A 57023-nucleotide genomic window follows, 5' to 3' on the forward strand; every position below is an offset into this window, starting at 1 on the left:
AATGCCATCAAACTATACAATGAAATAAGATTACATTTATCTTTAGACTATCAAACACCTAATGCGGTACACCAAAATGCAGCGTAAAAATCAAGTTTAACCTGTAGCCGTATTCCAGGACGAGACATATTACAGAAATTTTCAAAAACACGATAAAAATTTAAATGGCAGTATTAAACCAGTTTCAACAATACTCTCAAGGAGAAAATACAGTAACGAATAATGTTCTTTTAATGCTTTCAAATCTATATGAAATAAATCCAAAGTATTACGAAGAATATATAAGAGGATTAACCGAAGATTCAGATAATTACGAAGTTATTCCAACTTTCCTCCAACAATTTAATAATAGAGGTGATGGATTCATAGATGGACATATTCAAATAAAGGCTTCAAAAATAATTATTGAAACTAAACTTCACGGACTCGAATGGATTGATAAATTATTGAAATATTCCAAAAGCTTTGACCATAATGAATACAAACTATTATTCCATTTAAGTTCATCTAAATATCCACAAAGTGATATAGAAAAGATAAACACAAGATTAAAGAATGGCGGATTAAAAGGGAAAGTCAATTTTCACTCAATTACTTATCAGGACTTAGTTGATCAACTTAAAGAACTAGCAAAGAATTACACATACGAACAATATCTTCAAAGATTAAATGAACATTTTGAAGCTTATTGTTTAGGAATGGGATTAATGCCTAGAAGTAGTCACATACTACGTGCAATGGCTTGCGGTCAATCATTTGATCTTAACGTTAAACATAAATTCTATTTTGATCTGGCCTCAAGAGGCTATAGTGATTTTAATTATCTCGGAATCTACAAATGGAAATCAGTAAGGTATATTGGAAAAGTTGAAAATGTGATTGTTGCAAACTGGGATGAAACAGAAGGTTTAGAAGTTTTAGATAAGAAGTTTGATATAACTAAAGATCAGGAGAACAGGTTAATAGATGCTATTAAAGAATCAATAGAGAATGGCTGGGGAGTCGATAATGATCATAGGTTTTTCTTACTTAAAGATTTTGAAGAAACTGATTTTAATAAAACATCACCAGGCGGAATTTTTAGAGTAAGATTTTTTAATCTAGAGGATTATTTTGATGAAGTTCCCAAGAATATGAAAGAATTAGCATTGCAATTAAAAACAAAGTCTTGGGAGTAATACGCAGCACAACAACGCATAAATCAAAATAACCGGCAATCTTAGAAAGAAAATAATTAACCTGGTCAACAAACCAGTATTAAACCGGTTTGTTACCCTACTCCAGTGAATAAAAAAGCAATCCTGTATTGCCAGGTAAGAAATAAAGAATTTTAAATTAAAACAGAGAAATATGTTAGGACTACTTTTACTTTACTGGATAGGTAAATATTACTACCAACTGGCAGAAAAATACAACAGGAATCACTGGGGTTTTGCAATTCTAGGGATAATTACCTATTACTTTGGAGTTATGTTATTTGGTTTGATAATAGGGGTTATAGTAGAGATCATTGCGCCGGGATACATTGAAAATATGAATGATATCGCCTTAAATTTTATAATCATGCCATTCGGAATACTGAGCACCTACTCGCTCTATAAACTCATCGAAAACAGGTGGAAAGATAAGTATAGCTTCCAGCAGCCTGACAATAAGATCGAGATAGAATAAATAAAAGCTTTCCCGCACGGTAGCCGGCACCGTTAGTAAGAAAATAATTAACTTGACCAACAACCAATACTAACCTGCCTGCCGTCAACCTGGATTAGGAGAAGCCGTTGTGCTTAATACTTTGAAACGCTTGCAACAACCTAAATTAAATTGCGTCTTTAACTAAAATCTAAAAATGAGATACAAACAACTATTTTTAATTTTAATCCTTCTCTTTCCGTTTTCCAACAATTATTCTCAAAGGCGGCAATTTTCAAAGAAAGAAGTTTTAGAAGATCTGGACACTTTAAAAACCTTACTGGAAAAAAGTCATTATAACTTATACGCGTATACTTCTAAAGAGAAATTTGATCAAAATTTTGAGAAAGTTGCCAAATCACTTAAAGAAGATTCCATTTCTCTAAAAGAAGCTGTCGGGACATTTCAAAAGGTAATTTCCAAAGCAAACACCGGTCACGCTGAAATCGATTTTCCAGCGGCATCTTATATAGCTTTTGCTCAACAGGGCGGAAAAATATTTCCTTTAGAAATCGCATTAGAAGATAGTAAAGCTTATATAAGAAAAAACTACTCAAACAATCCTGAAATTAAATCAGGATCAGAAATCTTAGAAGTAAATGGGAAAAGAATTAAAGATATTCTCTCCCTGATCTATCCGCATATTTCAGCAGAAAGACCTTACTTAAAAAAAGCAAAAATTGAATTCTGGTCCTTTCCAAGGCTGTACTGGCAGATTTTTGGAGAAGAAGAGCAATTTTCAATTTCAGTAAAAGAAAATAATCAAATAAAAGAATATAATCTCCAATCAGTTTCAGCCCTCGAAGCTTATGAATATAAAAGAAAAGATATTTTAAGCTCTGATAGAAAATTTAAATTCTACGGTAATACTGCTTATTTAAATCCTGGAAATTTTAGTGGAGACGAAAATGATTACCAAAAATTTATTGATTCAGCTTTTTCAGCAATAAACAAAAAATCCCCAGCAAATTTAATAGTAGACTTAAGGAATAATGCTGGTGGAAATAACTCTTTCAGTGATTACCTCATATCTTATTTCGCCAATAAACCATTTCAATGGAATTCAAGATTCAGTTTAAAAACAAGTGAATTCCTAAAACGGAATACCCGGAAAAATAATGATACTACTAATGCATATTTTCAGGAAATCTTAAAACATCAAAATGGAGAAGTCTTTCCATATTATTTTGAAGAAATGCAACCTATGGAATCGCAAAAAAGATATAAAGGCAATGTATTTACATTGATTAACAGACAATCATATTCTCAAGCTGCAGTAGCTGCATCTTTAATTCAGGATTATCAATTTGCTACTTTGGTAGGAGAAGAAACCGGTGACTTTCCTACACTCTATGCTTCATTATTTATTGTTGAATTACCGCATACTGGAACTCCCGTTAAAATCCCTAAAGGTTATATTGTGAGGGTTAATAAAAGTGAAAAGCCTGAAGGAGTGGTTCCCGAAATTCAAATAAATGACCACTTATTAGATGACAGGGATGAAATTCTTGATAGCCTATTGAAGAAATTGGGAAATTAAAGTGCTAAGCACCACACCGCATAACTCAAATAGGCGGCACCGCTAGGAAGAAAAGAATTAACCTGACCAGGAAACCAATACCAACCTGCCTGCCGGCAGGCAGGGCCGACATCCCGATAGCTATCGGGACCATAAAACATTCTTTTGTAGCATTCCAGAATGAAAAACGGCTAAGTATTACTGTATTCTATAAACACTGGTTTCAATAATTCCAGGATGTTCATCCGGACGCAGCTTTAGCAATGTGCTTTTCTCCAGTGCTTTAAAATGGAATGGTGCAGCCGAGATATCCAGTCCGCTTTGTTTTTTTAACCTGGTTCCCTGTCCTGAAATAATATCCCTGTTAGGCACAAAATCCCCATCAGGGATATGCTCGGTTAGAATAAGATATTTAAAATCGCGCAGTTTTTCCAGGATGGATTGTACCTCAGCATTCGATAAATGCTGCAACACCTGTCTCAGGATGGCAATATCCCCGGCAGGAATCGGATCTACCGCAATATCCAGGCAATGAAATTCCAGGTTTTCATCGTGGAAATTTTCAGTGTTATAGGCGATAAGCGGCTCTACAATATCCATTCCTGTATATTTTCCGGAATATTTCACCAGTTCCTTGCCGACGTTAAAATCCCCGCAACCCAGGTCGCATATAGTAGGAGGACTTTTAAATGAATTTAAAAAGGAGGCCACCACCTCGATATACGGGTGTATAAGCTGTGGATGATGGGACCCGGCGCCAGAATAGAATTCAGCATCATCAGCGCCCCACAGGTTCATGCTGTAGACCTGTTCCATCGCGGCTTTTGTGGGCCAGGGCTTCTTTGATCTTTTAACCGGCTTCTCTTTTTCCTTCATCAATAATGCATTGCCGCCGAAAGTTACGAATATCCTTGGTTCCAGGAAACAAAGATAAAGCAGGTTTTTGCAGCAGGGACTCATGACTATTGGCGTTAGAAATAAAATAAGTATCTTTCCTGAAAAAGGTCTCAGGCCGAGGTATCTGTTGCGGCAGCTTGCGATAATCGAGACCTATGTACGCAGGCCTTGAAATACGAATGAAGAAGGACAATGATTAATTTAAAAAGTATAAAATGAGAAATTCAGTTTTAATCCTGTTTGTTTTAGCCCCGCTGTTTTTATTTGCCCAAAATTCTGACTATAAGGTTTCCTCCTATCTTACTGAGGGTACAAAGGCACCAAATACGCATTACATTGGCGAAGCCTGGTTAAACCCCATAATTCACGATGATGCCGAACTGGGTTATAATATTACAAAAGCGACTTTTAGAGCTAACTCAACCCTGGACTGGCATAAGCACAGTTCTGTTCAGGTATTAATAATCGTTGATGGTGAAGCCTATTACCAGGAGAGAGGAAAAGATCCTGTAGTTCTAAAAGAAGGTGACGTAATTAGATGTGAGAAAGATACCGAGCACTGGCATTCTTCCACAGAATATAAGGATGTTACCTATCTGGCTTTGTATGGCGGTGAACAGCCCACAGAATGGACAGAAGTGTTAACCCAGGAATATTATGATAAGGTAGCCGAAAAGTTAAAAAAATAACTGTTCATCAGGCAGCCTGAGTACAATAATACATACCTCAAACAGGCGGCAGCTTTAGAAAGAAAATAAGTATCCACGTCATAGTTAAGTATCGGCATCCACCTGTGCCTGAAATATTATATTAAATCTGATTTTAGGGTGTAATGACTTTTAAGTCAGATAGTTAAGTGTTTTTAAGTTAAAAATGCTTAACTTAAACATTCCTAAGTTTTCCGCAGAAATTCCCTGCAGCTGTCGGAATCTTTCCCCACACGTCCAGCTTTGTGATATGACAGCCCTTGGGGCTTTGTATTTAATGAATACTTCAGCTTAATATTATGGGGAAATGGACATTAATACTACCTTTTTTTCTTTTCAATATTTCGGTAATTCAAAGCCAGATCATTGATAAATATTCGATTTCCGGAAAAGGAACCATGGACATTTTTACTGATACCTATTTTTCTGATTCCTTTTTTGAAGGAATCGATCTAAATATCTTTTCCAGATCTTATGTATATACCATAGGGTACTACGATGGAGAAGAGTATTTTAATGATTTTCTTTTCCCTAATTTCCCAGAAGAAAAGTTTTATCAATTCAACTTATTATTTGGAAAATATATTGACTTGCAACAACAGACTTTTAGAATTCGATATCAGGCTGGAATAGGAAGGTTTTGGGGAACTTTAAGAACTGATGAGTTAGATCCGGAGTTTGGTGATTTTAATGTTAACAAATATCTATCAGAAGAATTTTCAACGATTGGTTTTCCAGTTAAAATAGGAGGAAGATATATTCCTTTTAACTTTCTAAGTATGGGCGTAGATATACAGGCTAATCTGAACTCTGAAAGAGTAATAATCAGACCAATGTTGTGTCTGGACATTGGAAAATTAAAGGATTGAAGAAAAGTACTAAGCACCACAACGCATAACCCAAACAGGTCCAGGCCCTGGAAAGAAAATAATTATCTTTATAAGGGACTAGGTCTAAGCTTCCAATTCAATAATTTTTTGAATGTCAAAAATATTAGAGCAATGAAATCATTAAAAAAATTTCGAACCCAATGGGTTATAACAACGTCCCTGGGATATCTGCTGGGATTTTTATCTTTTATCTTAATCAGTGCAGTCGCCTCATCGATTGCTCCTGAGGCGATGGCCGATATCAATCGTGCAGATATACCCCAACAACTTGACCCTGAAAATCTTCCTGACTGGCTTGATCGCTCCACATATGAGGCTTTGTATTGGCATAATCTCTGGAAACATCTTATAATGTATCCTGTTTTTGGGGCATTACTGGGAAGTTTGCAGTCTTTGGTACTGAAAAAATATATTCTGAAAGTATGGCCCTGGATTTTGGCTTCCACCTTCGGATTTTTGATAATTATATCTGGTGAGCTTATTCAAAGGCATCTTGTTATGGGTCCGCATGCGGGACCGGTTGAGCCAATCTTTATCGTTTTAGGTGGAGGTGGTTTTATGGGACTTTTTCAATGGTACTGGTTGAAAACACAAAATATTACGGCTACTAAATGGCTGATATTATGGATTTCCGGAATAATCCTGGGAATTATTGTGGCTATAGCTTTTCTCATGGGTCTAGGTGCGTTGATTGGTGATGCTATAGCATCTCTCGAAGAAAATGCGCCAAAAGTTGCTTTCGGTATCGAGCTCGGACTTTTTGGAGCAGTTACCGGTGCGGTAGCAGGATGGATTAGTGCAAAACCTCTATTTCAGAAATTGTATGAAAAAGAGAACAGGTAGTCTTATCTAATCATTCCTAATGGATCGCAACATGAAAAAACAGAATACAAATTGCAGGCAGCATTAAAACATAAATAAACTTATCAGTACACCAGGTCTTAAGCCAGGTTGCCAATAACTAGCCTAAGCGTATCTTTTTCTATGTAAAAATCTATAAAACAGATAGTTATTCGTGGTTTTGGGCTCTAATTGAACAGATTTTATTAAATTATAAGTTGAAATTTTGAAATATCTAATGGAATAATCATATCCCGGGGAAATGAATTTACTGAAAGCAATAGGAAAGCAGATGAAATACCCTAGAGGGCTTTTAGGAAAGCTTGTGTTGTTGGTGATGACCAGATCTACTATTAAGGCGGGACGCTGGACGGTGAATCTTTTGGATATACAACCGGACGATGATATCATTGAAATAGGCTTTGGGAACGGTGCTAACATTCAGCTACTTTCACAACAGGCACCCGGGGGCAGCGTTACGGGAATAGAGGTTTCAGACACGGCAATGGAAATGGCTTCCAGAAAAAACGCCAAAAACATTTCAGAAGGCAAGGTGAAACTACATAAGACTTCAGGTAATGCACTCCCATTTAAAGACGGCTCATTTGACAAGGCATGTACGGTAGCCACGGCATATGTATTTGAAGATCCTGGAGAAGTATTTAAAGAAATGCACCGTGTGCTCAAACCCGCAGGAAGTGCAGCGGTGACCTTTCCTTTCCGCGAAAATTTCATGAAGTTTAAACCGGTTGAGGCAGAAAGGTTTCACCTGCATAAGCTTGCAGATCTCGAAAAGGCATTTCGTGATGCGGGTTTTGTCAACTGCAGAACTGAAAACAATGATCGGGTAAAATTTGGCGCTCATTGTATGCTTGGAGAAAAACCTGCCAGCAACTAAAATGAGGGATCCTGGAAGACATCAACAATAAATCAGGTCTAAGTCAGGTAAGGGTCCCTACAGCTCTAACTTGCGATAAATGGGACCGTGGTGATTAAACTGAACAAAGTATTTAGCTAACATAAAACCACTAATCATGAAACGGATATTACCTCTTTTAGTAATTTTAATAGTTAATATTAATGCTTATTCCCAGAAAGATAGTCTGTCATCGAATAGCCATCCTGAGAGGAATAAAGAGATTGCCCGCAATTTTTATCAGGACCTTTGGTTTACAGATAATACCGATAACTATATCGATTATGTTGCTGAGGAATATGTTGTTCATGATATAGGGGACCGAAAGGCAGTTACGGAACCTGCCATTGAGCAGAAAATAATAGCTGACCGCTTCTGGGATAATGGAACCTGGGATTCTAAAATCAATTACCAGATAGCTGAAGGAGATCTTGTGGCTACCCGTTGGGAGGCAACCTATAAACCTTCAACCTTTGTGGGAAAGATAATGTTTGATGCGGGTACAATTCCTATAATCAATGTTTTTAGGTTTAATGATGAAGGTAAGATTGTAGAGATATGGAATCATAGGCACGATATTGACACACCACAAACTATGAAATTCACTATCAAGGGATTATTGATTGGCTTATTAATAGCTCTGATCCCTACTATTATAGCTTTTCGCTTAAAAAGAAAATTAAAAGCACTTCAGAAATGAACAACTAGTTCATGTCTGAATCTAAAATTTTAGGTAATCCATGAATGATTGCAGTAGGCCAAACAGCATAATGTTTTTTATTTTCAAAAATTTTAAAGTTAACATTCAGTCCTTCGTAATTTCGATCCCTTAGAATTTTGGACATGCGCCTATTTGATTCAATTGTGGATTCAGAATCTCCGGTTCCAACAGCCAGGATTACATTTAAATCCAGTGTATCATTGTTGCCGGCATAATTATCTTCATACTCAAAGGCAATACCATTATGAAACCATTCATAAGGGGAGGAAACCAGTAAGTAGTTATTGAATAAATCAGGCCTGTTAAACATTAGATATGTCCCGAAAATACCGCCGCCAGACCATCCCATATATGTCCGGTCATTATTCACCTGATAATTATCTTCGACATAGGGAATTAATTCTTTGTCAATAAATTTGAGAAAGGCATCTGCTCCACCCCATTCAATTTCTGCTGCCCACGCCGGCCATCCGCCGGGTACCTGAGGATCAGAAACCGTAGAAAAATCCCGGGAACGTATTTGCATAATTCTCCCAAAATTTTGATCTCCCGGATATCCAATTCCAACAATAATAGCTGGAGATGTTGTACCGTCGATTACATTTGCGCGGCTTATTTCAACTGCCGTCCCAAATCCAAATCTTGCATCGGTGATATAAACAACCGGGTACTCCCTGGTTTCATCGTATGATTCGGGTAGCGCAACAGATATTAAGAATGTATCCTTGACCTCTTCTGAGTATAATTCAGTATTAATGGTCCAGGGTATGGTCGCATTTTTCTGCGCAAAGGTATTTGATGTTAGAATTAATTGAAGAGCAAAGACAATTATAACTTTGTGTTTAAAACTAAGTCCATTTTTCATAATTAAGCTATTGGCCGGTTAGTGTATCCCTAAAAATAAAAAAAATGTGAAAGAACGCAGAACAATGTCGATCAGGGTGCAATATGTGGTATTTTAAATAACTGTAAGCCAGTTTTTTGAGTCTGGTGAACTAAAAGTATTAGGGGAAATTATCGTAACTTATAGAATGAAATATTCTATAAATACACTACTCTATTTAGGGACTATTTGTTGTTTTTTACTTTCTTCCTGTAAAGACAACAACACGAGTCCTGATTTATCATCCATAAATCTACAAAGAGGTGAGCTTAAGCTTTGCGGGAATGGTCAATTTGGAGAGGTCAATTTTTCTGAATTCTGTAGTTATGAAACAAGAGAAACCTTTAATCTTGCCATTTCTTTACTCCATTCCTTTGAATATTTAGAGGCAGAAAAAGCATTTGTGAAGCTTATAGATGAAGACCCGGAATGCGCAATGGCATATTGGGGGGTAGCCATGAGCATTTATCACGGATTATGGGCTCCTCCCGATCAATCTGTTTTAGAAAAAGGGGCAAAACTTATTGCAATTGCCGAAAAGCTTCCCAAATCCAAAAAATCGGAGCAATATATAGAAGCTATAGGTGCTTTCTATAAAAACTGGGAGACATTAGACCATCAGACCCGAAAAGAAAAGTATGCTCAAAAAATGTTGGAAATGTATCAGAAAAATAAAAATGATACAGAAGTCGCTGTTTTTTATGCTCTGGCTTTAAGAGCTTCCGCTTTACCTTCAGATAACTCTTTGTCAAAACAACGCGAAGCTGGAAAAATACTGGAAGAGTTGTTTAAGGAAGAACCCAACCATCCGGGAATTGCCCATTATATAATACATTCCTATGATTATCCAGAATTAGCACCACTGGGATTAAGCACAGCGAGGCGATATGCAGATATTGCTCCAAATTCAGCCCATGCGCAGCATATGCCGTCGCATATATTTACCCGTTTAGGCCTTTGGGATGAATCTATTAGTACAAATCTTAAATCAGTTGAATCTGCAATTTGTTATGCAGAAAGTATTGCTCCCGGTGCTCATTGGGATGAAGAAGTACACGCTATGGGATATTTAGTGTATGCGTATTTGCAGATAGGAAATAATAAACTTGCTTACCAGCAATATGACTATCTCAAAACTTTTAAAGAAGTATTCCCTGCAAACTTTAAAATTGCCTACACCGCCGCAGCTATTCCTTCGCGTTTGGCAGTTGAAAATAAAAATTGGGAAGAAGCGGCCAATCTTGAGTTACCACAAAAATTAGAGATCGAATGGGCAGATTTTCCGTGGCAATCGTCGCTATTACATTTTGCAAAGGCATTAGGGTATATTCACTTAGATAAATTAGATTTTGCTCAAAAAGAACTGGACATTTTGTATTCTTCCAAACAGAAACTGGAGAATATAAAAGATAGTTATAAAGCAAACCAGGTTGCTATTCAAATTAAAACCATTGAAGCCTGGATACAATTAAAAAAAGGTAATACTGACACCGCTTTATCACTAATGATTTCTGCGGCAGAAATGGAAAGTAAAACTTCCAAACATCCTGTGACACCAGGCGAGATATTACCTGCAGATGAACTTTTAGCTGATATGCTTCTCACCCTGAACCAACCAGAAAAGGCTTTAAAGATATATGAACTCAATTTGGAAAGACGTCCTAATAGGTTCAATGGACTTTATGGTGCGGCAACCGCTGCAAAGAAATCTGGTGATTTAGAAAAAGCCAGATTCTATTTTGAAAAATTAATTACCCAGACTGAAAAATATAATTCTGAAAGAGTTGAAATCAAAGAGGCAAAAGAATTTCTGGAGCATAATTTCGTATAAGATGAAAATCAGTAAAGCATATTTTTTCATTCTATTAATGATCATTTATTTTTCCCTGTCTTGTGATCAATCTTTAAACAAAGAACTTCCTGTTTATAATCCATCTGATTTTAATCCGGAACTGGTTGATATTAGTTTACAAAACAAAAAGGAGGACCATACAGTTTTGGATTTTGAATTGATAAATCAAAACGGAGAATTAATAACTCAAGATCATTATAAAGACAAAATTTATATAGTTGATTTCTTTTTTACAAGTTGTCCAAGTATTTGCCCAATAATGACTACTAACATGGCTAAACTTCAAAACAAATTTTACAATGAGAATGATGTCATGTTTTTATCAATATCGGTAACACCTAATATGGATAGCATCCCTGTATTAAAGAAATACGCGATCGAACAAGGTGTAATAGATTCAAAATGGAATATCACCACCGGAAACAAAAAACATATTTATGAACTGGCCAGGAAAAGTTATTTTGCCGCTGTAGATCAGGGAGATGGTGGGGTTCAGGATTTTATTCACACTCCATACTTTATACTGGTAGATAAGAAAAAACGAATACGTGGAGTTTATGATGGTACGAAAGATATAGAAGTAGAACGACTTGAAAGGGATATTAAAATTTTGACTAACTAATTTGAAGCTAGCGGGCACAACAATGGTTCTTCGCAAACAGGCGGCACCGTTAGAAAGAAAATAATTATCTTCACGCAACAAACCAGGTCTAAGCCAACATCCCCACAATAATGCTTTCTCGCAAACATTGAGGGGAATTAAAATGAAGACAAAAATCCAAATATTGATTATTTTTCTTCTGACTTCCTGTATGTCAACGGGAGAGAAAAACAGGGGTGCTTTAATATCACCTTCCAGTATAACTTTGAAAGAAGAACAAAGCAGCCTCATCAGGCCTTTATTCCACAAAGAAAATAATGATCTTAAGTTTTCTAAGTCAGTACTGAAAAAGGAACCTTCCAGCAATGAGTATTATGATCGTAAATCTAAAGTAGATTCCATCAACAATTTAATCGAGATTTCAATAGAAACTTCCAAATATGTTACGAAAACAAATATTGAACTCAGCGGTTCATTGATAGGATGGAATAATAAAATTCTAGTAGAAACCAGCAAAGATTTGGCCTTCATTGCCTGGATAAGTGAGCCATTTTCTAATTCCAATCCTGGACCAAATGAGATGAATCCAAATCATCGTTTTGAATTACATCTCAAGATCATTGACCTGCCAAAGGATGAAGTTGTATTCAATGACATGATCTATTCTACTGATTGTTGCATTGACCGACTTAGTATGAAGTACAACCATATCAATAATAGCATTCTGTTTGCATACAATGATTTCAGTAAGCCAGACAGTGAATATTTAATGTACGGATTCATTGAACTCGCAGATAATGTCCCAAAGAGGAAAGAGTTAAATCCAAAAGAAATTATACTCCAGGATAAATCAGAAAAAAGATGGCCCAAGTTTGTGAAGAATAACAATGATGTATTCCTATACCATACTTCGGGAGACAAGTGGAGTTTCTTTGAATATACGGGCATGCAACAAATTGGGATTTCAAGAATTGACAGGAATAATCATGTGACAGACTATAGGATTATAGCTGATTCATTGCCGATCAATGAAGAACTTTTACTAATAGATGACACCTTGTTCTACAGAGTGGAAAACACCAGGCGATATGATGAAATGCTTATAAAAAAAATAGCAACTAAAGACCTGGTACAATATTGATACCACCTCCAGCAATGTTTAACTTAAACAGTCATTACCCTTAGAATAAAAATGATGGAAATTAAACCACTTCAGGGAATAGGAATGATCAAATTTGGAATGACCGAAAAGGAACTCAAGGAGGTGCTGGGAGATCCTACCAACAGGAAGTCAACTTTATTTCCAGCTAACAATTCTGAAAGTATTGATCTGGAGTACGCGCATCTTGGACTGCAGTTTCATTTAACGACAGAGAACAACTTAAGGCTCGAATCTATAAGATTTAATAATCCGGACCACAGCTTATTTGGTGAGTATCCAATAGGACAGGAAGCTTCATTCCTGAACAAGGAGTGTATAAAACGAAATCTGCCAGACCTACAATTGGAATATGAGTATATTCAACCGGGGAAAGATGTCTATTATTCTGAAGAAAAGGGAGTTTTAATTTATAGTGAAGGAGGTGTAATTACATCCATAGTATTGTTTCCCCAGTACGACGCGAGTGGAGAAAACATTATCTGGCCGGGTTAAATTATTGGTTTTAGCAATGGATAACTCAAACAGCCGATGACCTTAAAAAGAAAATAATTAAATTCACAAACAAGTTGGGTCCAAGCAGGCATCCGGATAACTATTGATACCCTGGGATTAATATTCTAAATACGACTATTAAATCAAATAAATATTTACTTATGAAAAACGCTACTTTAGTATTTCTATCGCTATTTTTTATAATTGGCTGTTCTGAAAATAAAAAAGAACAAAAAAGTGAGACAGAAATAAAAAAAGAAGTTTTAGCTGCTTTTAATTCGATGTATGATACTTACGCTAAAGGAACTGATGAGTATTTCCAATATTATGAAGAGGATTTTATAAGAGTTGTTCCTTCAGGTAAAATTACCAGCGGAATTGAAAAGCCGAAGAAGGAATGGAATGAATATTTAAAAGGACATTCCTTATACATTGAAAGTTACAGTGAACCTGAATTGGTGATCAGTGAAGACCAGGTGATCACCATTGGAGATTTTGTAGAGTATTTTATAGATAAGGAAACGAATGACAGTACATACAACCGTGGAGTCTATATAGCTGCCTGGGAAGAGCAGGAGGACGGATCCTGGAAAATAAGTATGGATACCTGGCATGCCGGACTGGATCAGGAATGATTCCGGTAATATACGTGCCTGTACCAGGCCTTCTATAACCGTGACCGTTAGCAACAGGGATAAAACAGATAACTAAAAAAACCGAAATGGAAAATATTTCAGCAATAACGGCACTAATAGCTGTTTCAATTTTTTTAATAAGCTTTTTTATTTATTGGAGGATTATGCGGTATTATAGCAGGAAAGAATTGGGTGAAAAGATGTATAAACAATGGAATGCAAGACTCTATTTTTGGCAGGGCGCGGTATTCACCAGTACTGGAGTGACATTTCTAATAATATTTATTTTAAAATGGACCAATGTTCTGACTTTTTAGAAGTTAAAGACAACTAAAATTAATTGGATTCAATCAACCTTCGGAAGTGACTTCAGATATACCACGTCTGGATCATAACCTATGCAGGTTCCTGAAAGCTTTAATTTGTACTTAACCCTAAACCTTAGCCATAATTCTTAAAATGATAATTAGCTTCTTAATTTTAGCCGGAATAATTTTGACATTAATTCTTTACCTGTTCATTTCCAGAAATAGAAGTCTGAAAAAAATAAAAAATGAAACCGATGAAATTCTCTTAGCCCATAAGAATATTGGTTTTCCCGAAATTGAGAAGACCATCCAACTTAAAATAATGACCACTGGAGACCTCACTCCTATAGCAGAACTAATCCCTGCGTACAGAAATAGAGATGCTCCTTTAAAATTGCTAAAACATTATATAACTATTTCGAAAAAGGAACTTGCCGAACATTTAAAGGAATCGGGCTTTATTGAAAAACAAAAAATTGAGAACGCTCCGGGTGCTAAACATGACGGTATCTGGTTGCAGGGAAACAGGATCATAGAACAGGAAAAAGGATATGTACACCGAAGCTGGGACGTTAAAAATGAAGACCAGGCCGCAGAAATTTATTGCGATTTATTGTGGCAGAAAATAAAATCCAACTACTAAGACAACAAGGGACTAACAGATAGTCTCTGGCGAAAGATGAATGGAATCCAACAAGGTGTTATTAAACAGGTGAGACCGTTAGAAATAAAATAATTAACTTCGTCTGCAAACATGCCTTTAATCTGGTATTCTCTACAGTTGATGAGGTTATATTTAAAGAACAAGCTTATACCTGTACTGATCAAAAAGTTTAACTTTTTGATTTTGATGCTTTTACTTTGCGCCTGCCAGGAAAAGCCAGTCAATGATAAGGTCGGCTATCAACGGGTGCTGGATGCCGTCTTTTCAGAAACGGGAATCACTCCGCAACTGGAAAGAATGGTGGCTTACGAAATTATTGGAGATATGAATTTTAATAGAGCCGTTGAATTGAACAGGATCTTTATTAAGAAGGAAGAATATCTGGCTACAGGTAAACAATTTCAGCAAAAATAAACGGAGAAATAAATTAGAAATGAGAAAGATTTTTACAATTCTATTATTGGCGGTAGCCGCTCAGATAAATGCTCAGAGCTTTGAGGGAACCTTAACCTACACGGTGGATTTTGAACTTAGTGAAAAGATGCTTGATATGGGGCTCACCAGGGAAATGATGAAATCCCGAATGGAAGCTGAAGGCACCTGGGCAGATACTGTAAGCACCTCCTATAAGGACGGATTTTACAGGCAGCTTAATCTTTCTCCTGAAAGATCCTGGCTTGTTTACAGACCCGATGATAAAAAACTATACACTTTCCAGGAAAAGGAGGTTTCAGATATTTGTATAGTGACCGACACATCCATAGACCAGGAATACGAAATGACAGGAGAAATGCCAACTCTTACCTTACTGGATACTATAGTGGAGTATAAAGATTATACATTGGAAACAGTTAAAGTAGAATGGAAATCTGGCACCTATTATTACCTTTTTGACAAAGAACATTTTAAAGTTGATCCCGAAAATTTCAGGGGCCATATCTATGATGCCTTCTATGACTTTCTCAAAATTTCCGGATCTCTGCCGATTAGGATCGTAAAGGAAGCAGGCGGTATGATGAGTGTCAACATGGATCTGGTTGATGCCTCAGAAAGTGAGATAGATGAATCAATATTTGAAATTCCTGAACTTATAGAAGATGAAGAATTAAATTCCTTAAGTATGGGTACAGGAAAAATGATGAGAGTCAAATAACTGTTACTACTTAAATGGAAGAAATAAAAGCAGTATTAAGTTCTATCTCTTTCTGGTTCTATGAAAAGTACCGGCTAAGGAAATTCCAGGGGGTCTCCAGACCCGGGCATATTGAAGACAGCAAAAGAAATGAGGAGTTTTACCGGAAACTTGAAAAACATATGCTTCCGTTTCTGGAGAAAAGGAACTTTTCTAAACTCAAAAAGAGAATATTCATCTGTGAAAAACCCCGGTCGGTCTCTTATATCCATTTCGCCCTTAACAATCAACTGAATGGGTTAGTAGTGGACTATGGTGATATTTTCCTAGAAAATAAAACCAGGCAGGAGCTCTTAGATCGAATTAAATATGACTCCGGAAGCAAAAGATTAAAACCAGATTTCTGGAAATACGATTATAATTATCCGGTTAGAAAGACAAAAAGATTTGATGAAGCTCTTATAAAGGAAATTGAAGAGTTGATTAAAGAGAAGATCGAATGAAGATAAAAACACTTATTCTGATTTTAGGTCTGGCTGGGTTCGGATTTCTTAGTTTGGAGGGAAAAGATCCTGGACCTGGCGATGAGAAAAGCGAGGAAATCGTGAGGTCCGTTCAGGATACATTAACCTGGGTTCATTTAAAGGACAGTCTTAAGGTAAAGGGTACTGCTGTCATAGTTTTAAGGCCGGATAGCCTGAGATTTGATTATTACCTGAAATCTGGAGATGAATGGATCTATGAAGTAGATTCCGATTTCGGGTTTGGAATTACCAAAGCACTTGGTTCTTTTCAGTATCCCGGGATCTCTAAATTCTATACCGATAAAAGATTTATTGAACTGGAGGATTGTAAGGCCTGTCCCATGGCAATAGATCGGGATAGCATTGACTACGGCTTGATTCTCACCGCCCCGGAGAGGAATGTTCGAATAGATGAGAATATCTTCGGGATGGAATATTACCTGGAGATCTTCAATGAGTATTTCAGGAATTAGAGAGCCTGGCCTTTCCTGGACCTTTTAGGTAAAATAATTATCTTTATGGAAACCTGGATTTACCTAAGAGTTCAATTTCTGCACGCCCTTTGTGTTGCCTTTTAAAATCCGGATAAGAAGAAAATGAATGAGTTAAAAATCTTCTATAAAAATCTGAGTTTGGGATTATTTCTTTTAGTGGTAATTAGTTGCTCAGAAAAACATACTTCAGATCCAATAAAGACTTATCAATATTGGTCCAATTCAGATGCCCCAAAAGAAATCAAATTAATTAAAGGGGAATACTGGCAATCTTCCAATTGGACAAATGAATATATTATGAGTTTAAAACTAAAGCCGCCAGGAAAATGGTGGGATAGTTTTGTAGAACAAAATGATTTGGTCCCGTCAAAGAAAGAATGGACTAAGCCATCGGGCTTGGCAAAATGGTTTAAACCCTCTGAGAATTCCATTGAATTTAAAATTGAAGGAGAATTTGATCAAGACTCCAGATACTTTTGTGATTATAAAACCGGGATATGTTATATCTATGAGATTCAATTATAACCTTCAAAGATGCTTAATTTGAATAAAAAACACACAGCAGGAAATGACCGTGATGACGAATTCGCAGGAAGGATGAATTTTTTGACTAAATTCAGGAATAAATCTGTTCCGGAAGACATGGCCTAATCTGCTAACTTATGTTAAGTGAGACTAAGTAAAAATCATATTATTTTTCACTTTAATTAAACAGATGAAACCATTTGAATTGTTAAGTACTTCAAGGACCATCATTCGAAGATTTCAACCGGCGGACAGGGATAAGCTGGTTGAGTTGCTTTGCGATAGATCTGTAACCCGGTATATGGTTTTTCCGGAAGAAACTCTGACAGAAGATGGTGCTTCTGAGCTTCTTGAAACCACTATCAATTCCTACGAAACTGAAAAACCCTTATTAGCTTATGCGGTCGCGCAAAAGAAAGATGATGGTCTTATAGGGGTATCGGGTTACCATCCTCTGAGTAATAACGAAATTGAAGTTTTCTATGCCTTTCTGCCAGAGTATTGGGGAAAAGGTTTTGCAACTGAGATTTTAATAAGACTCACAAATTATGTATTTGAAAATGGAGATTATGCTGCGATTGTAGCTCCGATCACTAGAGCTAATAAAGCATCCATCAGGGTTGCAGAAAAAGCTGGTTTCACGAATCACGGTCTGCAGCAACATCCAGACTATGATGATTTAGTCTTTATGTTCAAAAAAGAGAAAACTACCTGATATACACTGCCAAAAGCCGACAGCCTTAGAGAGATTAAATTACTTCGCCATTAAACGGGCCTTTAGTGAGCCCCCTGATGTTGCCGAAAAGACTAAAAATTTGCATTCCCCTTATTATTTGTCAGGATTATTGGATCCGGTCAAAACTGTGATTATAGATATAAATTACTGCTACGAATTAAAATCACTAAATTGTAGTTGTTAATCATCTTGAATCATTATGAAAAAGCACAGGATATTTACAACTGCATTTTCAAGTGTTTACCCGCATTATATTACTAAAGCAGAGAAAAAAGGTAGGACAAAAGAAGAGGTTGATACCATTATTCGATGGCTTACAGGATATGACCAGGAATCATTGCAGGAACACCTCGATAAGAAAACAGACTTTGAAACTTTCTTCGAAGAGGCTCCACAAATTAATCCGAATGTCTCAAAGATTAAGGGTGTGATCTGCGGTTATCGCGTGGAAGAGATTGAAGACGAACTCATGCAGAAAATCCGGTACCTGGATAAGCTGATTGATGAATTGGCGAGGGGAAAGAAAATGGAGAAAATTTTAAGGGAATAAATCAGTAATGAAACCAGGGCAATCTTAAGTGCCATTAAAAAGTAGCCGGTAAGGCATAACTTAACCAGGGCGCATCATATCCCAATATTCAGAAAGCAAATAAAATTCTTATCCTTTCGATCATAGGATGAAATATTCCTTTGTTTTCAGTTTAACTGCTCAAAAGAACTGTCTGTCCTTACACACGGCCAATCTGCCTCTAAAGTAATTTCTCCGTTCATCCGTGGCCTACATTTATTTGGTTAAACCTTCCTTATTAGGATCAATTGTAAAATATTATGAAAACAAAATTTCACATTCTGTTAGCCCTGATTCTATTCAGCCTTTTATTCTCATGCTCTGAAGATGAAATACCGCCTGATGCAACAGACGAAGCTTCTTTGTCGGGGGATCTATCGCTCAAGAACTTTAACTATGGGATGATCAAATCTTATGACAGCGAAACCATTTTTAAATGGAATGAATTGCTGGGGTCTTTTATTGACGAGAAGTTACCCATCCCCCTGGAAGCTAAAATATATGCGATGTTCACCATAAGCATGCATGATGCCCTGAACAACGTAGTACCGGTGTATGAGACCTATGCATTAGGCAATAACGAGGTAGATGCGAGCGACATTTCAAAAAAGAACATTACACAAATCGCCGATGCTGCAGTTTCACAAGCGGCAAGGGATATGATGGCTGCTTTATCTCCGGCCAGCACGGTAGCCGCAGATGCTTTACTGAACGAAGTTCTTTCTTCGATCCAGGAAGTTGATCTCAAAGAGAAAGGTGTGGAGATCGGTAAACTGGCGGCGCAGGCCATGCTGCAAAAAAGACAGGGCGATTTCCCTTTTCTGTTTACTTCTTACACTGCGCCCAGTAGCGAGCCAGGTGTTTATCAGGCTAATTTCCCGCCTTATATGCTTCCTGGTCCTGTGTGGCCGGCGAATGCGGTATATGTACCTAATTTAGGTGATTTGACTCCCTTTGGAATTGAATCGAGTGATCAGTTTATGGGGGGAGCTCCTTATCCTGTTACTTCCCGGGAGTACGCCGATGATTATAACGAAATAAAGGCAGTAGGATGTGCCAACTGTACCGCGAGGACTCCTGAACAAACCGAAATAGGCGAGTTTTGGATAGAGAACATGGCAAGTTCTATAAACCGACTGGCCAGGACCTTAATTTTACAATATGACCTTGATGGATGGGAAGCAGCAAGACTGATCGCACTTCTGGAAATGGGTGTAATGGACTCTTTCATCGCTTCATTCAGGGAAAAGGCTGAATTCGTTTTCTGGGCGCCTATAACCGCTATAAGGGCAGGAGATACTGACGGGAATCCTGAAACCACAGGTGATGCCACCTGGAATTCGATGAAGCCTACTCCACCGGTGTTTGAATTTCCCTCCACCCAGGCCTACGGCTCCGGGGCGGCTTCGGAGATATTCAGAATGTTTTTCAAAAAAGATGAAATAAACTTTAGCGTCACAAGTCCATACAAACTTCCGGGAGTGGAAAGGTCATTTTCCAGTTTTTCCGAATATTCGACAGAACAGTCAGAGGCCAGGATCTTTCTGGGGCATCACTTCAGGCACTCGGTTGAGGTAGGAGAGCAGCACGGTATAGAACTGGGAAGCTATGTTTTTGAGAACAATTTCCGAAAGTTGAAAAAAGTTAAATAGAAATTTGTACGATAAATTCCTCAGTATGTTATTAGGATTGAACCTGTGTGTTTCTTTAAACGTACAGGTTCAATATTTTTTAGGAAAGCCGGGAATCCATTGTTTTTAGAAAATGATTCAGGTAAAACTTTCCAATGGGCAGTTCCTTTTTATGGATCTCCACCAGTTCATGGGTATAAGATTTGATCTTATTGACAGGAACTATGAAAGACCTGTGAATGCGAACAAATTCATTTTTATTGATCAAAGCCTCTATAGAAGATATGGTTTGCCTGCACAGATGCATCTTATCCTGGGTAAAAATCTTCACATAATCTTTCGCGCTTTCAATGTAGAGGATCTCATCCAGAACAATCCTTACCTGCCTCCTGTCTATACGAAGGTAAATAGAATCGACCCCCAATTTTCTTTCAGATTCAACGGGCTCCCCGGAATACAGTACATTTTCATAGTCTGGCAGGGCTTTATGTACAGCCTTTAGAAAACGGTCAAAACGTATGGGTTTCAGGAGATAATCTACAGCATCCAGCTCAAAGCCATCCCAGGCATATTCTTTATAAGCCGTAGTGAAAATCACCTTTGGTGGATTTTTAAGTGATTGCATCAGTTCGGTGCCCAGCAGCTCCGGCATCCTGATGTCCAGGAAAAGTATGTCAACTTCGTTGGATTGCAGGAATACAAAGGCGTCTATGGCGTTGCTGCATTCACCCACCAGATCCAGAACCGGTAATTTTTCAAAATAGCGCCTCAGCACATCTCTTGCCATCGGTTCATCGTCTACAATGAGGCATCTTGGCTTGATGTTTTCATTCGGTTTCATATTCCAGCAGGGGTTTGCTTTCTACCTTGGTTTCCACAGTCTCTGTTGTCTTTAATTCAATAGTGAGGTTGACAATAAAAACATCAGTATCTTCTTTAATTTCCAGAGTGTGCCTGTCAGGATATAATAGTTCTAATCTTCGTCTAACATTTTCAATCCCGGTTCCTATTCGTTCGTCTTCCGATACAACTTTGGCCTTCCTTCCATTCATTAATTTTATCGAGAAGGTATCCTGGTTTAATTCAGCTTTTATATTGATCCAGGGTTTGTTGATCATTTTGCTCGCACCATGTTTAAAGCAGTTTTCTACCAGAGGAAGTAAAAGCAATGGAGCAATAATCCTGTTTTTTACATTAGTTGGAAAAGAATAGTGCAGATCGAGCTTCTGGTCATACCTGATCTTCTCCAGGTTGAGATAATCTACTATCATTTGCAGTTCATTTTCTAGGGGAACCCAGTCCTTTTTACCCTCGTCCAAGATGTATCGAAGTATATGCGAAAGTTCCATAATCATTTTCGCGCTTTTGGGAGATTCTTCCTGTGCCTGCGAGTAAATATTGTTAAGGGTGTTGAACATAAAGTGAGGATGAACCTGGGCCATAAGCAGTCGCAATTGAGCCTCAGAGTTCTGTTGTTGTAACTGCTGGTTGCGCAAAGATTTTAAATAATAATGCTTGAACATCTTAAAACTCGATGCCAAAGCGAGTGCGGTAAGCAATCCCAATATACTGCCAAGATAGGCCATGAATAATTTTTGAGGAAAGGTGCTGGTTGTTAAAAAGAGGTCGGCATTGGGGATCCATGGCATTTTAGACCACGGAATGAATATCAGAATAAAGGCATTAACTGTGATGCCAACCAGATAAAAGATACAGAACCAGAAAAAGGCACGACCGTATTTTTGCTTAAAAACAAAACGTGGCAGTATAAAATATAGAGCGGGATAAACAATAAATGTCTGGGGAAAGAGGAAAAAGAAAGTTTCGACTACAGTTTTCCAAAAATCGGGAAATCTTCCCGTTGTCTGGTACACCATAGGATTAAAATAGCGGGTAATAGTAAAATAACCGCCCCATAAGAACCAGAAAAACAGGTGCCGCCATAGGCGATAACCTTTCTTATCGGATAATATAAATTCCCTGACTGACATCCATGCCACAATTTTTACTTAAATGTATTGATATAATGCTCAGGTTTTGATCTTTCACTACAGAAATAGAATAAACCGGGACATACATAAATATATCTGCGACAAAAAAATTCAATCGACTTTCTTAATGTCTCTAACTACACTTTTTTGCATTCTGTCGCTATGATAATATTTCTAGAGAGGCAAGGATTAAATTTAATAATATTTTTTGAGTTAACGATCTGAATTTCAGTAAGTATGAAGTCTAAGGCGCTTAACGAATTACCCCCTTTAAAATTGCAGTTTCTGTAGGTTATACCGATAAAAAACCAGCAATAAAAACCATTAATTATAAAGCTTATTTAACTGTTGAACAGAAATTTTTACTCAAATGAAAACAATTATCACATTCATTTTATTACTGGCCGTTTCACTAAATCTTACAGGCTGTTCAAGTGATGACGAGATCCTTGTTCCTGTAATTGCAAAGGAAGATTCACAGGATGACGATGTGCCAGCGGAACCATTACCCAATTTTGAAGCAGTTGAAATACCAGGATTTCCAAAGAGCATTCATTATTACTTTAATGGTAATCTTTATTACTGGCTTAAATATTATTACAGATCTGATGGTAATTTGCTTAAGGTAAATTATGGTCACCCTGAGCATAGTTCTGAAATATTTACTGACACCTACCACTACAACACCGAGGGAAAACTGATAAAATTAGAGGGCCATGATGTTTATAACTTCCATTGGGATGAGGATCGAATTGTTGGGGCAGATAAATATAACGCCCTGTGGTTTGGAAGATCTAAAATCTTTTATGAATACAACTCAGAAGGTCAGATAATTCAAAAAACGGAAAATAATCTCGACTTTTTTGAGCGGGAAAAAATAATCTATACCTATTTCGAGGATGGTAATTTAATGAAGATCGAACAATACGGAGATTACCACGAAAGTGGGGTTTTTACACTGTATTTTGTGACCAGCTTTGTCGGTTATAAAGACGATAGCAATGAGTTTTTAGAATTTGTAATAATTCCAGGACAACGCGTGCAACGCCATTTTCCTGCTTCTATGGAGTTTAAACATCTTACTGAATCAGGTTACGATAGATACGAGACTTACCGCTATAATTACGATGCTGAAGGAAGGGTTGTCGAGAAGATATTCGGAGACTATAAAGTAGTCTATGAGTATTATTAAAATCCTTCAATGAAAAGATTAACCGGGGATAAAAAAATCTTATGAAAACAAAACGGGTGGCAACCCTATATGCCGGAAAATATAAAGTTATGTTCCCATTCACAAAAAATTGGGGATTATTAATTTTAATGGGAGTGTCGCTTTTAGTCATTTCCTGTTCTGAAAGTGATGATATAGAAACGATGGATAAGGAACCAGGTATTGGTAAGGAATTGCCTGTTACTGATGATTCACCTTCTGATGATGAAACAACTGAAGATGATGACTCTTCCACTGGCGATGGAACCTCTGTTGATGATGATTCTACGAATGATGATGAAACTCCAATTGAAGTTGAAACCCCAATTGAAGATGAAACCCCAATTGAAGATGAAACCTCTGCCGGTCCTGATTCACTTATTATTTATACTGATATCGAGCCAGATTTTGTTGGGAAAAATATAAACGACTCTTATGATCTGGATCTAAACAATGATAAAATTGTTGATTTTATTATAAGTAATAGTCTTTATGAAAACTGGAACTGGTTAGGAATAGGTGCTATTAGAAATGATGGTATTATTTCTGTGGAACCTTGGTATACTCACACGGTTCCGATAAAAAAAGATAGCGAGATTTCCTATCCGGTGGACTCCAATGTAGGTCAGCATTATACCCGTGGAAGCATTATTGCTACAGAAGATTGTTTCGGAAATGAAGAAGGGCTTGGCTGTTCTTATGACTGGGCTGGAAAGGGCGATAGGTATCTTGGCCTTCGGATTAATATAGATGGGCAGAAGCATTACGGATGGGCTCGATTGAATGTAACAAACCTTAGGGAATGGGTCATTAAGGATTATGCTTATAATGCAAAACCTAATATGCCCATACTAGCGGGTCAAAAGGAATAGTACCTGGAGTATATCTGTTCCCAGGCCCGCAGCCAAAAATATAGAATCTAGAGTAGTGTTTGGGCTATGATTTTAATTTGTAAGCATTTGATTTTTAGTTAAAAACATGCTAAGGAATAGATTCTGTGATAAAAAAAAGCATAAATTTAATCCACCTTCATGAATGTATATCAGAGTTAATTTTTAGGTCGTAATAGGATGTTGCGATAGATATAAGTGATCCCAAAACGCAAGGCTACCAAATAATAGGGTTTTGTAACATCATTTATTATGAAAATATCAGCTGTTGTTTTCCTTTCCCCTTTCTTTTTAATACAGTCTGTTTCAGCACAAAATGAAAATGAAGAGGTACGTGATACACTTCCGGAAGTAGTCGTCACATCGCTTCTTCGTCCAGAAAAAATTACCCGTGCACCTGCTTCCATCCAGGTTTTAACCACAAAGGATATTGATCTCTTTGCAGGATCGAATACCGGTGAACTGATTTCCTCGATTCAGGGTGTGGAATTTACCCGCTACGGTGTAGATGGGACTACCTTTAACGCAAGGGGGCTTAACAGCGCTTTTAACAATAAAATACTCCAGGTCGTTGACGGTAGAATTAGCACTTCTGCATTAAGCGGCGGTTTACCTGTATTCAATAATGGTTCGACCATAAAAGATGACATTAAACAGATTGAAATTGTTGCGGGGCCACAAACGGCATTATATGGTCCCAATGCGCACAATGGGGTATTCCATACAATTACAAAAGATCCACGCCAGGACCCCGGAACATCCGTTTCGCTTAGTGCCGGGAATCAATACCAGTTTAGTGGTAGGTTACGACATGCCCAAAAGATCGATGATCGATGGGCATGGAAAGTGACAGGGGAATATGTAAGCGGGCGGGAGTTCTATTTTATTGACAGTATTTATGTAGGCACTCCTCCCGAAGCTATCCCGGAACATAATGTAGATTTTGATTTCCGTCATCTTCGGGGTGAAGCCCATTTATATTATAACATCAACCCGAAAGCCGAGATTGTTGTCTCTGCCGGAGCTAGCAACAATGACTTTTTGCAGGTTACCACCAGTGGCCGAAATCAAATGAGGGATGTGGGCTACAGCTTTCTCCAGGCCAGATATAAAAGCACCCATTTTTATGCGAATATCTATAATACCTGGGGAAGCCTGGGGAAAAGCTATGTCATTCCCGGTTATACTCAAATCTTCTGGATGAGGACCCAGACCGGGCCTTTATTCCTGCCACCAGAGGAAGCAGAACAAGTAGCCTTAAGCGGAGCAGGATTTAAAGAAAAAAGCAGAAGGTTTAATGGAGATATTCAATACCATACCAACTTTTCTGAGGCCGGATTATTTCTTATAGCCGGCCTGGATTTCGAGAATGCGAATCCTAACACTACCGATGGGACTACCCTGGCTGGCGAAGCTGGTGATATTTCCATATCACAAATAGGGGCTGTTCTGCAACTCGAAAAGGAACTCCTGAACGAGTTACGCATTATCGGAGCGATTCGATATGATAATAATGATAACTTCCAGGATCTATTTGCTCCCAAGTTTACTTTGGTAAAGGACCTTGAGCAGGGGAATATCCGGTTGGGTTGGGCTAAGGCCTATGCATTGCCATCCATACAGAATCAATACGCCAGTATTCGCGATTTCTTTTTTGGAAATGGAGGAAAAGGTATTTCATATATTCCGAATAATTCACCGGTTAACGACGGCATGTCGGTGCGTACCACGCAGCCTTTAAAGCCTGAGGAAGTAAGTACCTGGGAAGTTGGATTCAAAGGCCAGGCTTTCAAAAAGACCTGGATAGATGCCAACGCATATTATGGAATAAGTAAGAACTTTATCACGCCCGCATTGCCGGTAGGAGGTAAAGCTCTTTCCCTGAATGGCCTTGAAGTAAATCATAACCCTGTTTTTGCCGGTACCGTTAGCAATGACACTTTGAGGGGAGCTACATTTTTTACTTTCTTTAATTATGGCAGGGCAAAGGTATATGGTTTGGATCTTGGAGTGACTTACACTGTTTTCCCTTCGGTACAATTGGAACTTAAATATTCCTGGCTTAATGCCGGGTTTGAAGAAAATGATGCCAATAGGGACGGGCAAATAACCCGGGATGAAAAAAGCATTAATGCACCAAATCACCGCGGGGTGGCTGTTTTAACGGTTGAAGACCTGTTGAAGGAACGCCTCGTTTTGAAATTGGGAACCAGAATAGTGCAGAAATATGACTTTTATAGTGGGAATCAGGTTGGAAGCTCTGTTGGTGCCGGCACAAGAACGCCTCCTAAAAATTTCAATTATGGTCCGTTAGGCGGTTTCACCACCTTTAATTTTGGAGCTGAATACCTTTGGAACAAAAATGTTGTGTTTAATTTTAATATGACAAATATCTTTAATACCCGACAGATTGAATTTGTGGGTTCACCTTCAATTGGAAGGCTGGCCATGGCAAGTATAAAAGTAAGTGATTAAAGCTTTTTAAATAAAATAAGTAACTTCATAAACAAATCAGGAGCCTGATAGCTGGAAGGATGCTTCTTTAATTCTTGAATCTGGTGTTATTAAGGGCTCAGTAGTTATCATAAAGTCCGAAGCCGCTAAAAATGGGAATTAAAATTTTTGATAACGATAGTTTCATAAACTTAAGAGAAACTAAGCATGAGAAAAGTAATTGCAGCGATAAATATGACCCTTGACGGGTTTTGCGATCATACCGCAATAGAGCCTGATGAGGAGATACATCAGCATTACGCAGACCTGTTAAATGATGCCGGTAGCGTACTCTATGGCAGGAAAACTTATCAGCTTATGGAATTCTGGCGCGAGCTGGTAGAAAATCCTTCAGGAGATAGATCCATGGATGACTTTGCCGTTGTGATGGACAGGGCGCCAAAGATCGTCTTTTCTCAAAGCTTTAAAAGTTTAGACTGGAAAAGCGCAGAACTGGCGCAGCGTGACCTGAAGGAAACGGTTTTAGAACTCAGGCAGCAATCTGGTAAGGATATTTTAGTTGGCAGCCGTAGTTTGATAATTCAATTAATGAAACTTAAGATGATAGATGAATTGCAACTATGCGTTCATCCGGTTATAGCGGGAAGTGGGTTGCCATTATTTGGAAACCTAAAAGAGTGGTTTATTTTTAACCTCAGAAAAACAAAGACTTTTAGTAGGGGTGCAGTGATCCTTTACTATGAACCGGAAACATAGATTAAGGTAAATAGAAGCACCTGTCAAAGAAAATAAGTAACTTGTTATAACATAATCGTTAGAACGGTTTCCCAAATCTCGCCAATTTAAATTAACCGGGTTATAGTACCCAATTCAGGTTCAGGGGGATGAAAAGGATAGCAACCAGATTTCTAAGCTTAGGTGGAGTGATAGGCTCAATCCTGTTCACATCTATTACCATTATATGTGCTTCCCTGCAGGCAGATTACGATCATCTGGATAATTTTATAAGTGAACTTGGTGCTACAGGTGCATCTACCGAATTGATAATGAACTATCTTGGTTTTATCCCTTCAGGTATATGCTTCAGCCTTTTTGCACTGTCTCTCCTCATAGCTGTCTCTAAAGGCTGGGTATCCAGAACCGGATCTGTACTGTTCATGGTCTTTGGTATAGGAATGAGCCTGGCAGGTATTTTTTCGTGCGATGCCGGTTGCCCGCCTGTTGGAAGCATGGAATCTGGCATCCATGATGGAGTCTCAGCCATAGCCTTCATGTCAGCAATTCTCGGAATCATTCTACTGGGGTTTTCCTTTAAGAAGATTAAGGGTCTCCACAGTATATGGCTATATTCGCTCATAACAGGTCTTGTTGCCCTGATACTTATGCTGGTTATGATCTCTACTTTTGAATCAAAGCACCTTACCGGCTTATGGCAGCGACTTTTCTTGTTTTCTGTCTTCCTTTGGACCATTATTGCGGGGCTTAAGATCTATAAAAACCATGGCGCTAATGAAGGTCCAAACAACTCACGATTTTGATTATAAATAAAGCCGATCATCTGGGTTAAGATGCCGGTAAGCGTGGTTTCATATTAATCATGCTTTCTTAAGAAATGTTTTTCGTAGCTGCTTTTTTTGCTGCTTATTAGTCAGTTATATTTTTTATGTTAAGGGTCTGCACTATAAATTCAATAAATTTTCAGTAAATTTCTAGGGATGCTTCTGCCGTCATTCCAGTTGAAAATTTAAATCCTGTAAATCCCTGCTCTATATGATAAGATCATTTTTAATTAGTATCCTTTTATTAACTCCAATACTGGGATTCTCACAGCAGAACGACAGCCTGGCAGAGCCTATTATCCCTGCTGAAAAGATAGAGCTCTTAAAAAATATAAACATCACCTTCGGTATGCGCATGGACTTCCAGGCATATACCTTTAGGGGTGGCGACAACTATTACAACGGGATACAGTTTGAAAATGGTTTTACGGCCCTGGGTATTTCGGGAAAAGTGCATGAAAAGGTAAGTTTTCAGTTCAGGAACCGCTTTAATAAAAACAGCGATGTGCAGACCCTGGATCGGCTAAGTAGTAATATAGAACTGGCTTATCTTGATATTAAAATCAGTCCCTCCTTTGATCTTCTGCTAGGAAAAATGAGTGCCTTTTACGGCGGTTATGAATACGAGTTCAGTGGATTGGATGTTCTGGAGTACAATGATATTTATGGCAACGCCCTGGCATTTGTTACGGGTGCTGGAATTACCTATCAGGCTTCAGAAAATAACAAGTTCGGGTTGCAGGTTTTAAATTCGCGTACACAGCATTATGATGATCTCTATGGCGATATAGTCGCAGAGAACATCCAGGAGCCCGACTGGCCTGTAGCCTTTGTTGGAAACTGGCGCGGAAAGTTTTTTGATGGTAAATTACAAACCATTTATAGCTTAAGCCATTCTTATGAAGTAAGAAAAAGGGGAACCACCTTTTTAACGTTGGGACATAAATACCAGAATCAAGACCTGAGCCTGATGTATGACTTTCATTATAGTTATGAAGAAGTGGATACCAAGGGGATAGTAACCAATCTTTTGAGTGAAGAACAGGTGGCCGAGGATGTGATGTATATTGAGAACTGGTTGAGGGCAGAATACAGGTTCAGCCCCAAATTCAAAGGTTTGTTAACCCTTATGACCAGCAGTGCTTATGATAATGTTAAGACCAGTAAACAGCATATGAGAACCAGCTATGGAGCTGTGCCTACCATTTATTACAGTCCGTTTAAAAAAATCGATCTTCGGTTTTATCTTGCTTATATCGGCCGGTATTATGATTATTCCGATTATGCCATAGAAGAACTGGGAGCTTCCAGTTATAATAAGAATGAATTTAGGCTTGGCTTTATTGCGCCTTTGCTTTTATTGTAGACTTGTTCAGCCACAGGACTGCACATGAGTTTTTGGGAAAATAATGGTACTATATCGGGATTAAGAGGGATGGTCAAAAAGTTCTTTTTAAAAATGGCGGAAAACTTTTCAGAGAAAATAAGTAACTTCACTAAAAGCCCTTACCAATGTACAAAGGCCTTCTGCTAATACTTAGCGATTGAAAAGATAATTTTATCAGCCTATGACCAAATATCAACATTCCCGGAATACCTCTATAGGCTCGAAAGTACGGGAAGTCATCTTTGGTATGGAAGACGGTATGGTTTCAACCCTTGGAGCAATAACGGGTATTGCAATTGGGAGTCAGGATCAGTTCACCGTGATACTCTCCGGTACGGTGATCATCGCTGTTGAATCGGTCTCCATGGCTATAGGGTCCTATATCTCCAACAGGTCTGAATACGAAATCAATCAGGGAAGAATAGAAGAAGAAAAGGAGGAGATAAGGGATTTTGCGGTGCAGGAAAAGAAGGAGCTTTTCCGAATGTTCGTTCGGGACGGCTGGCCACTGAAACTTGCAAGGGAAATGACCAGCACTGCCTCAAAAGATCCTGATCTCATGCTCAAAGAGATGACCTATCGGGAACTTTTATTGGCTGGAAAATCAGACAATATCGTTTTTAAAAAGAGTGTCCTGATGTTCATTTCCTATATTGTTGGTGGTCTCTTCCCGCTGGTCGCGTATTTGATCTTCCCTATTAAAAGTGCAATGCCGGTATCTATTGGCATAACGATGATAGGTTTATTTATAATTGGCTCCACAACCACCAGGTTCTCAAAAGTTACCTGGTATAAAGCAGGAACCCGTGTGCTACTGCTTGGGCTTATAGCTCTGGTTATTGGTTATTTGATTGGGCAACTTGCTATTGCGTATAAATGATTTACTTAGAATTTTCATTAAGAATATATAGACATAGACGATTATTCTAAATAACCTGAATGGACTCCTAGAAAATCAAATAACTTCATGAATAAAGCTTTCGTTCCATGCCTGGGGTTGGAGAGGCTGCAGACCTTCAGTTCGCTTTAAAGACATAAACTTCATTTAATCGGGGTTTTGTGATTCTTGCGGAATTTAGCGCTAACTTGAATCATCAAATTCTGTTATTATGAAAAGAGAACTAATTTCAAACGGAAACCCTTTAGAAGATATAATTGGTTTTAGCCGGGCTGTAAAAGTAGGCTCATTTATAAGCGTTGGAGGAACCGCACCTGTAGATGAAAATGGAAAGACGGTGGGGATAGGTGATGTTAAGGCTCAGACCAGGAAGTGTATTGAAATTATTAAAGCTGCTCTTGAACAGGCCGGATCGGGATTAGAAGATGTAGTAAGGACCAGGATCATTTTAACTGATATTGATGACTGGAAAAGCGTGATAGAGGTGCGATCAGGATATTTTAAAAAAATAAAGCCGGTTGATACTATAATGCAGGTTAGCAGGTTTGTAAACCCCGAGTGGTTAATTGAAATTGAAGCAGATGCAATTATTAGTGAGAAGTAATGAATAATTAAGACAGATCCCTTTGACACCAAAACCTCAGCATACCTCCCTGAATAGGTTCATGAACTGGGCTTCAAGACTCAAAAAAGAGTTGAAAGCACTCAGGATTGCCCTTGCTTAGATAGGCCGGTATTATGATTATTCCGATTATGCCATAAAAGAATTGGTAGCTTCCAGTTATAATAAAAATGAATTTAGGCTTTGCTTTATTGCGCCTTTGCTGATATTGTAGGATTGTAACTAGTAAAAAGGTTCACGGTAACTAACAGATATGCTGGTTTCTGCTGTTTCAAAAAGCCGGTTCATTCACGTATCAGGCGATCTTTCGAGGAAAATAATTAACTTCATCAGCAATTCAGGTTTTAAACCGGCATCACTGCCCTTGCTCTAAATTATGATGAAGATCCAGCCAAACCTAATATTTCTGCTACTCCTGTTCCTTTTCACAAATGGATATAGCCAGCAAATCGAATTCTTTAATGCCGATGGTTTCTTCTCTATAGGAACCCAATCAAATAGAACGGCTTCGATAACATTATTTGACGTGGACCAGGATGGAGATCTTGACGCCCTGGTAGCCAACGGGAGGCATTGGCCTGAACAGAATTATATCTTTTTTAATGATAGTAAGGGGAATTTTAAAAATGCAATGCCCATCGGGAAGTTTATGGATGCATCTTACTCAGTAAAAAGCGCCGATTTTAATAAGGATGGATTTATGGATATTGCTGTGGCAAATGACAATGTTGAGAATAAGATCATATTTGGTTCAAAGAATTCTTTCGATCGTGAAATTTCATTTGGTTCCATTAATCCATCCAGGAATCTTGAAACGGCAGATATAGATCTGGACGGAGATATTGACCTTATTTTGTCAAATAGAAAAGCTCAAAACGAGATCTGTTTAAATGATGGAAAAGGGAACTTCCCGGAGATCATAAAATTCGGGGATGAATTAGACCAGACCATTCAAACTAAAATAATAGATTTCAATAATGACGGATTTCTGGACCTGGTCACTGCAGAAAGACAAAACACCAATAAGGTATACCTCAATGACGGCAAACAGAATTTTACAGAAATCATTGAATTTGGCAAAAAGGATAATGAAACCCGTTCCATAGATATCGGAGATTTTGACAAAGACGGTTTTTTAGATATAGTAGCCGGGAACTTAGGTTCAAAAAATGTCATTTATTTTGGTGATAAGGATTTGAAATTTCATAGAACCCTGGAGTTTTCAGAGGAGCGAATGACCTATTCCATTAAATTAGCCGACCTTAATCTGGACGGGTTCCTCGATATTGTAGAGGGAAATTCAGAGGAAAGGAACTATGTGTTCATGGGGCAAAAAGATCTGGAATTCATAGAAATTGGATTACGGGAGGATCTAGAGGAAAATACTTATAACATAGAAACCGGAGATATAAATGGAGATGGACTTCCCGATATTATTGAATCCAATTCAGGGGCCTGGAACTTATATTACAGGACTCTGCTGAAATAACCTGAGCGGACTCCTAAAAAATCTAATAACTTCATGAATAAAGCTTTCGTCCTATGCCTGTGGGCGGGCAGGCTGTGAATTCCTGATACTATAACTGATTGCCCGAAAGGGCTATACGAAGCACAACTTTTCCCTGTTAGAAAGTGGGTGATTTTTTAAAAGAAAATCAGGCTTTGAGACCGCCCTGAAAGAATTTTCCCCGAATTACTGTAACCTCTCAGCATTTCCTGCCGTCTATTAGACAACATCAATTCATCACATCAATCAAAAAACATGAAAAAATTTACGATTCTTCTTCTTAGCTTTTACACTTCATTCACTTTTGGACAAGGAATGAGTACCATTAAAAAACCTGAAATAGATAAAAGGGTCGAACTTCTGAGTATCGCATTCAGGTTAGCAGAAAGTGAAGAATATACGTCAGAAGTATTTAAGCTTTACACCGATAAGATCAATAATCACTATACTGCTTACAAGGATCATGAACTTATTGGCTTTATCAAAAAGTTAAGGCAGGAAAACGGGGTTAGCTATGATGCGGTGATGAAAATGGCTGTTCACCTGGATCAGAATCTGGAGCCTCTGGTGGAATTTAATGAGACTATTCCCGAACCCAGGTGGGGTAAAGAAAATGCGTATAAGTTTGTGGGCCTTCTGCAGGATTTCTATCACTACAGTAACAGTGAACAATTCTTTAAGGCCAATAGTGCACTTTATGCTGAAGCCAGCGGAAGATTTATACCTATCTATAATAAGCTGGATATAGAATGGTATAAAGACTTTTATGGCAAAGAACCGAACGAGGAATTCATCATCGTAAACGGATTAGGAAATGGAGGTGGGAATTATGGACCTTCAGTAGAATTGCCAAATGGAAAGAAGGAAGTCTATGCCATAATGGGAGCATGGAATACTGATGCCGAAGGCATGGTAGAATTTCCCGTGAACAACTATTTTCCCACCTTATTACATGAATTCAATCATTCCTTTGTGAATGAACTCCTGGATAAGAACAATGCTAAATTCAGGGATAGCGGGGAGATCATATATGACGTCGTTAAGAAGGAAATGAGGAGCGGAGCATATGGAAACTGGCAAACCATGATAAATGAAGCCCTGGTACGAGCGGCGGTGATAAAGTACATGAAAGATCATTCTTTTCCTGAAGATCAAATATCATTGGAGATCTCAGAGCAACTTAACAGAGGTTTTATCTGGATCGAAGATCTGGTAACAGAACTGGAAAATTATGATAACAACAGGGGCCAGTATCCAACACTGGAAAGTTTTACTCCTCAATTGGCAAGAGCCTATAAATCCTATGCTGAAAATATTCACGAATATATTGAAGCCAGCAAAAAGGTACAGCCTCATTTTGTCTCTATAAGTGAATTTAAAAATGGAAGTAAAGAGGTAGATCCGGCTTTAAAACAGATATCCCTGAATTTTGACAAGGCTTTTTCCGGAGCAAATTTTATAAGGCCGGGAGAAGATAAGGAAGCATTTCCCAATTTTACCAATCTAAGGTTTTCGGAAGACAGGAAAACAGTGATCCTGGAATGGAACCTGGAAGATGATAAAGATTATGAATTCTTCCTTATTGGTATTTCTCCAAAAACCGAAACAGCAACAGAAGATTACGCCATAAGATTTAGTACAAAATAAATATCCTGGAGGATCATGAAGTGATAGAAATTCTAACTTTGAAGCTGGCGAGAACTTAAATGGCTGGTCTCTTATTAGCGAAGATGAATTTGTTTTAGAAAGAAGAGGTTCAAAAGAGATTTATATTCAAATGTCGGCCAATACCAGCGGTGCCGAAAGAATATTAAAAATAGGACTTCAAAAGGCGAATTATTTTGATGGAGTTTCTGTAACACAAGCTGCAAAATAGATCCTGCAATGGCTTTCATTATGCCTGGGAGTGGCAAATGCCTTTCCGCATATAATGTAAAGGAAATCATCACGCAGATTTATCAAAAAACTGCGTGATGGTTTTTTATATTAATGTAATTGCCGGGTGTCTTTTCAGTATTTAATTATTTGCCTTGGTTGCATTCTTCTCATATAGTCTGGCCAAACAAAAAGCGCTAATCGCCATTACCAGATCCCTTACAGCCACATCTATATAGCTCCAGCTGAAAAGTAAGCTTAATGCAATAACTGTCAGCCATGCCGAAACTATGTATGCACCTACCTTTGTATGGGTAAGGACTAGAATACCTGCCAGAATTTCAATGATGCCAACGATCATCATAAATGTAGATGGCTCAAAAGGAAGAATCTCAGCAAAGCCATCTGAAATATACTGGCTCCAGTTGGTTAAGATGTTCGCAAATTTGTCCAGTCCCGCTACGATCGGTACGAGTCCAAAGGTGTACTTCAATACATTTTTTACAAGTTGCACGTTAGAATCCATAATTCTGAATTTTTGTTTTGTTTAAAATTTGTTACACCCATTTGATAGCTGAGATTAAGAAAGGATACAAAATTTTGTAACCTTTTTTAGAGTTTCCACATCTAAAGGGCAAACAGGCAGTATTATGGTAGCTATTAATATCAGTGATTTCAATGATCATAGAATAACAGAGAAAGAAGTAATTAATCGGATATTGGATGGAGAAAAGGAACTTTATGAAATCCTGGTTAGGCGAAATAACCAGAAATTGTATCGAATTATCCGCAGCTATATAAAGGATGAGGCCGAAATTGAAGATGTGATGCAAAACACCTATATAAAGGCATATACCAAGCTGTATCAGTTTAATTTTGAGGCTTCATTTTCTACCTGGCTAATCCGTATAGGAATTAATGAGTCCTTAGCAGAACTTAAAAAGAGATCCAGAATACTTAAACTGAATGGGTATAATAAGACTAATAATGATGATCTCATTTTGGAAATTCCGGACAGTATTCAGTTAAATCCACAGGAAAAGATGGTGAGAAGAGAAACTAAGCAACTTTTGGAGAACGCGATCGATCAGCTGGATATCAAGTACAGAACGGTCTATATGATGAAGGAGGTGGAAGAAATGAGCTTAAGGGAAATTTCTCAGGCCCTTGACATAAGCCTGGCGAATGGGAAGATTCGCTTACACCGCTCTAAGGAAATGCTGAAAGAAACACTGTATCGCTTATCCAGTGACACAGATGTATTTGAATTTGGTTTTAGCAGGTGTGACAGAATAACCGAAAATGTTATGCGTAGCATATAAATAATATCGCATCCCATGCATGGGAGGCGATCAATATTCATCAAAGTTCACCCCGGATTATTTTTAAATAAGCTAACCAACAATCGCTTAACTTTATATTCTTCTATTCTAAAATTAAATAGGGATGAGAAAAATAATCGTCTTATCAATGATCACCCTGGATGGCGTAATACAGGGGCCCGGCGGGCCTGAAGAAGATACATCGGGCGGCTTTAAATATGGTGGATGGGTAGCGCCTTATTTTGATGAGGTATATGACAAGGCAGTGGATAAGGAATTAGAACCGGCAGATTATCTACTGGGAAGAAAAACATTTAAGATCTGGGAAAATTACTGGCCTGAGCATGCCGAATCCTGGCCTGGTATCAACGATGGCACTAAATATGTCCTCACCAAAAGCCTTCAGAATTCAGATTGGAAGAATACCATTTTCCTGAAAGAACTGGCTGATATCAAGAAACTTAAAGATTCTGATGGTTCTCATATTCAGGTTTGGGGGAGTAGTGAACTTGTAAAACTTCTGCTCGCTAATAATTTAGTGGATGAAATATGGCTGAAAATTCATCCTTTGATCCTGGGGCAAGGAAAAAGGCTTTTTGATGATACCGCAATGCCTGCGGCTTTTAAGTTAACCGAGAGTTTGGTTACACCAGGCGGGGTGATCATTGCTAAATACAGAAAAGAAGGACAAGTGAAGACAGGTACCGTTGGAGCTTAAGAGGTGAAAAGACTTTTTTAAATAAGGATAAAACTATTCAAATATAGTGCTCCTAAAATCTTAATTATGCGATAAATGTTTCAAGAAGATTTATATGATTATTTAGACAAGCACACCCTAATCGGAATTAAAGGCGGTGTTGAACGTCCAACTTTTTTAAAGATATGGATGGTAGAAGTAGATGAGAGGATTTTCGCCCGTAGCTGGAATAAAAGTGAAAAGAGCTGGTTTACTGAATTGCAGAGAACGGGAATTGGTGAGATCAAATACGGGGATAAGGTTCTCAGGGTTAAAGGAAAAAAGCTGGATCCAAACAACCCGATCAATCAAAAGATCAGCGACGCATATCTAAAGAAGTATGATCAGCCTCAAAATCTGAAATACTCCAGGGGAATCTCCCATCCTGAATATTTTGATTATACCATGGAGTTATTCCCCTAAGATCATTTTAAAAATGATCATAGCTCACAGCCCATTATAAACCTGGAAGTTCTCGGGGAAAATAATTAACTTCACTACAATGCTAGATATCATATAGTCAGTCTGTTATAGAATTCGACAGAGGTATTTTAATGGAGCCAAACCCTGAAAAATGGAAAAAGGAAAAGACATAGGCCTGGAATTCAACGAATTTTCAAGGAATTATACCAATGATATGATTGGCCTGGCACCGCATTATCTTGAGTTAGTCTCCTGTTTTGTAAAATACCTTCCAGTAAATTTCAATCCCGTTTCCATTCTTGATCTTGGCTGTGGCAATGGGAATATTACAGCACAACTTCTCCCATATTTCCCAAAGGCCAGCTACACCCTGGTAGACGCTTCTGCAGAAATGATAGAAATATGTCGCAGGCAGTTCAAAGATTTTGAAATGGAATATGAGAATAAGTATTTCAGGGAATTTGAATTTGAGAATGAAAAGTATGATCTTATTACTGCTGGATTCAGCCTGCATCACTGTGAAAATAAAGAGAAAAGATCTCTGTTCAAGAAGATATTTTCTGCGCTAAAAAAAGGAGGAATATTTTCATACAGTGATCTAATGATAAGCAAAAATAATCCCGATCACCCAAGGGTGCTTGAAGAGTGGAAGAACTTTGTAAATGGTAATTTCCCAGACGGTGAAAAATGGTCCTGGGTCATGGAACATTATAAAGCATTCGACAGGCCAACAGATTACCTGCTTCAGTTAGAATGGTTAAAGAGTGCCGGATTCAATAACGTTCAGTTCCCATTTAAAAAAGGTTACTGGATGTACCTGCAGGCAGAGAGATAAAATTAATCTATGATTAATAAATTGTCATCCCAGGATGATTGCCCCCATTTTTAAAGAAAATAATTGACCGTAGACTAGCTTCTAACTAAACATCTCTATTACTTCTGAAATGCATATATCTAAATAATTGAATTGCAGAAAAATAAATTATTGTGGAGAAAAAAATATTATCTTAAATAAAGATTTGAACAGCATTCATATTTAAGCCCCTTTAATAGACTTCTGAGTAATCAATTAATACATATAAGATGAAAAAAGGGATGATTAAAGTAAGCGTTTTGTACCCCAATGGCGAAGGTAAAACATTTGACATGGATTATTACTGCAATAAACATGTACCGATGGTTGGGAAGTTATTAGGAGATTCAGTTAAGGCTGCGACCGTGGAAAAAGGCCTTACTGGAGGAGGCCCTGAATCACCGGCCTTATTTGCAGCCATGGGAAACCTGTATTTTGATTCGATGGAGGAGTTTGGAAATTCCTTTGGCCCGAACGCTGATAAGATAATGGCCGATCTGCCGAATTTCACCAATATTGAACCTAGTGTTCAGGTTAGTGAGGTTATGATCTAACCCACCAGGCTTATTATATCAGGTATTAGGGTTTAGAGCTAACACTTCTTACCGGAACCTATCTCCTTAATTCTTATCCTGACAAATCCCGGTATATGCTTAACAAGCTTAATGTAGCATCTGCAAATTTGCATAAGATAAAGCCATGCCATATATAAAGCTGAATAACGCCCAATTGTATTATGAAGATGAGGGCCAGGGGAAGGAGACACTGGTCTTTGGGCATAGTATGCTGTTTAATCTAAGAATGTTTGATGAGCAGGTAGATTTTCTGAAAGCTAATTATCGCTGCATTCGTTTTGATTTTAGAGGCCAGGGGAAAAGTGAAATAACGCTTAATGGATATGATCTGGAATCACTTACGGAAGAAACCTATGAATTTATTGATGCTATCGGCTGCGGGGCGTGTCATTTTGTAGGTTTTTCAATGGGAGGAATGGTTGCCTTGCGGCTCGCCAGTAAATACCCGGAAATTATAAAGTCCCTTATTTTAATTGACACCTCTTCTGAGCCGGAACCTAAAGGCCATTTTTTGAGAAATGAAATTATGTTATTTATCGCTAAATATGTGGGATTAAAACCTATTGCCGGCCGGGTGATGAAAATGTTTTTTGGTCCCACCTTCTTAAAGGATCCGGATAAAAAATTGTTGAGGAGAAAATGGAAGAACTATTTTCTGGCAAATCATCAAAGCGGAATTGTAAAGGTTGTAAAAGGGGTATTGGAAAGAAGAGGAGTAACAGAGAAGCTGAGCAGTATTAAATGTCCGTCTTTGATCCTGGTCGGGCAGCAGGATGCACTCACCGATGTTGGAAAAGCCGAGCTCATGCATAAACTGATTGAAGATTCCAGACTCAGAATAATTCCCAGGGCAGGCCATATGTCACCAGTGGAAGAGCCTGTTATAGTGAATACCGAAATTCAGCAATTCCTGTTAGATTTATAATATGAAATCACAAAGGATATGAAAATAGCAGTATTTAGCACAAAAGCCTATGATCAGGAATACTTTGAGCGATATAACAAAGACCATTATCTTGAATTCACCTTTTTCGAAACAGCTTTGAATTCCCATACTGCTAATATTGCTTCTGGTTATGAGGTAGTCTGTGTTTTTGTAAATGATAAAGTTGATGCCAGGACGATAGGGATTCTGGCCGGAAGTGGGATCAGGTTGATTGCGCTTCGTTGTGCCGGGTTTAATAATGTAGATATAGAAGCGGCAAAAAGGCATGATATCAAGGTAGTTCGGGTACCTGCCTATTCACCCGAGGCGGTGGCAGAACACGCGGCGGCTTTAATACTTACCCTTAACAGGAAAACCCATAAAGCTTACAACAGGGTTCGCGAGGCTAACTTTTCTCTCAATAAACTTATTGGATTCAATATTCACGGAAAGACGGTTGGAGTTATAGGAACCGGGAAAATAGGCGCTACATTTTGTAAGATTATGAAAGGTTTTGGCTGTAAAATTATAGCATTTGATAAGTACCGGTCTGATGAGGTAAAAGATCTGGGAGTGGAATACAAAACCTTGAATGATGTATTTAAAGAAGCTGATATTATTTCCCTGCACTGCCCGCTTACTCCGGAAACAAAGCATATGATAAATGAGAAGTCGTTGGCATCGATGAAGAACGGGATCATGATCATTAACACCAGCAGGGGAGCTCTTATTGATACAGCCGACATCATTAAGGGACTTTCTGACAGGAAGGTTGGATACCTGGGAATCGATGTCTACGAACAGGAAGAGAACCTGTTCTTTAAAGACCTTTCAGAAAGTATCATAGAAGATGATCTCATCTTAAGACTCATCAGTTTCCCGAATGTTCTAATTACCTCTCACCAGGCATATTTCACCAGAGAGGCTATGGAAGAAATAACCCTGACCACCCTAAAGAATATTACCGACTTTAAAAAAGGAGCGATATTAAAGAACGAGGTCGTATGATCTGGTCATCTATTTTATTGGAAATTACTGTATAACAGCTCGTTAACTGATTTTCTTGGATAAAATTTGGTATCTTTAATATACTCTTGCCACCAACCATCTGGAATCCAGCCTTCTTTACTGCTATTTATTCATAACATTCAGTTAGCATAAACTGCATAACTGCTATAATGTGCAATGTATTATTTGAATGTTTTAAACGGGGAAACCGAAAACCGATTAGAGTAGGCATCAGTAAAGAATGAAATAATGAAAAGTTCAGCATTTTATTTAGCATTGGCAGCAGCCTTAGTACTTACTTTTTCTATCTCCTGTAATGACAGGGCGAACGAACCTAAAGAGAAAGAGGAAATGGAAGCGAAAACTCCAAAAGACACCTTTAATCTTAAAACCGCTAAAACCGAGATCGTAGATGCCAACACCCGGTTTTCAGAATTATATGCAGCCAAGGATTCGGTGGGATTGGCAAAGTTATATACTGAAGATGCCAAGTTCATGATGGAGGGGTCTCCCGCAATCATGGGAAGGGAAAATATCCAGTCAACCATGGCCAGTATAATGAATTCAGGTATCGAAAAAGTTGAGCTTAGAACAATTAACGTTTGGGGGACAAAAGACCTGGTAGCCGAAGAGGGAGAACTCACCTTATACAAAAAAGGGGTTGAGGTAGACCGGGGTAAATACATAGTGCTCTGGAAAAAGGTAGATGGAGAATGGCATTTGTTCAGGGATATTTTCAACTCTGACCTATCCCCAGATTAAGGGATTGAGATAAGTTTTATAATATGAGATCAGTAGGCTTTAGATCGGCAATATCGAGGAATCAGGCTTGGGTCTCGGCAGCTGTTACAGGCCTGGTTTCATTCGTACTTCCATTTTTATATGTTGGGATCATCTCTCTTATTGGGATGCTATTAGGGATTGCCAATGAAGGTCTGGGTAATTTTTTAGCCTACTTGTTTACCGGAATTACTGTTGCTATAATGTGCTTTTTAATTTGCCGGGCCCACCCTGAAAGCCTTTGGTACACACCCGTAATTTGTAACGCCAGCACACTTGTGGCTGGTGTAGGTAACTATTTTGGAGGTAATCCCGATGTAACTTTACCCTTTGCAATTGGTTGGGTTCTTTCTGTTATTGCTGCTATTTGGGGTACAAGGAAAGCCAGAGGTGAGATAACAAAAGATTTAAAAAACTTGAAATGAAAAGAGTAAAAAGAGACTTCTTGGCCAGGTATTTTGGCTTTATCCAAGGAAACCATAAACAGCGCGAATGTTTAAATATAAATAAAGCTCATAATAGATCTTTTATTTGGAATGCAGTAAATTTGGCAAGGTTTACCAACTAAAACAGAAGTTGAAAATATTCTTCGAAATTTTTATTATTCCACTGTTTCTTTTGGCAATTCCCATTCTTGTGCTTCAGCACCGCAAGAAGCAATGGCTTAAGCCAGAAATTGTATGGAAGGTTTCAGGTGTTGTGGCCCTCATTGGCTTAACTGGCTTGTTATTCGCTAACCTGGATAAGTATGATAAAATAACCTGTTATTCTTTGTGTACTCCCTTTATTTACTGGTTTTTAGACAGGTTCTTTAAACATTTAAGCCAAAAGAAACTCGAAAGAGACTTTATTGCCTATGTTAGATTTACCCATGAAGTCAGAACAGGCTGGAGAACAAAGAATCCTCATGTTAAATTATCGGATAAACTGATAACTTATACCCTTTTATGTATGCTGTTGGGCAACTTTTTCCTGGCATTAGTATATATCAACTAACTATAGGCTTGGTGATAAGCAAAGGCTTATTTATTTAAGTAAATAACCATAAAATTAAAATGCCTTTTTTTGTTTCGGATCTTTACCCTGCATTAATTCGCCCCTATATTTATTGGGAGGCACGCCATATCTTCTTTTAAAGGCAGTAGAAAAGTTGTTGGGATGCTTATAACCAACCTTTTCTGCAATATCGCTCATGGTAAGACGGGGATCTGATAAAAGTCTAAGGGAATAATTTAGCCGGGTCTGGTTAAGGAAGTTTATAACCGGGGTTGCGAACAATGCCTTAAAGCCAGATTTCACCTTAAAATCATTGATGCCGAATTGCCGGGAAAGACTGTTTATAGTAATCTCTTCCTCAAAATGTTTTTCAATATGATCCTTGATGGAGTAGATAGCAAATATATCCTCAGGATTAAGTTTGTCAAGCCTTTTATCGCTCACCACATTCCCATCTAAAAGGAAGGTCTGCATCGCCATCAATTCTTCCCTGTTTATTCCAAACCAGGGTAAATGATCGGCCCCTTTGGTAAGCAATAATTTTGCTCCTTCTATATTTTCCTTTAAAAACTTGCTGTGACCGCACTCCACCAGTTTATCGCCTTCACGATGAATAAGCAGAACAGGCTTTTTGATCTTTTTAAGACAATGCCTTACATCGATATCCAGGTTCATTCGGTAAAGTGCGATGGCTGCCGAAGGGCTGGCACTGTGTCTCAGGTAGGACGCCCAGTACTGCTGGGCTTCAGGATCATCTTTTACGCTGGGAGCCATGAGCTGTAATCCCACCGGACCTCCCCAGTTCTCTGCCATATAATTGATGGTTTTTAAATGCCCTTCCTCATTCAATCCGTATGGATAATCCTCAGATCTTACCCATTTGGCGAAAGAGCCAAAAAGTATAAGTTTCGAGACCTTCTCAGGATAGGTTGCGGTAAAATGTATGCCGAGCGGACCGCCTTCCGAAAGGCCAAAGAATGCCGCCCTGTCGATTTTCGCGTGTTCCATCACCGCTAAGAGATCTTCTGCACGCTGGTCCATACCGGGAAGTTCAGATTCGTTCACACGATCAGAAAGGCCGGTGCCACGCTTGTCAAAAAGTATAAGCCTGCAAAAACCTGAGAGATGATTCACCCAGGCTGCCAGTGGCGGAATACTGGTAAACTGTTCTACATTCGAGATCCATCCCGGTACAACGATCAAACATGTATCGCCACTGCCGAATTCCTGATAGGCAATATTCACTCCGCCTGAACGCGCATAATTGGTTCTTCCCGTCTGCATCTTATAAAGTTAGTCTTTCTTCCTTAAAAATCCTTTTTGCATAGATGCTAATACCGATGTCATATGTCTGAAAATGAGATCTGTATATACATTTACATCTCAGAAGTTTAATAATAAAAATCAACAGTCATGAAAGCTTTAGTTAACACATTCGCAGCAGTAGTAGGTTCAACAATTGATATCTTCGTTTTGGTCATCGATAAAATATCATTCGGAGTATCTCAGGTTAAAACCGGTTCGTCACATCATCTTGGAGATCTTGGACAAGGTCTTAATAAGGAGATCGAATTTGAACTGTACCATCGCAGGGAGAGATAGTGAAAAAAAGGATGACCGTAGGTACTCCATGAAGTAAACATCGAATAAATTTTATTTGCCGTCCATTCGAATATTCTCAACCTCACCAGAATTTGAACTGGCAGATACAAGTAGTTTTCTGAAATAAAACTCCTAAATTTAGAATATGGATTTCAGAAAGATCGATTACTTAAAGTCTGGAAACGTGAAACAGAGACAGGTCTATGAACTGCTGACCAATTATGCGGTATTCAGGAAACTGAAGAAGTACGACCCCATTCTCACAGGCACTATTCCCATTGAGATTGATACGGAGGCAAGCGACCTGGATATTATTTGCTGCTGGGAAAACCGGAAGATGTTTGAGGAAGATCTTATTAAGCATTTCAATGGGGAAAAGGAATTCAGGATCAGACAAAAGAAAATCAATGAAGAACTTTCGGTGATCGCAAATTTCAGTCTTGGGAATTTCCAGGTAGAGATCTTCGGGCAGAACATTCCATCAAAAGAACAAATGGCCTACCGGCATATGATCGTTGAACATGAATTGGTCAATAAACATGGAGAAGATTTCAGAAAGAAGATAATAGCGTTAAAGAAACAGGGAATAAAGACCGAGCCCGCCTTCACCCGGGTTCTGAATATTCCTGGAGATCCTTACACAGAATTATTGAATTTCTAATTCAGCGACTCGTGAAAAAACTGGTATCACATATGCATGTAAGCCTGGACGGCTATGCCGCCGGGGAGAAAGGTGAGATGGACTGGATAAAACTGGACGAGGAAATGTTCGATTTTGTAAAGACCTTAACCGATAATTCAGATATCGCATGCTATGGCAGGGTAACCTGGCAAATGATGGACGATTACTGGCCCGATGCAGCTTCTAAACCGGGAGCGAGTAAGCATGATAAAGAACATTCGGAATGGTACAATACGGTAGATAAGATCGTCTTTTCATATACCATGCAGGGGGAGAAAAAACCTAAAACCTCCTTTTATGGTGATGATTTCCTGAACAAGATCAAAGAGCTTAAGCAAAATGACGGTAAAGATATTCTTTTGCTGGGGAGTCCTTCTACAACGAGGTTGCTTATGGAGGAAGACCTTATAGATGAATACTGGCTGTTCATGAATCCTGTGATCCTGGGGAAGGGAATTTCAATGTTTGCTGAATTAAAGAACAGGAAACAGTTAGAACATAAGGTAACCCGAAACTTTCCCTGTGGGGTGACGGCCCTGAATTTTACAAAAGCTGAATAATACTTAAGCAAAAGATGGCTTAAATAAATTGAAGATTCTTTATAGAAAATCGGTAATTTCATTAAGCTTTGAAAAGCTGTTTTACAATGAATTAGGATTTGATCTAAAAGAATACAAATGCAAACAATTTTAGGTGCTGGCGGACCAATTGGAACTGAACTGGCAAAAGCTCTTAAGGAATATACATCAGAGATAAGACTGGTTAGCAGGAATCCGGAAAAGGTCAATGAAACAGACCAGGTTTTTGTTGCTAACCTGCTGGATCCCGTCCAGCTGGAAGGCGCTGTGAAAGGTTCAGAAATTGTTTATGTGACCATTGGTTTTGAATACAGTAAAAAAGTATGGCGAGAGAAATGGCCAAAATTTATCAGGACGCTTATAGAGATTTGTGAAAAAGAGACCTGTAAGCTGGTATTCTTTGATAATGTTTATATGTATGATAAATATCATCTTAACCCGATGACAGAGGATACCCCGGTGAACCCACCCAGCAAAAAAGGAGAGGTAAGGGCCGAAATAGCCGAGATGATAATGATGCATACAAAGGCCGGTAGGTTAAAAGCTCTTATTGCAAGGTGTGCCGACTATTATGGCCCGTATACTGAAGGGACCAGTATTCTTACAGAAATGGTTTTTAAGCCATTGAAGAAAGGCAAGAAGGCCAATTGGCTGGGCAGTGATAAATTCAAACATTCTTTTACCTATACAGTAGATGCTGCTATGTCGACAGCGCGTCTGGGGAATACAGAGAAAGCTTACGGTCAGGTATGGCATCTGCCTACAGCATCAGATCCCATGACCGGCAAGGAATGGATCGAGGCTATCGCTGCAAAGATGAAAGTGCAACCAAGGTATCAGGTGGCTCCAAAATTCCTGGTGAGAATCTTAGGTTTGTTTATGCCTGTTATGAGAGAAAGTGTTGAGATGGTATATCAGTACGACAGGGATTATGTTTTTGAAAGCAGTAAGTTTGAAAAGGAATTTGATGTTCATCCAACCTCATATGAAGATGGAATCGATGAGATAATCAGGCTCAATTATTAAAAACATGTGAGCTGATGCTTCTTCTGGACTGAACAATCGATTTTAATTTAATATGAGATTCATTAAAACCAGGAAACCTGGGGTAAAGCAAAAGGAACAGCTCTTTAAGCTGTGGAATAATGAATATCCTAAGGGCCTGAACTACAATGATATTTCAGAATTAGATGAGTACCTGCAAAAACTGGAAGATCAGAATCATATACTCCTGGTAACCAACAATAATGAGATCAAAGGCTGGTATGCCGATTTTATCAGAGATGGCGAAAGATGGTTTCTGGCGATCCTCGATTCTGAATTTCAGGGCAAAGGATATGGGAATCAGATCCTGCAAATGGCTAAAAAAACCAATAGAGAGCTCAGTGGCTGGATAATTGACTCTGAAAATTATATCAGGGCCAACGACAAGCCATACAGATCTCCGGTTGCATTCTACCGGAAACAGGGATTTCAGGTCCTGGAGGATATCAAACTGCAGACCGAAAAAATTAATGCGATTAAGATCAGGTGGGATGGACCCTGAGAGCGATAAGCTTTGAGAAATTTAACCGCTATTGAAAACATAATTTTTAGGTTTGCATTTCATGAGCTGCTGTATAATTTTGGCATGATTATTTAGGAAAATTATTTCTAAGAATTAAGCTATGAGAAGAACCATGAAAACATCCCGTGTGAAAGAAGGGAGACCGCTTTCCTGGACAGTGATGGGTGCTTTGATCGCTCCCCTGGCTTTGATCACCTTTTCCTATGTTCAGGCAGATGAAGAGTTGAGAATGACCCCTGTTCTGGTGATAATAACCATTGTAGGTGCTATTGCCGGAAGGATCGCTTTTCTGGTCCAGCAATCGGCACGAGTGGAAGGATGGAAGCGATCGGGACTTTTAGTATTGGGCCTGCTCATGTATGGGCTGGTAGTCTTGCTGGGTTTCTTTATTGCCAGGCTCGCATAATTGGTGGTGATCAGTGAGCCTTAACTGGCGTATTTTCGATTTTTTCCTACTTAATGGCTAAAGGCCGTGACCCTACACACGACCTGTTATCACCTGTCAGAAAAGTGAATTAGCCATTAAAATCATTAATTCTTTTTATAGAATAGCCCGGGCCCGTCACATGCCCACCAGTTGCTGTTTAAAACACCATCTTCGGCATTGAAAAAAAGACTCTCTTCAGTGCCTGTACAACTGCCAATAAGATTACTGTCTTCCTGATATTCAATGATGATGAGCTGCCGGTCGTTCTCCTGGGAGATTGTGAAGTCACCTGTTATGCTTGATGACACTCCGTCTTGTGTCCTTGTTTTTACCACACTTGCATTGGAGCTAAACCTGTATTCTTCCTGCCAGGCCATATCCTCTCCAGCGGTTTCAGAATTTACCATGCTACCGGTCATTTTGAAGAGCTTCCAGGTTTGTGGGTAGGGACCTGCTGAGAAATCCACTATAATAAGACCATCCTTATTGCTTGAACAGGAATAAGCCAGTAAGATAGACAGTAGAAGGATAAGGCGTCTTAATTTCATTTTTTTGAAGCTATTGTTCTAACCTAAGATGCAGGATGAAGTTAATGGTTGCGTTCAAAACTCAGGAGATCGAAAAAATTTCTTTTCCATCCTGAACGGGAGGCATTTGGTTTTAAAAAATATGTCTATATCCCTACACCTAAGTATTTTGGTTATATTTAATCTACTTCTAACTAATATGAATTATGGAAATAGCTCTGGTAATAGGTTTGCTTGTAATAGCCATAATTCTTTTTGCTACTGAGACATTTTCGGTAGATGTGGTCACCATTGGTCTGCTGGTGGTGCTCTGCATTAGTGGTGTGCTTACACCGTCTGAAGCCTTTGCTGGATTCAGTAGTGATTTTATGATCATTCTTGCTTCCATATTTGTGATATCCGGTGCGCTTTCTGAGACCGGGCTTCTGGATAAAGTGGGTTCAAAGCTTATTAAAGGGATAAAGAGCAAGTCGCTCTTTATCGCATATACCATGCTCATTACCGGCTCGTTTTCAGCTTTCATGAACAACACAACAGTAACGGCGCTGGTTACGGGTCCCGTTGTGGGGATGTGCAGAAAACTGAAGATAAGTCCGTCAAAAGTTCTTATCCCGGTTGCCTATTCTTCCATCCTGGGAGGAACCTGCACCCTGATTGGCACTTCCACCAATGTTGCCGTTAGCGGATATATTGCCAGCGTTGGGCTTGAGCCTTTGCATTTTTTTGAGATCTTATGGATAGGTCTCATTCTATGTGCGGTGGGAATCGTATTCATGTTAGTTTTCTGGCGCAGGCTGTTGCCAGACCGGCAGGAAGGCAGTTTTACCGAGGAATACAAGATCAAACAATACCTTACCGAGATCGTTATTCCCCAGGGCTCCAGCCTTATTGGTAAACATGCATTCACTTCAGAGCTGGCTCAATGGGAGGTGAAGATCATAAAGGTGATCCGCCGAAAGGACGATATCATTCCAACCCCTTCTACTATTCTCGAGGTTGAAGATATCCTGCTTGTGGAATGTAAGGTAGATGACCTTATAAAGGTCAAGGAACATGCCGGGTTACATGTAATGGCCGATACCATTGGGAAAAAAGAGATACAAAGTGATAAGGTTAGACTTGTTGAGGTACTTATAACTCCGGGGTCCAGGCTGGTAGACCGCACTCTCAAGGAGGCCAGGTTCCGGCAGAATTACGGGCTGGTGGTCCTGGCGATACATCGTTTTGAGGGAATGGTCTCTAAGAAGATAGGTAATGTGAAGCTAAAGATCGGGGACGTCCTCCTGGTACAGGGAACCGAGGAGACGATCGAAGCGATTCGAAATTCCACCGAATTTTCGGTGATGGGAGACTTCAGGGTGAATATGTTCAAGGAAAGAAAAGGGATCTTTGCTGCACTGGTCTTTTTACTGGCGATTATCGCCGGGTCACTGGACCTGGTGCCTCTATCGGTGGCCTTTCTCACCGCCGCCCTCGTAACGGTCATGGTTGGTGCATTGCATGTAGAGCGGGCCTACGAGATAATGAACTGGAAACTGCTAATCCTCATAGGTGGGATGAGTGCCTTCGGAACGGCTATGCATAATTCTGGCGCTTCCGAATTCCTGGCGAATAATATCATTGGACTTCTGGGTGGATTGGGAACTATCTGGGTGCTGGCCGGATTTGTGATCCTTGTGATCCTTCTTACACAACCCATGTCCAATGCTGCGGCAGCCCTGGTTATTTTACCGGTTGCCATGGATGCTGCCGGAATACTTCAGGCCGATCCGAGAACCTTTGCCATCGCCATTATGCTGGGCGCTTCGGTTTCCCTTATAACACCTTTTGAACCTTCATGTATCCTGGTCTACGGACCCGGGAAGTATAAATTCATGGATTTTATCAAAGCCGGTGTTCCTTTAACAGTCATCCTTTTAACCATTATCTTGTTATTGGTTCCGGTTTTCTGGCCAATGTTGGAATGAGCAGGAATTTTATCTCCTGAGCATTTGATTTATTTACTAACTTAGTTATTGTTAGCTTCAATCTCCTGAGACTTCCTGCTTAAAAGCATAAACCCTAACCAAAATTTAATTATTATGAAGACCTTAAAAAGTATTGGCATAGTAGTGCTGGCATTTATAGTGCTCTTGCTTATTGTCACCCTTTTCGTTTCAAGGGATTTTCACTATGAAAAATCCATAACAATAGACAGGTCTATTGAGGAAGTCTGGGAACATACCAAAAGCCTGGCCGCTTTGGACGAATGGAGCCCCTGGAATGAATACGATCCCAATATGAAAAAGGAAATGACCGGTGTTGATGGTACCGTTGGAGCCATGAGCAGCTGGGAAAGCGATCACGAAAAGGTAGGTAAGGGAAGCCAGACGATCTCAAAGGTGGAGGCGCCAAGACTTCTGGCCACCGATCTTAAGTTCTATACACCATACGAAAGCGAGGCCGAAGGCTATATAAAACTGGATGAGGCCGGAAACAGTACTGTGGTTACCTGGGGATTTGACAGTGAGATGCCTTACCCGTTCAACCTTATGAAACTTACCATGGATATGGAGGAAGAAGTAGGAAAGGAATTCGAAATGGGGCTGCAGAAATTAAAAAGGATCGCCGAAGAGGAATAGCTTTGCTTACAGGCTAATCCTTAAGGTGCAATACGGGTTTCGATTTATTGATTTTCAGCCTGTTAATTCGTAAATTGAATGCACATGGTTTGATAATGAAACTATCGCCTTCGTCATATGAGATCCATTGGCTGTTTAAAGGCCTCATGAAAAGGCCAGGACGGAATTTCGTGCTGGTAACAGGCGCCATTTTACTTGTCCTGCCCTTGCTTTTTCTTACCGGAGTGATCTTTAAACATTATCTCCAAACCGATCTGTGGATCTTTACCTCTGTATATGACTGGATCATAAATGCCGATCAGAAATATGGAGATGCTTCATTTATGAACTGGGTTATTAGGTTCCTGTTACTGGGAGGACCCTTTATAGCCTTTCTGCTCAATTTCGTTTTCATTTTTCAGCGTAGGAAAACGGCCAGTTTCAGCCTTAGCTATAAATGGATCAACCTTCTTATCATCCTTTCGGGTGCCCTGCTTTGTTTCCTTTTTCTCGGTTATTTGATGATGGAGAACCTGGCGATACTAAATTAGGAGGATTTTAGCTTAACTTAGGTAGTGTTTAAATATCTTCTTGATGAAAAGAATAATTACACTGCTCGTCCTGATTTTTCTTTCCTGCAATCAGGTTAATGAAACTGCGAACATTGAAACCTGGAAAAATGAGATCATAGAGACCGAAGCAGCCTTCGCTAAAATGGCAGCTGAAGAAGGTATTCCCACAGCCTTTCTGTTCTACGCGGCCGAAGATGTCGCCGTTTTACGAAACGATAAACTCATCCTGGGAAGGGAAGCCCTGAAGAATAGTTATCCCAGCCTTGAAAAGAAAGCCGATGTGAGCCTAAGCTGGAAACCTGATTTTGTAGATGTGTCCTCATCGGGTGATTTGGGATACACCTATGGGAAGTATGTGTATAAGGTGACCGATTCTCTCGGGAACGAAAATGTTTCAGAAGGCATCTTCCACACGGTATGGAAAAGGCAGCCCGACGGAAATTGGAAGTTCGTTTGGGATTAGGCTTTTGCTAACTTCAATGATTTGAACTGCATATTTTTATTCTTCAATTAATTGGTCTTCTTTGCTGTTAAATAATCTTTAAATTCTATTTTAGGACTTGGTTTTAATTAAAAACGATGAGACCCCTATTGAAGCTTTTATTTCTTTTCATTTTCTGCATGATTATAAGTTCGTGTGGGAATGATGTGAGTGAAGAAGAATATAAGATCGGTTTTTCTCAGGCCATGACCACCGATAACTGGAGGAGGGAAATGAATAAGGCCATGAGGGTGGAATCTTCGATGCATCCCGGCCTAAAGCTTGAAATTAAGGACGCCGGAAATCATATAGCAAAGCAGATTACTCAGATCGATGAATTTATAAAGGAAGAGGTTGATGTTCTTATCGTATCTCCTATTCAATCCATTCCAATAACACCCGCGATCGAAAAGGCGATGAATGCAGGAATTCCTGTAATCATTATTGACCGCAAGATCGAAGGCCGCAATTTCACGGCCTATGTTGGTGCCGATAATATGGAAATAGGCCGGAATGCAGCAAAATATATCATTTCACATTCAAAAGGAGAAGCCGGAATAATTGAAATAACCGGGCAGGAAGGCTCATCCCCGGCCTATGAGAGAAGTATTGGCTTTAAAAACACACTGGATTCGGTTCCCGGGCTGAAAATTTCTCATTCGATAAAAGGCGACTGGGAGAAGGCTTCTATAAAGGATCAGCTTTCCACTCACCTGGATTCGGTTGAGGCCCCGGATTATATTTTTGCTCATAATGATCGTATGGCTATGGGTGCCTGGGAAGTAGCCAGGTCTAAATCCCTGGAAGACGAGATAAGTATTATTGGTGTGGATGGACTTTTCGGGCCAAACGGTGGAATCCAAATGGTAAAAGATGGTTTGCTTGATGCCACCCTGCTTTACCCAACCGGTGGAGCAGAAGCGATCAAACTTGCTGAAGAGCTGCTTAGAGGGGAGAGTGTGAATAAATATAATATTCTTAGAACGGTAGTAATAGATTCTGTAAATGTGGATATCATGCAGAATCAGTTCGATAAGCTCAACCAGCAGCAAAATGATATTGAGCAGCAACAGGCAGTGATAGATGAACAGATAAAGACCTACAATACGCAGAGCGACCTTATAAAACTGATGCTGGTGTTGTTAGGGCTGCTCCTTTTGCTTAGTATCTGGGCAATTTACCTGGTTGTAAAGATCAAAAAGAGCAAAAGAAAACTGGAGATCAAAAATCAAAAAATCATTACCCAGCGTAACCAGATAGAAGATTTTGCTGAAAAACTGAAGATCTCCAACGAAAGCAAGATCAATTTCTTTACGGCACTTTCTCATGAATTTAAAACGCCTCTCACTCTCATTACCAGTTCTATAGAATCTATCTCTGATAAGTCTAAGAGCGAACTAAAGGGTATTTCCTACGAGACCAACCTAATTATCAATAATTCAAAGCGACTGCTCAGGCTGATTAATGAATTGCTTGATTTTCGAAAACTTGAAAGCGGCTCCTTTAATATTAAACCGGCCAGGACAAAGATTTCAGCTTTCCTTGAAAATATAGTGAACGATTTTAGGGCCGAGGCTGTAAAGAGGTCGATTAAGCTGGACTTCTGTTCAGAAAATAAGGAGCTGGAAGTATATATAGATCGTGATATGGTGGATAAGGTCTTCTTTAATATACTTTCGAATGCCTTTAAGTTCACTCCAAAGAACGGGAACATAAAGGTTTCCATTCAGGAGGATAATGAGAATGTGAATATAATATTCAGGGATTCGGGAATTGGTATTCCAAAAGAAGAATTCAAACGCATCTTTGATCCTTATAAGCAGGGGAGTAATAATGTGAAACCCAGTTCTGGCCTGGGACTTTTTATAAGTAAACAGTTCGTGGAACTGCATAAGGGTGAGATCTCTGTATCCTCGCATCAGGGAGCCGAATTCAGGATTTCATTTCCTAAGGGGAAAGCTCATTTCAAAGATGTGGAGATATTAGAAATAGATGCAGACTTCCAGCCATCTAATTTCCATCAGCTATCCGATCCGGTAGTTCCCCAAGAAGAGCCGATTAATAAGGATCTGGATGAGAATGCTGAAACAGTGCTTATCATCGAGGATAATACCGATCTTTCTTATGTACTTAAAAAGAAATTGAGCACAGAATATCACGTATACCTTTCAGATGGAACCGATGGAATAGAAAAGGCCTTTGAAATAGTCCCTGATGTGATAATTTGTGATCTCAACCTGCCTGGAAAGACTGGATTTGAGATCTGCAGGGAGCTAAAGAATGATCTGCGCACCTCACACATTCCGACCATTATACTTACCGCTCTTGATGATAAGGAATCAAGGCTGAAGGCTTTAAAAGCGGGAGCCGATACCTATATTACAAAACCTTTTAACTATGAGATCTTAAGAGAATCCCTTAAATCGGCCCTTTATAACCGGGAAAAACTTCGGTATTACTACACCAATAGGATAGATGAGGTAAGGGATGAGAATTTTGAGAATGCTGAACAAAACTTTCTTAAGGATCTGAATGCGATCATTGATGAAAATCTTCGCGACCCCGATTTTTCGGTTGAGGAACTCGCCGGAAAACTTAATATTTCCAGGGTACAGCTATATCGTAAGGTCAAGGCCTTACTCGGAGTCTCCATAAGTGAATATATAAGTACCCAACGCCTTAATAAGGCCAGGAACCTTCTTCAGCAATCTGATATGAATATTTCGGAGATCGCCTATGAAGTTGGCTACTCTTCACCGGGCTATTTTTCAACTTCTTTTAAGAATAAATTCGGAATCTCTCCTAAACAGTTAAAATCTTAAGACCAAGCTTTTCTCCATCGTTTTCACTGGCTCTTCAAATATGTTACATAAGTTGAAAACCAGTATCATTTTTATAACTATAACGTTTGCGAAAATTTTCTAAAAAGATTGTAACCCCTTGTAAAACAAGGTTGTAATGGAAAATTTCACTATTAATTAACATTATTGTAATCATTTGAGGAATTCTTAAAATAAGGCGGGGAATTTTAAACATACATTGGTTTCAACATCAATAAATTAAAAGATGAATAAAATTCTCGCCTGGTCAATTAGTGCCGCTTTAGCCGGATTCCTGTTTGGATTTGATACCGTAGTTATATCGGGAGCCGATAAACAGCTCCAGGAACTCTGGGGAACCTCTGATGCCTTCCATGGATCGGTAGTAATGGCCATGGCTCTGTGGGGTACTGTAGTAGGAGCTATATTTGGAGGTATCCCTACCAATAAAATAGGAAGAAAGAATACCCTGTTAATAATAGGGGTGCTGTATTTTGTTTCAGCCCTGGGCTCGGCCCTGGTAAATGATCCTGTTTCCTTTGCTGTCTTCCGTTTTCTGGGAGGCCTTGGAGTGGGAGCTTCAACTATTGCAGCTCCGGCTTATGTTTCTGAAATCGCCCCTGCAAACCAAAGGGGAAAACTGGTTTCCCTGTACCAGTTCAATATAGTACTGGGAATCCTCATCGCTTTTCTTTCTAATTATTTATTAAGGAATACCGGCGCTCAACCCTGGCGATGGATGGTAGGTGTGGAAGCAGTTCCGGCCCTTGTCTATATAATGTTTGTAGTGTTCATACCGCGAAGCCCCAGGTGGCTTATTTCCAAAGGCCGGGAAAAGGAAGCTCAGAAAGTGCTGCATATTATAAATCCTGATATAAATGTCAGGGAAAAACTTGCTGAAATAAAGCATCAGGCTGAGACCGAAAAAACAGGAGAGAATATTTTCATGAAGAAATATCGCTTCCCCCTTATTCTGGCTTTCCTGGTCGCATTCTTCAATCAGCTATCAGGGATCAATGCCTTTCTGTATTATGCGCCACGAATCTTTGAATCTGCAGGACTGGGGGAAAGTACAGCTTTGCTAAGCAGTATAGGAATAGGGGTGGTGAACCTTTTATTCACCTTACTGGGAGTTTTTCTGATAGATCGTTTAGGCAGAAAGCAATTGATGCTGATAGGCTCCATAGGATATATCATTTCACTTTCTCTGGTGGCGGCGGCCTTCTTCCTTAACTGGGGCGGTCTCTGGGTTCCAATATTCCTTTTCCTTTTTATTGCGGCTCATGCCATAGGACAGGGTGCGGTGATCTGGGTCTTTATATCTGAAATTTTCCCGAACCGTCTTCGGGCCTCGGGGCAGGCCTTTGGCTCCTCTACCCACTGGGTACTGGCGGCTATAATACCCTCTTTGATCCCCTTCCTTTTCTCAAGTATAGGACCTGGATATGTATTCGCATTCTTTGCTTTTATGATGCTATTACAGCTCTTCTTCGTGATCTTCATGATGCCCGAAACGAAAGGCAAATCTCTTGAAGAACTCAGTGAGGAACTTTCAATTAATAATCAACAAGTACCAATTACAAACAACTGATCAATATGAAAAGAATAGTCAACTTAATGCTTATTTCGGCTTTGACGTTTGCTTCAATTACCTCCTGCATGGACAGGAAGGATAAAGGAGGCAAGGAAGCCGTGGCCATGGAGGTCCAGAAGGATGAGGATTTTCGACCTAACTTCCATTTTACGCCTGAAAAGAACTGGATGAACGACCCCAACGGGATGTTCTTCTATAATGGTTATTTCCATCTCTTCTTTCAGCATTATCCCGATGATAATGTATGGGGGCCGATGCACTGGGGACATGCCATTAGCACCGATATGATCACCTGGAAGGAGCAACCCATAGCCCTGGAACCCGATGAAAAAGGATATATATTTTCAGGAAGCGCGGTTGTCGATAATGAGAACACTTCCGGTTTTGGCAAGGACGGGAAGGTGCCGATCGTTGCCATGTTCACATATCACGATCCAAAGGGAGCAGAAGCAGGAGAAATAGACCATCAGTCACAGGCTATCGCCTATAGTCTCGATGAAGGTAAGACCTGGACCAAATATGAAGGAAATCCTGTGATCGAAAATCCCGGAATAAAGGATTTTCGTGATCCCAAAGTGATATGGGATGGGATACACCAGCAATGGGTTATGGTGCTTGCGGCAGATGACAAGAGCATGTTCTATATTTCTAAAAATCTGAAGGACTGGGAACTGGCTTCAGAATTTGGAAAAGGACTCGGAGCCCATGGCGGAGTATGGGAATGCCCAGATTTCTTTCCGATGTATGTTGAAGACAGTGATGAAGTTAAGTGGGTGCTGATTCAAAGTCTGAATCCGGGTGGATATAATGGCGGTTCCGGAACCCAGTATTTCATTGGTGATTTTGATGGAAAGGAATTCACCCCCGTGGACGAAATGCAGGACCTGGGAGAAGACCATAATTACTGGATAGACTTCGGAAAGGATAATTATGCGGGAGTTACATGGGCCAATATCCCTGAAGAGAACGGCAGAAAGCTATTTATCGGCTGGATGTCCAACTGGCAATATGCCCAGGAAGTGCCTACCGAGACCTGGCGAAGTGCCATGACCGTGGCCCGCGAATTAAAGCTTGAGAAGAATGATGGTAGTTACATGATAACCTCGGTTCCTGCAAGAGAGCTTAAGAACTACAGGAGCATCAATTACAAGGAGGAGAATGTAAAGATAAACGGTAC

62 protein-coding genes (1 of these 62 running past the window's edge) are annotated in these 57023 nt (G+C 39.1%); 55 read left to right on the forward strand and 7 right to left on the reverse strand.

The annotated features are described in order from the left end of the window. Nucleotides 1-164 precede the first annotated feature (164 nt). The 3 genes from NE848_RS04150 to NE848_RS04160 all read left to right on the forward strand — a co-directional run bounded on the left by NE848_RS04150 (nucleotide 165) and on the right by NE848_RS04160 (nucleotide 3229). On the forward strand, nucleotides 165-1178 hold the full coding sequence (locus tag NE848_RS04150) for a hypothetical protein (RefSeq protein WP_252110960.1): 1014 nt from the start codon (nucleotides 165-167) through the stop codon (nucleotides 1176-1178). A gap of 172 nt (nucleotides 1179-1350) precedes the next feature. After that, nucleotides 1351-1671 carry a hypothetical protein gene (locus tag NE848_RS04155; RefSeq protein WP_252110961.1) on the forward strand — a complete coding sequence of 107 codons (321 nt, stop codon included), beginning with the start codon at nucleotides 1351-1353 and terminating at the stop codon, nucleotides 1669-1671. A gap of 175 nt (nucleotides 1672-1846) precedes the next feature. Further along, the gene (locus NE848_RS04160) at nucleotides 1847-3229 is read left to right on the forward strand and encodes a S41 family peptidase (RefSeq protein ID WP_252110962.1); all 1383 of its coding nucleotides are present in this window, start codon (nucleotides 1847-1849) and stop codon (nucleotides 3227-3229) included. Between the two features lie 177 nt (nucleotides 3230-3406). On the opposite strand, the gene NE848_RS04165 is transcribed toward NE848_RS04160, so the two are convergent. Further along, nucleotides 3407-4084, reverse strand: a complete 678-nt coding sequence (locus tag NE848_RS04165; RefSeq protein WP_252112103.1) for a class I SAM-dependent methyltransferase — start codon at nucleotides 4082-4084, stop codon at nucleotides 3407-3409. Between the two features lie 236 nt (nucleotides 4085-4320). Here NE848_RS04165 and NE848_RS04170 point away from each other — a divergent pair, with 236 nt between their 5' ends. The 5 genes from NE848_RS04170 to NE848_RS04190 all read left to right on the forward strand — a co-directional run bounded on the left by NE848_RS04170 (nucleotide 4321) and on the right by NE848_RS04190 (nucleotide 8158). Further along, nucleotides 4321-4794, forward strand: coding sequence for a cupin domain-containing protein (locus tag NE848_RS04170; protein ID WP_252110963.1), 474 nt, complete (start codon nucleotides 4321-4323; stop codon nucleotides 4792-4794). 317 nt (nucleotides 4795-5111) lie between these two features. Continuing rightward, nucleotides 5112-5681, forward strand: a complete 570-nt coding sequence (locus NE848_RS04175) for a hypothetical protein (protein WP_252110964.1) — start codon at nucleotides 5112-5114, stop codon at nucleotides 5679-5681. Between the two features lie 132 nt (nucleotides 5682-5813). Further along, nucleotides 5814-6545, forward strand: coding sequence for a hypothetical protein (locus tag NE848_RS04180; RefSeq protein WP_252110965.1), 732 nt, complete (start codon nucleotides 5814-5816; stop codon nucleotides 6543-6545). 259 nt (nucleotides 6546-6804) lie between these two features. Then, on the forward strand, nucleotides 6805-7440 hold the full coding sequence (locus NE848_RS04185; protein WP_252110966.1) for a class I SAM-dependent methyltransferase: 636 nt from the start codon (nucleotides 6805-6807) through the stop codon (nucleotides 7438-7440). A 136-nt stretch (nucleotides 7441-7576) separates the two neighbouring features. Continuing rightward, entirely contained in the window at nucleotides 7577-8158 is a 582-nt protein-coding gene (locus tag NE848_RS04190; protein WP_252110967.1) for a nuclear transport factor 2 family protein, read from the forward strand. A 4-nt stretch (nucleotides 8159-8162) separates the two neighbouring features. Here NE848_RS04190 and NE848_RS04195 read toward each other — a convergent pair whose 3' ends face one another. Beyond that, complete coding sequence (locus NE848_RS04195; protein ID WP_252110968.1) at nucleotides 8163-9044, reverse strand: alpha/beta hydrolase; 882 nt, start codon at nucleotides 9042-9044, stop codon at nucleotides 8163-8165. A gap of 166 nt (nucleotides 9045-9210) precedes the next feature. On the opposite strand from NE848_RS04195, the gene NE848_RS04200 reads away from it, so the two are divergent. From NE848_RS04200 to NE848_RS04265, 14 genes are all read left to right on the forward strand, one after another. Continuing rightward, nucleotides 9211-10893 carry a tetratricopeptide repeat protein gene (locus NE848_RS04200; RefSeq protein ID WP_252110969.1) on the forward strand — a complete coding sequence of 561 codons (1683 nt, stop codon included), beginning with the start codon at nucleotides 9211-9213 and terminating at the stop codon, nucleotides 10891-10893. 1 nt (nucleotide 10894) lies between these two features. Continuing rightward, nucleotides 10895-11536 carry an SCO family protein gene (locus NE848_RS04205; RefSeq protein WP_252110970.1) on the forward strand — a complete coding sequence of 214 codons (642 nt, stop codon included), beginning with the start codon at nucleotides 10895-10897 and terminating at the stop codon, nucleotides 11534-11536. Nucleotides 11537-11678: 142 nt separating this feature from the next. Then, on the forward strand, nucleotides 11679-12656 hold the full coding sequence (locus NE848_RS04210; protein ID WP_252110971.1) for a hypothetical protein: 978 nt from the start codon (nucleotides 11679-11681) through the stop codon (nucleotides 12654-12656). 51 nt (nucleotides 12657-12707) lie between these two features. Continuing rightward, nucleotides 12708-13169 (forward strand): hypothetical protein, encoded by a 462-nt coding sequence (locus tag NE848_RS04215; protein ID WP_252110972.1) that lies wholly within the window; start codon nucleotides 12708-12710, stop codon nucleotides 13167-13169. A gap of 161 nt (nucleotides 13170-13330) precedes the next feature. Then, nucleotides 13331-13804 (forward strand): YybH family protein, encoded by a 474-nt coding sequence (locus tag NE848_RS04220; protein ID WP_252110973.1) that lies wholly within the window; start codon nucleotides 13331-13333, stop codon nucleotides 13802-13804. A gap of 495 nt (nucleotides 13805-14299) precedes the next feature. Then, nucleotides 14300-14755 carry a hypothetical protein gene (locus NE848_RS04225; protein ID WP_252110974.1) on the forward strand — a complete coding sequence of 152 codons (456 nt, stop codon included), beginning with the start codon at nucleotides 14300-14302 and terminating at the stop codon, nucleotides 14753-14755. 207 nt (nucleotides 14756-14962) lie between these two features. After that, nucleotides 14963-15190 carry a hypothetical protein gene (locus NE848_RS04230; RefSeq protein WP_252110975.1) on the forward strand — a complete coding sequence of 76 codons (228 nt, stop codon included), beginning with the start codon at nucleotides 14963-14965 and terminating at the stop codon, nucleotides 15188-15190. 19 nt (nucleotides 15191-15209) lie between these two features. After that, nucleotides 15210-15929 carry a hypothetical protein gene (locus NE848_RS04235; protein ID WP_252110976.1) on the forward strand — a complete coding sequence of 240 codons (720 nt, stop codon included), beginning with the start codon at nucleotides 15210-15212 and terminating at the stop codon, nucleotides 15927-15929. Between the two features lie 14 nt (nucleotides 15930-15943). Next, nucleotides 15944-16411, forward strand: a complete 468-nt coding sequence (locus NE848_RS04240) for a hypothetical protein (protein ID WP_252110977.1) — start codon at nucleotides 15944-15946, stop codon at nucleotides 16409-16411. Continuing rightward, entirely contained in the window at nucleotides 16408-16905 is a 498-nt protein-coding gene (locus tag NE848_RS04245; protein ID WP_252110978.1) for a hypothetical protein, read from the forward strand. Before NE848_RS04240 ends, NE848_RS04245 begins: the two co-directional genes overlap by 4 nt. Nucleotides 16906-17028: 123 nt before the next feature. After that, entirely contained in the window at nucleotides 17029-17451 is a 423-nt protein-coding gene (locus NE848_RS04250) for a hypothetical protein (RefSeq protein WP_252110979.1), read from the forward strand. Nucleotides 17452-17641: 190 nt separating this feature from the next. Beyond that, on the forward strand, nucleotides 17642-18166 hold the full coding sequence (locus NE848_RS04255) for a GNAT family N-acetyltransferase (protein WP_252110980.1): 525 nt from the start codon (nucleotides 17642-17644) through the stop codon (nucleotides 18164-18166). 220 nt (nucleotides 18167-18386) lie between these two features. After that, nucleotides 18387-18737 (forward strand): DUF2200 domain-containing protein, encoded by a 351-nt coding sequence (locus NE848_RS04260; RefSeq protein WP_252110981.1) that lies wholly within the window; start codon nucleotides 18387-18389, stop codon nucleotides 18735-18737. Between the two features lie 278 nt (nucleotides 18738-19015). After that, a complete protein-coding gene (locus NE848_RS04265; RefSeq protein WP_252110982.1) occupies nucleotides 19016-20407 on the forward strand; it encodes a vanadium-dependent haloperoxidase in 1392 nt (463 codons plus the stop codon). Between the two features lie 79 nt (nucleotides 20408-20486). On the opposite strand, the gene NE848_RS04270 is transcribed toward NE848_RS04265, so the two are convergent. Further along, entirely contained in the window at nucleotides 20487-21227 is a 741-nt protein-coding gene (locus NE848_RS04270; RefSeq protein WP_252110983.1) for a LytR/AlgR family response regulator transcription factor, read from the reverse strand. After that, nucleotides 21214-22377 (reverse strand): sensor histidine kinase, encoded by a 1164-nt coding sequence (locus NE848_RS04275; protein WP_252110984.1) that lies wholly within the window; start codon nucleotides 22375-22377, stop codon nucleotides 21214-21216. The genes NE848_RS04270 and NE848_RS04275 overlap by 14 nt, the downstream gene beginning before the upstream one ends. A 370-nt stretch (nucleotides 22378-22747) precedes the next feature. On the opposite strand from NE848_RS04275, the gene NE848_RS04280 reads away from it, so the two are divergent. The 10 genes from NE848_RS04280 (at nucleotide 22748) to NE848_RS04325 (ending at nucleotide 34551) form a co-directional block, all read left to right on the forward strand. Then, on the forward strand, nucleotides 22748-23569 hold the full coding sequence (locus NE848_RS04280; RefSeq protein ID WP_252110985.1) for a hypothetical protein: 822 nt from the start codon (nucleotides 22748-22750) through the stop codon (nucleotides 23567-23569). A gap of 41 nt (nucleotides 23570-23610) precedes the next feature. Then, complete coding sequence (locus tag NE848_RS04285; RefSeq protein WP_252110986.1) at nucleotides 23611-24459, forward strand: hypothetical protein; 849 nt, start codon at nucleotides 23611-23613, stop codon at nucleotides 24457-24459. 270 nt (nucleotides 24460-24729) lie between these two features. Then, the gene (locus NE848_RS04290) at nucleotides 24730-26952 is read left to right on the forward strand and encodes a TonB-dependent receptor plug domain-containing protein (RefSeq protein WP_252110987.1); all 2223 of its coding nucleotides are present in this window, start codon (nucleotides 24730-24732) and stop codon (nucleotides 26950-26952) included. Between the two features lie 186 nt (nucleotides 26953-27138). Then, entirely contained in the window at nucleotides 27139-27687 is a 549-nt protein-coding gene (locus tag NE848_RS04295; RefSeq protein WP_252110988.1) for a dihydrofolate reductase family protein, read from the forward strand. Between the two features lie 128 nt (nucleotides 27688-27815). Beyond that, complete coding sequence (locus NE848_RS04300; protein WP_252110989.1) at nucleotides 27816-28469, forward strand: DUF998 domain-containing protein; 654 nt, start codon at nucleotides 27816-27818, stop codon at nucleotides 28467-28469. A 232-nt stretch (nucleotides 28470-28701) separates the two neighbouring features. After that, nucleotides 28702-29856, forward strand: a complete 1155-nt coding sequence (locus NE848_RS04305) for a porin (protein ID WP_252110990.1) — start codon at nucleotides 28702-28704, stop codon at nucleotides 29854-29856. A 202-nt stretch (nucleotides 29857-30058) separates the two neighbouring features. Continuing rightward, on the forward strand, nucleotides 30059-30757 hold the full coding sequence (locus tag NE848_RS04310) for a VIT1/CCC1 transporter family protein (RefSeq protein ID WP_252110991.1): 699 nt from the start codon (nucleotides 30059-30061) through the stop codon (nucleotides 30755-30757). Nucleotides 30758-30986: 229 nt separating this feature from the next. Further along, nucleotides 30987-31379: a RidA family protein gene (locus NE848_RS04315; RefSeq protein ID WP_252110992.1), complete on the forward strand. Its 393-nt coding sequence runs from the start codon at nucleotides 30987-30989 to the stop codon at nucleotides 31377-31379. A gap of 394 nt (nucleotides 31380-31773) precedes the next feature. Continuing rightward, on the forward strand, nucleotides 31774-32886 hold the full coding sequence (locus tag NE848_RS04320; RefSeq protein WP_252110993.1) for an FG-GAP repeat domain-containing protein: 1113 nt from the start codon (nucleotides 31774-31776) through the stop codon (nucleotides 32884-32886). A gap of 273 nt (nucleotides 32887-33159) precedes the next feature. Continuing rightward, nucleotides 33160-34551, forward strand: a complete 1392-nt coding sequence (locus NE848_RS04325; protein WP_252110994.1) for a DUF4932 domain-containing protein — start codon at nucleotides 33160-33162, stop codon at nucleotides 34549-34551. A 370-nt stretch (nucleotides 34552-34921) separates the two neighbouring features. Here the strand turns inward: NE848_RS04325 and NE848_RS04330 are convergent, their stop codons facing one another. Further along, nucleotides 34922-35305, reverse strand: coding sequence for a hypothetical protein (locus NE848_RS04330; RefSeq protein ID WP_252110995.1), 384 nt, complete (start codon nucleotides 35303-35305; stop codon nucleotides 34922-34924). A gap of 124 nt (nucleotides 35306-35429) precedes the next feature. Between NE848_RS04330 and NE848_RS04335 the strand changes: the two genes are divergently transcribed. From NE848_RS04335 to NE848_RS04380, 10 genes are all read left to right on the forward strand, one after another. Further along, on the forward strand, nucleotides 35430-36101 hold the full coding sequence (locus NE848_RS04335) for an RNA polymerase sigma factor (protein WP_252110996.1): 672 nt from the start codon (nucleotides 35430-35432) through the stop codon (nucleotides 36099-36101). A gap of 124 nt (nucleotides 36102-36225) precedes the next feature. Next, nucleotides 36226-36819, forward strand: a complete 594-nt coding sequence (locus NE848_RS04340) for a dihydrofolate reductase family protein (RefSeq protein ID WP_252110997.1) — start codon at nucleotides 36226-36228, stop codon at nucleotides 36817-36819. A gap of 75 nt (nucleotides 36820-36894) precedes the next feature. Beyond that, nucleotides 36895-37260 carry a DUF2255 family protein gene (locus NE848_RS04345; protein WP_252110998.1) on the forward strand — a complete coding sequence of 122 codons (366 nt, stop codon included), beginning with the start codon at nucleotides 36895-36897 and terminating at the stop codon, nucleotides 37258-37260. Nucleotides 37261-37411: 151 nt separating this feature from the next. Further along, nucleotides 37412-38095 (forward strand): class I SAM-dependent methyltransferase, encoded by a 684-nt coding sequence (locus NE848_RS04350; protein WP_252110999.1) that lies wholly within the window; start codon nucleotides 37412-37414, stop codon nucleotides 38093-38095. Between the two features lie 248 nt (nucleotides 38096-38343). After that, complete coding sequence (locus tag NE848_RS04355; protein WP_252111000.1) at nucleotides 38344-38667, forward strand: EthD family reductase; 324 nt, start codon at nucleotides 38344-38346, stop codon at nucleotides 38665-38667. 145 nt (nucleotides 38668-38812) lie between these two features. Further along, nucleotides 38813-39613 carry an alpha/beta fold hydrolase gene (locus NE848_RS04360; RefSeq protein WP_252111001.1) on the forward strand — a complete coding sequence of 267 codons (801 nt, stop codon included), beginning with the start codon at nucleotides 38813-38815 and terminating at the stop codon, nucleotides 39611-39613. A gap of 18 nt (nucleotides 39614-39631) precedes the next feature. After that, on the forward strand, nucleotides 39632-40621 hold the full coding sequence (locus tag NE848_RS04365) for a 2-hydroxyacid dehydrogenase (protein ID WP_252111002.1): 990 nt from the start codon (nucleotides 39632-39634) through the stop codon (nucleotides 40619-40621). Between the two features lie 249 nt (nucleotides 40622-40870). Beyond that, nucleotides 40871-41383 (forward strand): YybH family protein, encoded by a 513-nt coding sequence (locus NE848_RS04370; RefSeq protein WP_252111003.1) that lies wholly within the window; start codon nucleotides 40871-40873, stop codon nucleotides 41381-41383. Between the two features lie 23 nt (nucleotides 41384-41406). Next, entirely contained in the window at nucleotides 41407-41826 is a 420-nt protein-coding gene (locus NE848_RS04375) for a hypothetical protein (RefSeq protein ID WP_252111004.1), read from the forward strand. Between the two features lie 151 nt (nucleotides 41827-41977). Continuing rightward, the gene (locus NE848_RS04380; protein WP_252111005.1) at nucleotides 41978-42397 is read left to right on the forward strand and encodes a hypothetical protein; all 420 of its coding nucleotides are present in this window, start codon (nucleotides 41978-41980) and stop codon (nucleotides 42395-42397) included. A 54-nt stretch (nucleotides 42398-42451) separates the two neighbouring features. Here the strand turns inward: NE848_RS04380 and NE848_RS04385 are convergent, their stop codons facing one another. Further along, nucleotides 42452-43681 carry an alpha/beta fold hydrolase gene (locus NE848_RS04385; RefSeq protein WP_252111006.1) on the reverse strand — a complete coding sequence of 410 codons (1230 nt, stop codon included), beginning with the start codon at nucleotides 43679-43681 and terminating at the stop codon, nucleotides 42452-42454. Between the two features lie 129 nt (nucleotides 43682-43810). On the opposite strand from NE848_RS04385, the gene NE848_RS04390 reads away from it, so the two are divergent. The 6 genes from NE848_RS04390 to NE848_RS04415 all read left to right on the forward strand — a co-directional run bounded on the left by NE848_RS04390 (nucleotide 43811) and on the right by NE848_RS04415 (nucleotide 47232). After that, complete coding sequence (locus NE848_RS04390) at nucleotides 43811-43999, forward strand: hypothetical protein (RefSeq protein ID WP_252111007.1); 189 nt, start codon at nucleotides 43811-43813, stop codon at nucleotides 43997-43999. Between the two features lie 145 nt (nucleotides 44000-44144). Further along, nucleotides 44145-44660: a DUF4269 domain-containing protein gene (locus NE848_RS04395; protein ID WP_252111008.1), complete on the forward strand. Its 516-nt coding sequence runs from the start codon at nucleotides 44145-44147 to the stop codon at nucleotides 44658-44660. 11 nt (nucleotides 44661-44671) lie between these two features. Continuing rightward, entirely contained in the window at nucleotides 44672-45241 is a 570-nt protein-coding gene (locus tag NE848_RS04400; protein WP_252111009.1) for a dihydrofolate reductase family protein, read from the forward strand. Nucleotides 45242-45358: 117 nt separating this feature from the next. Further along, nucleotides 45359-46285: an NAD-dependent epimerase/dehydratase family protein gene (locus NE848_RS04405; RefSeq protein ID WP_252111010.1), complete on the forward strand. Its 927-nt coding sequence runs from the start codon at nucleotides 45359-45361 to the stop codon at nucleotides 46283-46285. Between the two features lie 52 nt (nucleotides 46286-46337). Next, nucleotides 46338-46805 (forward strand): GNAT family N-acetyltransferase, encoded by a 468-nt coding sequence (locus NE848_RS04410; protein ID WP_252111011.1) that lies wholly within the window; start codon nucleotides 46338-46340, stop codon nucleotides 46803-46805. A gap of 121 nt (nucleotides 46806-46926) precedes the next feature. Further along, nucleotides 46927-47232 (forward strand): hypothetical protein, encoded by a 306-nt coding sequence (locus NE848_RS04415; RefSeq protein WP_252111012.1) that lies wholly within the window; start codon nucleotides 46927-46929, stop codon nucleotides 47230-47232. A 125-nt stretch (nucleotides 47233-47357) separates the two neighbouring features. Here NE848_RS04415 and NE848_RS04420 read toward each other — a convergent pair whose 3' ends face one another. Beyond that, nucleotides 47358-47801 (reverse strand): hypothetical protein, encoded by a 444-nt coding sequence (locus NE848_RS04420; protein WP_252111013.1) that lies wholly within the window; start codon nucleotides 47799-47801, stop codon nucleotides 47358-47360. A gap of 185 nt (nucleotides 47802-47986) precedes the next feature. On the opposite strand from NE848_RS04420, the gene NE848_RS04425 reads away from it, so the two are divergent. The 7 genes from NE848_RS04425 to NE848_RS04455 all read left to right on the forward strand — a co-directional run. Continuing rightward, entirely contained in the window at nucleotides 47987-49747 is a 1761-nt protein-coding gene (locus tag NE848_RS04425; RefSeq protein ID WP_252111014.1) for an SLC13 family permease, read from the forward strand. 114 nt (nucleotides 49748-49861) lie between these two features. Continuing rightward, nucleotides 49862-50401, forward strand: coding sequence for an SRPBCC family protein (locus NE848_RS04430; protein WP_252111015.1), 540 nt, complete (start codon nucleotides 49862-49864; stop codon nucleotides 50399-50401). Nucleotides 50402-50547: 146 nt separating this feature from the next. Continuing rightward, complete coding sequence (locus tag NE848_RS04435) at nucleotides 50548-50931, forward strand: hypothetical protein (RefSeq protein WP_252111016.1); 384 nt, start codon at nucleotides 50548-50550, stop codon at nucleotides 50929-50931. 43 nt (nucleotides 50932-50974) lie between these two features. After that, on the forward strand, nucleotides 50975-51415 hold the full coding sequence (locus NE848_RS04440) for a YybH family protein (RefSeq protein WP_252111017.1): 441 nt from the start codon (nucleotides 50975-50977) through the stop codon (nucleotides 51413-51415). Nucleotides 51416-51573: 158 nt separating this feature from the next. Continuing rightward, nucleotides 51574-54255 carry a substrate-binding domain-containing protein gene (locus NE848_RS04445; RefSeq protein WP_252111018.1) on the forward strand — a complete coding sequence of 894 codons (2682 nt, stop codon included), beginning with the start codon at nucleotides 51574-51576 and terminating at the stop codon, nucleotides 54253-54255. Between the two features lie 244 nt (nucleotides 54256-54499). Beyond that, the gene (locus tag NE848_RS04450) at nucleotides 54500-55843 is read left to right on the forward strand and encodes a sugar porter family MFS transporter (protein ID WP_252111019.1); all 1344 of its coding nucleotides are present in this window, start codon (nucleotides 54500-54502) and stop codon (nucleotides 55841-55843) included. 5 nt (nucleotides 55844-55848) lie between these two features. Then, a protein-coding gene (locus NE848_RS04455) for a glycoside hydrolase family 32 protein (RefSeq protein WP_252111020.1) crosses the window boundary here: on the forward strand, nucleotides 55849-57023 show its 5' portion. It continues 424 nt past the right edge of the window; 1175 of the gene's 1599 nt are visible here — the first part of the coding sequence; its start codon is at nucleotides 55849-55851; its stop codon lies off the right edge, out of view.

This window comes from Gramella jeungdoensis (assembly GCF_023805255.1).
Classification (GTDB): domain Bacteria; phylum Bacteroidota; class Bacteroidia; order Flavobacteriales; family Flavobacteriaceae; genus Christiangramia; species Christiangramia jeungdoensis.

What these genes read in the sequence shown, in the direction of transcription:
- NE848_RS04355 (WP_252111000.1), top strand. Translation starts at nt 38,344, where the DNA reads ATGAAAAAAGGGATGATTAAAGTAAGCGTTTTGTACCCCAATGGCGAA.
- NE848_RS04290 (WP_252110987.1), top strand. Translation starts at nt 24,730, where the DNA reads ATGAAAATATCAGCTGTTGTTTTCCTTTCCCCTTTCTTTTTAATACAG.
- NE848_RS04415 (WP_252111012.1), top strand. Translation starts at nt 46,927, where the DNA reads ATGAGAAGAACCATGAAAACATCCCGTGTGAAAGAAGGGAGACCGCTT.
- NE848_RS04275 (WP_252110984.1), bottom strand. Translation starts at nt 22,377, where the DNA reads ATGTCAGTCAGGGAATTTATATTATCCGATAAGAAAGGTTATCGCCTA.
- NE848_RS04395 (WP_252111008.1), top strand. Translation starts at nt 44,145, where the DNA reads ATGGATTTCAGAAAGATCGATTACTTAAAGTCTGGAAACGTGAAACAG.
- NE848_RS04360 (WP_252111001.1), top strand. Translation starts at nt 38,813, where the DNA reads ATGCCATATATAAAGCTGAATAACGCCCAATTGTATTATGAAGATGAG.
- NE848_RS04200 (WP_252110969.1), top strand. Translation starts at nt 9,211, where the DNA reads ATGAAATATTCTATAAATACACTACTCTATTTAGGGACTATTTGTTGT.
- NE848_RS04190 (WP_252110967.1), top strand. Translation starts at nt 7,577, where the DNA reads ATGAAACGGATATTACCTCTTTTAGTAATTTTAATAGTTAATATTAAT.
- NE848_RS04365 (WP_252111002.1), top strand. Translation starts at nt 39,632, where the DNA reads ATGAAAATAGCAGTATTTAGCACAAAAGCCTATGATCAGGAATACTTT.
- NE848_RS04270 (WP_252110983.1), bottom strand. Translation starts at nt 21,227, where the DNA reads ATGAAACCGAATGAAAACATCAAGCCAAGATGCCTCATTGTAGACGAT.
- NE848_RS04405 (WP_252111010.1), top strand. Translation starts at nt 45,359, where the DNA reads ATGCAAACAATTTTAGGTGCTGGCGGACCAATTGGAACTGAACTGGCA.
- NE848_RS04370 (WP_252111003.1), top strand. Translation starts at nt 40,871, where the DNA reads ATGAAAAGTTCAGCATTTTATTTAGCATTGGCAGCAGCCTTAGTACTT.
- NE848_RS04285 (WP_252110986.1), top strand. Translation starts at nt 23,611, where the DNA reads ATGAAAACAAAACGGGTGGCAACCCTATATGCCGGAAAATATAAAGTT.
- NE848_RS04390 (WP_252111007.1), top strand. Translation starts at nt 43,811, where the DNA reads ATGAAAGCTTTAGTTAACACATTCGCAGCAGTAGTAGGTTCAACAATT.
- NE848_RS04345 (WP_252110998.1), top strand. Translation starts at nt 36,895, where the DNA reads ATGTTTCAAGAAGATTTATATGATTATTTAGACAAGCACACCCTAATC.
- NE848_RS04260 (WP_252110981.1), top strand. Translation starts at nt 18,387, where the DNA reads ATGAAAAAGCACAGGATATTTACAACTGCATTTTCAAGTGTTTACCCG.
- NE848_RS04325 (WP_252110994.1), top strand. Translation starts at nt 33,160, where the DNA reads ATGAAAAAATTTACGATTCTTCTTCTTAGCTTTTACACTTCATTCACT.
- NE848_RS04170 (WP_252110963.1), top strand. Translation starts at nt 4,321, where the DNA reads ATGAGAAATTCAGTTTTAATCCTGTTTGTTTTAGCCCCGCTGTTTTTA.
- NE848_RS04410 (WP_252111011.1), top strand. Translation starts at nt 46,338, where the DNA reads ATGAGATTCATTAAAACCAGGAAACCTGGGGTAAAGCAAAAGGAACAG.
- NE848_RS04340 (WP_252110997.1), top strand. Translation starts at nt 36,226, where the DNA reads ATGAGAAAAATAATCGTCTTATCAATGATCACCCTGGATGGCGTAATA.
- NE848_RS04205 (WP_252110970.1), top strand. Translation starts at nt 10,895, where the DNA reads ATGAAAATCAGTAAAGCATATTTTTTCATTCTATTAATGATCATTTAT.
- NE848_RS04420 (WP_252111013.1), bottom strand. Translation starts at nt 47,801, where the DNA reads ATGAAATTAAGACGCCTTATCCTTCTACTGTCTATCTTACTGGCTTAT.
- NE848_RS04335 (WP_252110996.1), top strand. Translation starts at nt 35,430, where the DNA reads ATGGTAGCTATTAATATCAGTGATTTCAATGATCATAGAATAACAGAG.
- NE848_RS04450 (WP_252111019.1), top strand. Translation starts at nt 54,500, where the DNA reads ATGAATAAAATTCTCGCCTGGTCAATTAGTGCCGCTTTAGCCGGATTC.
- NE848_RS04300 (WP_252110989.1), top strand. Translation starts at nt 27,816, where the DNA reads ATGAAAAGGATAGCAACCAGATTTCTAAGCTTAGGTGGAGTGATAGGC.
- NE848_RS04280 (WP_252110985.1), top strand. Translation starts at nt 22,748, where the DNA reads ATGAAAACAATTATCACATTCATTTTATTACTGGCCGTTTCACTAAAT.
- NE848_RS04245 (WP_252110978.1), top strand. Translation starts at nt 16,408, where the DNA reads ATGAAGATAAAAACACTTATTCTGATTTTAGGTCTGGCTGGGTTCGGA.
- NE848_RS04440 (WP_252111017.1), top strand. Translation starts at nt 50,975, where the DNA reads ATGAAAAGAATAATTACACTGCTCGTCCTGATTTTTCTTTCCTGCAAT.
- NE848_RS04295 (WP_252110988.1), top strand. Translation starts at nt 27,139, where the DNA reads ATGAGAAAAGTAATTGCAGCGATAAATATGACCCTTGACGGGTTTTGC.
- NE848_RS04185 (WP_252110966.1), top strand. Translation starts at nt 6,805, where the DNA reads ATGAATTTACTGAAAGCAATAGGAAAGCAGATGAAATACCCTAGAGGG.
- NE848_RS04155 (WP_252110961.1), top strand. Translation starts at nt 1,351, where the DNA reads ATGTTAGGACTACTTTTACTTTACTGGATAGGTAAATATTACTACCAA.
- NE848_RS04430 (WP_252111015.1), top strand. Translation starts at nt 49,862, where the DNA reads ATGAAGACCTTAAAAAGTATTGGCATAGTAGTGCTGGCATTTATAGTG.
- NE848_RS04160 (WP_252110962.1), top strand. Translation starts at nt 1,847, where the DNA reads ATGAGATACAAACAACTATTTTTAATTTTAATCCTTCTCTTTCCGTTT.
- NE848_RS04180 (WP_252110965.1), top strand. Translation starts at nt 5,814, where the DNA reads ATGAAATCATTAAAAAAATTTCGAACCCAATGGGTTATAACAACGTCC.
- NE848_RS04320 (WP_252110993.1), top strand. Translation starts at nt 31,774, where the DNA reads ATGATGAAGATCCAGCCAAACCTAATATTTCTGCTACTCCTGTTCCTT.
- NE848_RS04235 (WP_252110976.1), top strand. Translation starts at nt 15,210, where the DNA reads ATGAGAAAGATTTTTACAATTCTATTATTGGCGGTAGCCGCTCAGATA.
- NE848_RS04220 (WP_252110973.1), top strand. Translation starts at nt 13,331, where the DNA reads ATGAAAAACGCTACTTTAGTATTTCTATCGCTATTTTTTATAATTGGC.
- NE848_RS04310 (WP_252110991.1), top strand. Translation starts at nt 30,059, where the DNA reads ATGACCAAATATCAACATTCCCGGAATACCTCTATAGGCTCGAAAGTA.
- NE848_RS04350 (WP_252110999.1), top strand. Translation starts at nt 37,412, where the DNA reads ATGGAAAAAGGAAAAGACATAGGCCTGGAATTCAACGAATTTTCAAGG.
- NE848_RS04445 (WP_252111018.1), top strand. Translation starts at nt 51,574, where the DNA reads ATGATTATAAGTTCGTGTGGGAATGATGTGAGTGAAGAAGAATATAAG.
- NE848_RS04250 (WP_252110979.1), top strand. Translation starts at nt 17,029, where the DNA reads ATGAATGAGTTAAAAATCTTCTATAAAAATCTGAGTTTGGGATTATTT.
- NE848_RS04175 (WP_252110964.1), top strand. Translation starts at nt 5,112, where the DNA reads ATGGGGAAATGGACATTAATACTACCTTTTTTTCTTTTCAATATTTCG.
- NE848_RS04230 (WP_252110975.1), top strand. Translation starts at nt 14,963, where the DNA reads ATGCTTTTACTTTGCGCCTGCCAGGAAAAGCCAGTCAATGATAAGGTC.
- NE848_RS04210 (WP_252110971.1), top strand. Translation starts at nt 11,679, where the DNA reads ATGAAGACAAAAATCCAAATATTGATTATTTTTCTTCTGACTTCCTGT.
- NE848_RS04330 (WP_252110995.1), bottom strand. Translation starts at nt 35,305, where the DNA reads ATGGATTCTAACGTGCAACTTGTAAAAAATGTATTGAAGTACACCTTT.
- NE848_RS04240 (WP_252110977.1), top strand. Translation starts at nt 15,944, where the DNA reads ATGGAAGAAATAAAAGCAGTATTAAGTTCTATCTCTTTCTGGTTCTAT.
- NE848_RS04215 (WP_252110972.1), top strand. Translation starts at nt 12,708, where the DNA reads ATGATGGAAATTAAACCACTTCAGGGAATAGGAATGATCAAATTTGGA.
- NE848_RS04255 (WP_252110980.1), top strand. Translation starts at nt 17,642, where the DNA reads ATGAAACCATTTGAATTGTTAAGTACTTCAAGGACCATCATTCGAAGA.
- NE848_RS04435 (WP_252111016.1), top strand. Translation starts at nt 50,548, where the DNA reads ATGAAAAGGCCAGGACGGAATTTCGTGCTGGTAACAGGCGCCATTTTA.
- NE848_RS04150 (WP_252110960.1), top strand. Translation starts at nt 165, where the DNA reads ATGGCAGTATTAAACCAGTTTCAACAATACTCTCAAGGAGAAAATACA.
- NE848_RS04375 (WP_252111004.1), top strand. Translation starts at nt 41,407, where the DNA reads ATGAGATCAGTAGGCTTTAGATCGGCAATATCGAGGAATCAGGCTTGG.
- NE848_RS04425 (WP_252111014.1), top strand. Translation starts at nt 47,987, where the DNA reads ATGGAAATAGCTCTGGTAATAGGTTTGCTTGTAATAGCCATAATTCTT.
- NE848_RS04385 (WP_252111006.1), bottom strand. Translation starts at nt 43,681, where the DNA reads ATGCAGACGGGAAGAACCAATTATGCGCGTTCAGGCGGAGTGAATATT.
- NE848_RS04305 (WP_252110990.1), top strand. Translation starts at nt 28,702, where the DNA reads ATGATAAGATCATTTTTAATTAGTATCCTTTTATTAACTCCAATACTG.
- NE848_RS04165 (WP_252112103.1), bottom strand. Translation starts at nt 4,084, where the DNA reads ATGAAGGAAAAAGAGAAGCCGGTTAAAAGATCAAAGAAGCCCTGGCCC.
- NE848_RS04265 (WP_252110982.1), top strand. Translation starts at nt 19,016, where the DNA reads ATGAAAACAAAATTTCACATTCTGTTAGCCCTGATTCTATTCAGCCTT.
- NE848_RS04195 (WP_252110968.1), bottom strand. Translation starts at nt 9,044, where the DNA reads ATGAAAAATGGACTTAGTTTTAAACACAAAGTTATAATTGTCTTTGCT.
- NE848_RS04315 (WP_252110992.1), top strand. Translation starts at nt 30,987, where the DNA reads ATGAAAAGAGAACTAATTTCAAACGGAAACCCTTTAGAAGATATAATT.